General features: G+C 39.9%; 53 protein-coding genes and 1 tRNA gene (1 of these 54 running past the window's edge). 27 read left to right on the forward strand and 27 right to left on the reverse strand.

Annotation, left to right across the window (positions count from 1 at the left end):
* Nucleotides 1–37: 37 nt before the first annotated feature.
* Entirely contained in the window at nt 38–1,486 is a 1,449-nt protein-coding gene (gene asnS / locus WG905_RS13260; RefSeq protein WP_339592215.1) for an asparagine--tRNA ligase, read from the reverse strand.
* Nucleotides 1,487–2,273: 787 nt separating this feature from the next.
* Nucleotides 2,274–3,464, reverse strand: a complete 1,191-nt coding sequence (sucC, locus tag WG905_RS13265; protein ID WP_339592216.1) for an ADP-forming succinate--CoA ligase subunit beta — start codon at nt 3,462–3,464, stop codon at nt 2,274–2,276.
* 80 nt (nt 3,465–3,544) lie between these two features.
* Here sucC and WG905_RS13270 point away from each other — a divergent pair, with 80 nt between their 5' ends.
* From WG905_RS13270 to WG905_RS13285, 4 genes are read left to right on the forward strand one after another with little or no spacing between them, the layout of a single operon-like run.
* Complete coding sequence (locus WG905_RS13270; protein ID WP_339592217.1) at nt 3,545–4,195, forward strand: ABC transporter ATP-binding protein; 651 nt, start codon at nt 3,545–3,547, stop codon at nt 4,193–4,195.
* 3 nt (nt 4,196–4,198) lie between these two features.
* Nucleotides 4,199–4,702 (forward strand): ATP-grasp domain-containing protein, encoded by a 504-nt coding sequence (locus tag WG905_RS13275; protein WP_339592218.1) that lies wholly within the window; start codon nt 4,199–4,201, stop codon nt 4,700–4,702.
* Nucleotides 4,702–5,316 carry a haloacid dehalogenase gene (locus WG905_RS13280; protein ID WP_339592219.1) on the forward strand — a complete coding sequence of 205 codons (615 nt, stop codon included), beginning with the start codon at nt 4,702–4,704 and terminating at the stop codon, nt 5,314–5,316. Before WG905_RS13275 ends, WG905_RS13280 begins: the two co-directional genes overlap by 1 nt.
* A gap of 54 nt (nt 5,317–5,370) precedes the next feature.
* Complete coding sequence (locus WG905_RS13285; RefSeq protein ID WP_339592220.1) at nt 5,371–7,029, forward strand: S41 family peptidase; 1,659 nt, start codon at nt 5,371–5,373, stop codon at nt 7,027–7,029.
* Nucleotides 7,030–7,034: 5 nt separating this feature from the next.
* Here WG905_RS13285 and WG905_RS13290 read toward each other — a convergent pair whose 3' ends face one another.
* The 5 genes from WG905_RS13290 to lpdA form a co-directional block, all read right to left on the reverse strand.
* A complete protein-coding gene (locus tag WG905_RS13290) occupies nt 7,035–7,979 on the reverse strand; it encodes a M28 family peptidase (RefSeq protein WP_339592221.1) in 945 nt (314 codons plus the stop codon).
* A 159-nt stretch (nt 7,980–8,138) separates the two neighbouring features.
* Complete coding sequence (locus tag WG905_RS13295) at nt 8,139–9,587, reverse strand: glyceraldehyde-3-phosphate dehydrogenase (protein ID WP_339592222.1); 1,449 nt, start codon at nt 9,585–9,587, stop codon at nt 8,139–8,141.
* 101 nt (nt 9,588–9,688) lie between these two features.
* Nucleotides 9,689–10,549 (reverse strand): sigma-70 family RNA polymerase sigma factor, encoded by an 861-nt coding sequence (locus tag WG905_RS13300; RefSeq protein ID WP_062547391.1) that lies wholly within the window; start codon nt 10,547–10,549, stop codon nt 9,689–9,691.
* 321 nt (nt 10,550–10,870) lie between these two features.
* Nucleotides 10,871–11,710: an MBL fold metallo-hydrolase gene (locus tag WG905_RS13305; RefSeq protein WP_339592223.1), complete on the reverse strand. Its 840-nt coding sequence runs from the start codon at nt 11,708–11,710 to the stop codon at nt 10,871–10,873.
* An 81-nt stretch (nt 11,711–11,791) separates the two neighbouring features.
* Nucleotides 11,792–13,180, reverse strand: coding sequence for a dihydrolipoyl dehydrogenase (gene lpdA, locus WG905_RS13310; RefSeq protein ID WP_339592224.1), 1,389 nt, complete (start codon nt 13,178–13,180; stop codon nt 11,792–11,794).
* Nucleotides 13,181–13,422: 242 nt separating this feature from the next.
* Here lpdA and WG905_RS13315 point away from each other — a divergent pair, with 242 nt between their 5' ends.
* Nucleotides 13,423–16,719, forward strand: a complete 3,297-nt coding sequence (locus tag WG905_RS13315; RefSeq protein ID WP_339592225.1) for a TonB-dependent receptor — start codon at nt 13,423–13,425, stop codon at nt 16,717–16,719.
* A 23-nt stretch (nt 16,720–16,742) separates the two neighbouring features.
* Here WG905_RS13315 and WG905_RS13320 read toward each other — a convergent pair whose 3' ends face one another.
* From WG905_RS13320 to WG905_RS13335, 4 genes are all read right to left on the reverse strand, one after another.
* A complete protein-coding gene (locus tag WG905_RS13320; protein ID WP_339592226.1) occupies nt 16,743–17,129 on the reverse strand; it encodes a DUF488 domain-containing protein in 387 nt (128 codons plus the stop codon).
* Nucleotides 17,126–18,958, reverse strand: a complete 1,833-nt coding sequence (locus tag WG905_RS13325) for a cytochrome c oxidase subunit I (RefSeq protein ID WP_339592227.1) — start codon at nt 18,956–18,958, stop codon at nt 17,126–17,128. Before WG905_RS13325 ends, WG905_RS13320 begins: the two co-directional genes overlap by 4 nt.
* A 223-nt stretch (nt 18,959–19,181) precedes the next feature.
* Nucleotides 19,182–20,363 carry an AIR synthase related protein gene (locus WG905_RS13330; protein ID WP_339592228.1) on the reverse strand — a complete coding sequence of 394 codons (1,182 nt, stop codon included), beginning with the start codon at nt 20,361–20,363 and terminating at the stop codon, nt 19,182–19,184.
* A 79-nt stretch (nt 20,364–20,442) separates the two neighbouring features.
* On the reverse strand, nt 20,443–22,629 hold the full coding sequence (locus WG905_RS13335; RefSeq protein WP_339592229.1) for a glutamine synthetase III family protein: 2,187 nt from the start codon (nt 22,627–22,629) through the stop codon (nt 20,443–20,445).
* A 338-nt stretch (nt 22,630–22,967) separates the two neighbouring features.
* Between WG905_RS13335 and purL the strand changes: the two genes are divergently transcribed.
* The 5 genes from purL to fbp are packed head-to-tail and all read left to right on the forward strand — an operon-like array spanning nt 22,968 to nt 27,870.
* Complete coding sequence (gene purL, locus WG905_RS13340) at nt 22,968–25,190, forward strand: phosphoribosylformylglycinamidine synthase subunit PurL (RefSeq protein WP_339592230.1); 2,223 nt, start codon at nt 22,968–22,970, stop codon at nt 25,188–25,190.
* Nucleotides 25,191–25,198: 8 nt separating this feature from the next.
* Complete coding sequence (gene gloA2, locus WG905_RS13345) at nt 25,199–25,582, forward strand: SMU1112c/YaeR family gloxylase I-like metalloprotein (protein WP_339592231.1); 384 nt, start codon at nt 25,199–25,201, stop codon at nt 25,580–25,582.
* A gap of 59 nt (nt 25,583–25,641) precedes the next feature.
* Nucleotides 25,642–26,292 carry a tRNA1(Val) (adenine(37)-N6)-methyltransferase gene (locus WG905_RS13350; RefSeq protein WP_339592232.1) on the forward strand — a complete coding sequence of 217 codons (651 nt, stop codon included), beginning with the start codon at nt 25,642–25,644 and terminating at the stop codon, nt 26,290–26,292.
* 10 nt (nt 26,293–26,302) lie between these two features.
* Nucleotides 26,303–26,794 (forward strand): metallophosphoesterase family protein, encoded by a 492-nt coding sequence (locus WG905_RS13355; RefSeq protein WP_339592233.1) that lies wholly within the window; start codon nt 26,303–26,305, stop codon nt 26,792–26,794.
* A gap of 20 nt (nt 26,795–26,814) precedes the next feature.
* Nucleotides 26,815–27,870 carry a class 1 fructose-bisphosphatase gene (gene fbp, locus WG905_RS13360; protein WP_339592234.1) on the forward strand — a complete coding sequence of 352 codons (1,056 nt, stop codon included), beginning with the start codon at nt 26,815–26,817 and terminating at the stop codon, nt 27,868–27,870.
* On the opposite strand, the gene rnhA is transcribed toward fbp, so the two are convergent.
* Nucleotides 27,865–28,338, reverse strand: a complete 474-nt coding sequence (gene rnhA / locus WG905_RS13365; protein ID WP_339592235.1) for a ribonuclease HI — start codon at nt 28,336–28,338, stop codon at nt 27,865–27,867. The two genes, fbp and rnhA, sit on opposite strands and share 6 nt — an antisense overlap.
* A gap of 179 nt (nt 28,339–28,517) precedes the next feature.
* On the opposite strand from rnhA, the gene WG905_RS13370 reads away from it, so the two are divergent.
* The 6 genes from WG905_RS13370 (at nt 28,518) to WG905_RS13395 (ending at nt 33,768) form a co-directional block, all read left to right on the forward strand.
* Nucleotides 28,518–29,189: an alpha/beta hydrolase gene (locus WG905_RS13370; RefSeq protein ID WP_339592236.1), complete on the forward strand. Its 672-nt coding sequence runs from the start codon at nt 28,518–28,520 to the stop codon at nt 29,187–29,189.
* 261 nt (nt 29,190–29,450) lie between these two features.
* Nucleotides 29,451–29,527: transfer RNA gene (locus tag WG905_RS13375), tRNA-His, on the forward strand.
* Between the two features lie 287 nt (nt 29,528–29,814).
* Nucleotides 29,815–30,378, forward strand: a complete 564-nt coding sequence (locus WG905_RS13380) for a UbiX family flavin prenyltransferase (protein ID WP_339592237.1) — start codon at nt 29,815–29,817, stop codon at nt 30,376–30,378.
* Nucleotides 30,379–30,456: 78 nt separating this feature from the next.
* Nucleotides 30,457–31,776, forward strand: coding sequence for a tRNA (N(6)-L-threonylcarbamoyladenosine(37)-C(2))-methylthiotransferase MtaB (gene mtaB, locus WG905_RS13385; protein ID WP_339592238.1), 1,320 nt, complete (start codon nt 30,457–30,459; stop codon nt 31,774–31,776).
* A gap of 31 nt (nt 31,777–31,807) precedes the next feature.
* Nucleotides 31,808–32,962 carry a prolipoprotein diacylglyceryl transferase gene (locus tag WG905_RS13390; protein WP_339592239.1) on the forward strand — a complete coding sequence of 385 codons (1,155 nt, stop codon included), beginning with the start codon at nt 31,808–31,810 and terminating at the stop codon, nt 32,960–32,962.
* Nucleotides 32,963–32,973: 11 nt separating this feature from the next.
* Nucleotides 32,974–33,768 (forward strand): inositol monophosphatase family protein, encoded by a 795-nt coding sequence (locus tag WG905_RS13395; RefSeq protein WP_339592240.1) that lies wholly within the window; start codon nt 32,974–32,976, stop codon nt 33,766–33,768.
* A 181-nt stretch (nt 33,769–33,949) separates the two neighbouring features.
* On the opposite strand, the gene WG905_RS13400 is transcribed toward WG905_RS13395, so the two are convergent.
* From WG905_RS13400 to WG905_RS13425, 6 genes are all read right to left on the reverse strand, one after another.
* Nucleotides 33,950–34,498 carry a NifU family protein gene (locus WG905_RS13400; protein ID WP_339592241.1) on the reverse strand — a complete coding sequence of 183 codons (549 nt, stop codon included), beginning with the start codon at nt 34,496–34,498 and terminating at the stop codon, nt 33,950–33,952.
* A gap of 77 nt (nt 34,499–34,575) precedes the next feature.
* Nucleotides 34,576–35,922: an adenylosuccinate lyase gene (purB, locus tag WG905_RS13405; RefSeq protein ID WP_339592242.1), complete on the reverse strand. Its 1,347-nt coding sequence runs from the start codon at nt 35,920–35,922 to the stop codon at nt 34,576–34,578.
* 341 nt (nt 35,923–36,263) lie between these two features.
* Nucleotides 36,264–36,482, reverse strand: coding sequence for an OmpH/Skp family outer membrane protein (locus WG905_RS13410; protein WP_339592243.1), 219 nt, complete (start codon nt 36,480–36,482; stop codon nt 36,264–36,266).
* Between the two features lie 130 nt (nt 36,483–36,612).
* Nucleotides 36,613–37,038 (reverse strand): rhomboid family intramembrane serine protease, encoded by a 426-nt coding sequence (locus WG905_RS13415; RefSeq protein WP_339592478.1) that lies wholly within the window; start codon nt 37,036–37,038, stop codon nt 36,613–36,615.
* A gap of 28 nt (nt 37,039–37,066) precedes the next feature.
* Nucleotides 37,067–37,918 (reverse strand): hypothetical protein, encoded by an 852-nt coding sequence (locus WG905_RS13420; RefSeq protein WP_339592244.1) that lies wholly within the window; start codon nt 37,916–37,918, stop codon nt 37,067–37,069.
* Nucleotides 37,919–38,137: 219 nt separating this feature from the next.
* A complete protein-coding gene (locus WG905_RS13425; protein ID WP_339592245.1) occupies nt 38,138–38,356 on the reverse strand; it encodes a hypothetical protein in 219 nt (72 codons plus the stop codon).
* A 205-nt stretch (nt 38,357–38,561) separates the two neighbouring features.
* On the opposite strand from WG905_RS13425, the gene WG905_RS13430 reads away from it, so the two are divergent.
* From WG905_RS13430 to WG905_RS13445, 4 genes are all read left to right on the forward strand, one after another.
* Nucleotides 38,562–39,128, forward strand: coding sequence for an RNA polymerase sigma factor (locus WG905_RS13430; protein WP_339592246.1), 567 nt, complete (start codon nt 38,562–38,564; stop codon nt 39,126–39,128).
* Between the two features lie 6 nt (nt 39,129–39,134).
* Nucleotides 39,135–40,223: a S1C family serine protease gene (locus WG905_RS13435; protein ID WP_339592247.1), complete on the forward strand. Its 1,089-nt coding sequence runs from the start codon at nt 39,135–39,137 to the stop codon at nt 40,221–40,223.
* Nucleotides 40,224–40,351: 128 nt separating this feature from the next.
* The gene (locus WG905_RS13440; protein ID WP_339592248.1) at nt 40,352–40,987 is read left to right on the forward strand and encodes a peroxiredoxin; all 636 of its coding nucleotides are present in this window, start codon (nt 40,352–40,354) and stop codon (nt 40,985–40,987) included.
* A gap of 90 nt (nt 40,988–41,077) precedes the next feature.
* Entirely contained in the window at nt 41,078–41,281 is a 204-nt protein-coding gene (locus tag WG905_RS13445) for a cold-shock protein (protein ID WP_339592249.1), read from the forward strand.
* Nucleotides 41,282–41,351: 70 nt separating this feature from the next.
* On the opposite strand, the gene WG905_RS13450 is transcribed toward WG905_RS13445, so the two are convergent.
* Genes WG905_RS13450 through WG905_RS13470 form a run of 5 tightly spaced genes read right to left on the reverse strand, consistent with a single transcriptional unit; the run spans nt 41,352 to nt 45,778 of the window.
* The gene (locus tag WG905_RS13450; RefSeq protein ID WP_339592250.1) at nt 41,352–42,524 is read right to left on the reverse strand and encodes a THUMP-like domain-containing protein; all 1,173 of its coding nucleotides are present in this window, start codon (nt 42,522–42,524) and stop codon (nt 41,352–41,354) included.
* The gene (locus WG905_RS13455; protein ID WP_339592251.1) at nt 42,517–43,794 is read right to left on the reverse strand and encodes an aspartate kinase; all 1,278 of its coding nucleotides are present in this window, start codon (nt 43,792–43,794) and stop codon (nt 42,517–42,519) included. Before WG905_RS13455 ends, WG905_RS13450 begins: the two co-directional genes overlap by 8 nt.
* A 1-nt stretch (nt 43,795) precedes the next feature.
* The gene (locus WG905_RS13460) at nt 43,796–44,623 is read right to left on the reverse strand and encodes a DUF3298 and DUF4163 domain-containing protein (protein ID WP_339592252.1); all 828 of its coding nucleotides are present in this window, start codon (nt 44,621–44,623) and stop codon (nt 43,796–43,798) included.
* Between the two features lie 4 nt (nt 44,624–44,627).
* Nucleotides 44,628–45,092 (reverse strand): GNAT family N-acetyltransferase, encoded by a 465-nt coding sequence (locus WG905_RS13465; protein WP_339592253.1) that lies wholly within the window; start codon nt 45,090–45,092, stop codon nt 44,628–44,630.
* Nucleotides 45,089–45,778: a YggS family pyridoxal phosphate-dependent enzyme gene (locus tag WG905_RS13470; protein WP_339592254.1), complete on the reverse strand. Its 690-nt coding sequence runs from the start codon at nt 45,776–45,778 to the stop codon at nt 45,089–45,091. The genes WG905_RS13465 and WG905_RS13470 overlap by 4 nt, the downstream gene beginning before the upstream one ends.
* 72 nt (nt 45,779–45,850) lie before the next feature.
* Here WG905_RS13470 and WG905_RS13475 point away from each other — a divergent pair, with 72 nt between their 5' ends.
* The 4 genes from WG905_RS13475 to WG905_RS13490 are packed head-to-tail and all read left to right on the forward strand — an operon-like array spanning nt 45,851 to nt 50,211.
* Nucleotides 45,851–46,423, forward strand: a complete 573-nt coding sequence (locus WG905_RS13475) for a DUF4296 domain-containing protein (RefSeq protein WP_339592255.1) — start codon at nt 45,851–45,853, stop codon at nt 46,421–46,423.
* Entirely contained in the window at nt 46,423–48,795 is a 2,373-nt protein-coding gene (locus WG905_RS13480; protein ID WP_339592256.1) for an endonuclease MutS2, read from the forward strand. Before WG905_RS13475 ends, WG905_RS13480 begins: the two co-directional genes overlap by 1 nt.
* 43 nt (nt 48,796–48,838) lie before the next feature.
* Entirely contained in the window at nt 48,839–49,540 is a 702-nt protein-coding gene (locus WG905_RS13485) for a CoA transferase subunit A (RefSeq protein ID WP_339592257.1), read from the forward strand.
* Between the two features lie 11 nt (nt 49,541–49,551).
* Complete coding sequence (locus tag WG905_RS13490) at nt 49,552–50,211, forward strand: CoA transferase subunit B (RefSeq protein WP_339592258.1); 660 nt, start codon at nt 49,552–49,554, stop codon at nt 50,209–50,211.
* Here WG905_RS13490 and WG905_RS13495 read toward each other — a convergent pair.
* Nucleotides 50,208–50,852: a uridine kinase family protein gene (locus WG905_RS13495; RefSeq protein ID WP_339592259.1), complete on the reverse strand. Its 645-nt coding sequence runs from the start codon at nt 50,850–50,852 to the stop codon at nt 50,208–50,210. The genes WG905_RS13490 and WG905_RS13495 overlap by 4 nt on opposite strands.
* The gene (locus WG905_RS13500) at nt 50,842–52,062 is read right to left on the reverse strand and encodes a LysM peptidoglycan-binding domain-containing protein (RefSeq protein ID WP_339592260.1); all 1,221 of its coding nucleotides are present in this window, start codon (nt 52,060–52,062) and stop codon (nt 50,842–50,844) included. Before WG905_RS13500 ends, WG905_RS13495 begins: the two co-directional genes overlap by 11 nt.
* Nucleotides 52,063–52,230: 168 nt before the next feature.
* On the opposite strand from WG905_RS13500, the gene WG905_RS13505 reads away from it, so the two are divergent.
* Together WG905_RS13505 and WG905_RS13510 are read left to right on the forward strand one after the other, a co-directional pair.
* The gene (locus WG905_RS13505; RefSeq protein ID WP_339592261.1) at nt 52,231–52,710 is read left to right on the forward strand and encodes a Dps family protein; all 480 of its coding nucleotides are present in this window, start codon (nt 52,231–52,233) and stop codon (nt 52,708–52,710) included.
* A gap of 107 nt (nt 52,711–52,817) precedes the next feature.
* Nucleotides 52,818–54,614 (forward strand): UbiD family decarboxylase, encoded by a 1,797-nt coding sequence (locus WG905_RS13510; protein ID WP_339592262.1) that lies wholly within the window; start codon nt 52,818–52,820, stop codon nt 54,612–54,614.
* 74 nt (nt 54,615–54,688) lie between these two features.
* On the opposite strand, the gene WG905_RS13515 is transcribed toward WG905_RS13510, so the two are convergent.
* Both WG905_RS13515 and WG905_RS13520 read right to left on the reverse strand, forming a co-directional pair.
* Nucleotides 54,689–56,215, reverse strand: coding sequence for an OmpP1/FadL family transporter (locus tag WG905_RS13515; RefSeq protein ID WP_339592263.1), 1,527 nt, complete (start codon nt 56,213–56,215; stop codon nt 54,689–54,691).
* Between the two features lie 20 nt (nt 56,216–56,235).
* On the reverse strand, nt 56,236–57,087 hold the full coding sequence (locus WG905_RS13520; protein ID WP_339592264.1) for a hypothetical protein: 852 nt from the start codon (nt 57,085–57,087) through the stop codon (nt 56,236–56,238).
* Between the two features lie 104 nt (nt 57,088–57,191).
* Between WG905_RS13520 and proS the strand changes: the two genes are divergently transcribed.
* Nucleotides 57,192–57,671: the 5' portion of a proline--tRNA ligase gene (gene proS / locus WG905_RS13525; protein ID WP_339592265.1), read on the forward strand. Its footprint extends 993 nt past the window's final position; only the first 480 of its 1,473 coding nucleotides appear in the window; its start codon is at nt 57,192–57,194; its stop codon lies beyond the right edge, outside the window.

The raw sequence follows: 57,671 nt of genomic DNA on the forward strand, positions 1-57,671 counted from the left end.
TTGATGATCCAGCTTTTTTGTTTGTTAACTATTTCGCTTAAAACTCTGCGTTGTTAGGATAGCGCGGAAAAGCAATTACATCTCTGATATTGGTCATGCCAGTCACAAATAAAACCAGGCGTTCGAATCCCAGGCCGAAACCAGCATGTGGTGCTGACCCAAAGCGGCGGGTATCTAAATACCATGATAACTCATCCTGCGGAATGTCCATGTGCGCCATGCGTGCCGTCAATTTTTCCAGGCGTTCTTCCCGCTGTGAGCCACCGATAATTTCACCAATGCCCGGGAAAAGGATATCCATAGCAGCAACAGTTTGTCTTCCCTCTGCATCAGGCTCATTTTGGCGCATGTAGAAGGACTTAATATCTGCGGGGTAGTCCGTTAGTATCACCGGTTTTTTAAAGTGCTTCTCTACGAGGTAACGCTCGTGTTCAGATTGCAGGTCGGCACCCCATTCATCAATAAGGTATTTGAATTGTTTCTTCTGGTTAGGTTTCGACGATTTTAATATAGCGATAGCTTCGGTATAGGTGAGCCTTTCAAAATCATTGTTAAGGCAGAAATTCAACTTATCCAATAAGCTGAGTGCACTGCGCTCATTTTGCGGTTTTGATTTCTCTTCTTCTAGGAGCCTGTTATTTAAAAACTCGAGTTCTTCTTTACAGTTGTCGAGTGCATAGCCGATCAGATATTTCAGCATCTCTTCAGCCAGCTCCATATTATCTTCAAGGTCTGCAAAAGCAATTTCCGGTTCGATCATCCAAAACTCAGCAAGGTGCCTGGTCGTATTTGAATTCTCCGCCCTGAAAGTTGGTCCGAAGGTATAAATTTGTCCGAAGGCCATGGCGGCCAGTTCGCCTTCCAATTGTCCTGAAACTGTTAAATTGGTCGCACGGCCAAAGAAATCTTCTGTGTAATCAACTTGCTGATCAGCAGTACGTGGTACGTGGTCAAAATCCAGGGTAGTTACTTTAAACATTTCCCCGGCGCCTTCGGCATCAGAAGCAGTAATGATAGGGGTATGCATGTATACAAAACCCTTGTCGTTGTAAAACTTGTGAACAGCGAACGCTAATGCATGGCGGACTTTAAAGATAGCATTAAAAGTATTGGTCCTGAAACGCAGGTGTGCAATTTCCCTTAGAAACTCAAGACTGTGTTTTTTTGGCTGCAAAGGGAATTTTTCAGGATCACTGTCGCCAAGGATTTCAATCGAAGAGGCTTTGATATCCAGTTTCTGGCCTTTTCCAAGAGATTCAACAACGGTACCCTGCACGGCAATAGCTGCACCAGTATTGATGCGCTTCAATAACTCATCAGGTGTATTATTAAAGTCTACCACAATTTGAATATTGGCCATACAGGAGCCATCATTTAAAGCAATAAACTGGTTGTTGCGGAAGGTCCGCACCCAACCCATTACCGTTACCTCACGGTTAAACTCGGTACTTGACAGCAGGTCTTTTATTTTTTCTCTTTTAATCATGATCTATTTTTGCAATAGCGTCAAAAATAAGAATTTCATTCTATAAAAAGTAACTGCTTATCTATTTTTGAAAATACGTCAGAAATAGGATGAATTTTTTTAAATCAGCTATAAAAATCTAGTATTTATTTATTTAGTTGTATTAATAAGGTTTAAAGTGATGGAAAATTTATATAATATGTTTTATAAGGCTATTATTTACGGATTAAGTATGAATAAATAGGTGAATTGTGTTAAAACATGAAATAAATAAGGTTTATACCTTATAAAATAGGTGTATATTGTTTAATGATTGGAAATAGAGTGAAAATTTCACTGGAAAATGAAAATAAAACTCCTAAATATTGGAAATGTGGATATTGTAAGTATATTTGTAATGCTCGTTTAATTTTATATTTGGTTCAAGAAGCCGTAGGTACTCACTCCTGCGGCTTTTTTGCGTTTACCAGGATATCATATCTTTCCTTGTTGGAAGTGAAGAAATGAGATACTACTAGAGATCTTTGGATTTACCTTCGGTTAAAATTAACGGAAGAACAAGAAATGGGGTGGAGTAAGCAGGGGCCTGACAGGGACCTGCTATCGACCTGGTACCGGAAAGCCGATCGCAGAGCGCCTTGAGGTAGGTAGTAAGTACATGTGATCTGTTATTGATCGTTTAGTTGTCGGTCAACAATCGCCAAGCTTTATACTATACTGATGTACATCGAGATTATAGCTCATGGTATCAATAAAAAAGGCTGCTCATTTTATCAATGAGCAGCCTTTTACTATTTGTGGAATTGAATTAAGCCAATACTTTGGTTACAAGATCAGCAGCATCTTTCAATGCGATTGCTGAATAAACTTTTAAACCAGACTCATCAATTAATTTTTTAGCTTCTTCAGCGTTAGTTCCTTGTAAGCGACAGATAATTGGAACAGGGATGTTGCCAATTTCTTGATAAGCATCAATTACACCCTGAGCTACACGGTCACACCTAACGATACCGCCGAAAATGTTAATTAAGATAGCTTTCACATTTGGATCCTGAAGGATAATGTTAAAAGCAGCTTTAACCGTTTGCGCATTTGCAGTTCCACCAACATCTAGAAAGTTTGCAGGCTCACCACCAGCAATTTTAATGATGTCCATCGTCGCCATCGCTAAACCAGCACCGTTAACCATACAACCAACGTTACCGTCTAATTTTACATAGTTAAGGTTTGATTCACTAGCTTCAACTTCAGTTGGATCTTCTTCTAATTTATCACGCATTGCTGCGTAATCAGGATGACGGAATAAAGCATTCTCATCTAAATCTACTTTAGCATCTACAGCAATAATTTTATCATCTGATGTTTTTAAAACCGGGTTGATTTCAAACATAGCAGAATCTGTACTGTCGTAAGCTTTATAAAGAGCGGTAACAAATTTTACCATTTCTTTATGTGCTGCGCCAGTTAAACCTAAATTAAAAGCAATTTTACGTGCCTGGAAGCCCTGCAGGCCAACTTTAGGGTCGATTTCTTCTTTGAAGATCAAATGAGGCGTTTTTTCCGCCACTTCTTCAATGTCCATACCACCTTCAGTAGAATACATGATGATATTAGTGCCGCTGGCTCTGTTTAACAAAACACTCACATAGAATTCTTTTGTTTCAGATGCACCAGGATAATAAACATCTTGTGCTACTAATACCTTATTAACTTTTTTGCCCTCCGGGCCAGTTTGTGGTGTAACAAGTTGCATTCCTAAAATAGCAGTTGCTCTTTCGGTAACTTCATCCAGGTTTTTGGCAAGCTTTACGCCACCGCCTTTACCTCTGCCTCCTGCATGGATTTGTGCTTTGATCACAACCCAGTCAGAATTGAATTCAGTATTTATTCTTTTTGCAGCTTCTACAGCTTGCTCTACCGTCTCGGCTACAAAGCCTTCTTGTACGGATACTCCAAAACTTTTAAGTATTTCTTTACCTTGATATTCGTGGATATTCATTTGCTGAAAAAATTTGCTCAAATCTACCATTTAGGATTGGTTTTAAAAACTTATTCTAATCTTTATTGTAAGTTTGCGTTATGCTGAAAGCTACAGGTATCAAAAAATCTTATGGAAGCTTGCCCATTTTAAAAGGGGTAGATTTTGAAGTCAATAAAGGAGAAATTGTAAGTATCATTGGTGCATCCGGTGCAGGGAAAAGTACATTATTGCATATTCTGGGAACCCTAGATAAGCCGGATTCCGGAAACGTAGAGCTTAAGGGTGTGAACGTCAATCGCTTGTCTGGTGAGCTGCTTAGTGTGTTCCGTAATAAAAACATCGGTTTTGTTTTCCAGTTTCATCACTTACTTCCTGAGTTTACAGCTTTAGAAAACATCTGTATTCCTGCTTTCATTGCTAAAAAGAGTAAAAAAGTGGCAGAATTAAAGGCACTGGAATTGCTGGACTTGTTGGGCCTTACAGACCGTGCCCATCATAAACCGAATGAGCTTTCTGGTGGCGAACAGCAGCGTATTGCCGTAGCCCGTGCCCTGGTTAATGATCCGGCCATTATTTTGGCTGATGAACCTTCTGGAAACCTTGATTCTGCTAATGCCAATTCTTTGCACCAGTTTTTTCTTACCCTGCGTGATAATTTTAAACAAACTTTCGTTATTGTTACTCACAATACTGGTCTTGCTGACATCAGCGACCGGGTAGTAACCATGAAGGATGGACTAATTATATAAGATTTGAAAGTATTAATTACCGGTGGCAATACGCCCTCGACCTATAAAATTTTAAAGGCTTTTGATGGATACCAAATCCTGCTGGCTGATTATGGGGAAATTCCTGCCTTTACAGCAGACAATTATCAGTTCATTAGCCTCGGTGAAAAAAATGAAGAAATTGTTGCCCATCATTTGCTAAATGTATGCCTTGATCATGGTGCCGACGTGCTTTTACCGCTGCATGAATTTGAAGTTACTGCAGTTGCCAAGGCCATGATTTTGTTTGCCGAGTTCAACATCCAAGTGCTTTTACCTGAACAAGCCGATCTGCCTAAGTATTTTCAAAGCCAGGAGGATGTTCCTAAAGGTAATAATTGGGGTCTTTTTGCCAGGGGCGAGCTCATTTATTCACCTGCTCCTGATGTAGCAATGGTGGAGATAGGAATTGAAAAGTCCTTAAATGGTGTGTTTTATGTTCCTCAAGAGATAGAAGGTTTAACTGCAATACTCTACACCATACCCTGATGGATACGGGGAAATTAATCAGAGAAAATGATGCCTTCATTTTCGGCTTCGATAATGTGCTGTATCCGGAAAAAGATTTCTTTTTGCAGGTATATTATTTATTCGGACAGTTTGTGGAGTATAGTGAACAAACTGATGCCAAGGCGATCCTGAATTTTATGCAGCAAACCTACGCTGAGCAAGGGCATGAAGGAATATTTGAAAAAACTGCAAGCCATTTTGATATCCCTGAAAAGTATAAACTTAACTTTGACCTGCTCCAGAGAAATGTTAAGCTTCCCCTTAAATTATTGCTGTTTGAACCTTGTTTGAACTTTTTAAAGGCTATTGTAGCAGAAAGTAAACCTATATTTCTATTGGTTCCCGGCACTCCGGAAGCTCAGTTGAATAAAATCCGGCAGGTAGACTGGCAAGGTTTGGAACAATACTTGACAGTATATTTTTCAGAAGAAATAGATGCCGGATCTGGTGATCAGGGCCTGTCTTATTTGGTTGATAATAACCAGTTAAAAGGTAAGAATTTATTGCTAGTCCACGGGGAAGATCATGCTGCTGTAACTGTTCCAGATGCTACCTTGAATTATTTAAGTGTTGACAGACTATTTTTGTCGTAATTGCGTATATATTAGTTGTTTAACCGCTGATTATTATTAGCTAAAAATTCTCTTATGAATAGTCGTTTCTATATCTATAAAAACGTGCTGCTAGCTGCTGCTTTAAGCGCAGCTTTGATCAGTTCCTGCAAGAAAGATGATCCCCTAACGCCATTAGTACCACCTGTTGATACTACCTATACACCGGGGGTTGGCACAAGGGCAGAGTTGACTAAAGATTCTATTTTCCTTTATGCAAAGGAAATTTACCTGTGGAATGAGTCTTTGCCTAGCTATGGTGTGTTTAATCCAAGGCAATACACTTCTGCCAGCGATGACCTGGACAATTATAATGCTGAACTCTTTGCCATTACGCAGATACCAATAAATCCGGCAACAAGCCTACCATATGAGTATGCTGGAGTAAATACTGATTTCCCAAAATATTCTGGTATTACTGACATCACAACGAACAATTCTGCGCAGGCGTTTGCAGCTAAAGAAAGGGCTGACGTGGAATTAGATGGCACAGGTTATGATCTTGGAATTTACAATTTTCGGGCGCTTGGCCAGGAGAATAATTATAATTTATATGTAAGGGCCGTGTTTCCTAATTCACCAGCTGATAAAGTTGGCATAACGCGAGGGGCGATTATCAATAAAATTAACGGGAGGGCCATCGGAAGTGATTTCAACGCTGAAATTAGCAGCATTAACAGCATTTTTGATGACACGCGGGCTTCATCTACTGTTTCGGGTGTAAAAGTTGATGGAACTACGTTTACAGATGTTGTTTTAACCAGGATCAAATACACCAGTAGTCCGGTTTATAAGACCAAGACCCTTACAGCTGGAACCAAGAAAATCGGATACCTGGCACTTGCGCAATTTTCAAACCTGGAAAGTAATGCCAAGGCACCGCTTGATGCTGCCTTTAATGCCTTTGTGACTGATGGTGTCACTGATTTAATTATCGATCTTCGTTATAATGGTGGTGGCTTTGTGAGTACAGCAGAATACCTGATTAACTTAATTGCACCATCTACTGCGACTGGAGTCATGTTCAAAGAAATTTACAATAAAACCATGCAAGATGGAAAGGCGGTTATTCTTGAAAAACAACCGCTCTTAGATGCTGATGATAAAATACAGTATTTTCCAGATGGATCTATCATTACTTATGCAGATATTGATTATTCTATTGAGGAGAATACATTTGATTTCAGTAAAATAGGGAATTTATCTAATGTCACTAATGTGGTATTTCTGGTTACCGAGAACACAGCCTCAGCGAGTGAATTAGTCATTAACAGCCTGAAACCTTATATGAATGTGAAAATTGTAGGTAAACAGACTTATGGTAAACCGGTTGGTTTTTTTCCAATCAGGCTAGAGAACAAATACGATGTTTACTTATCTATGTTTGAAAGTAAAAATTCCAGAGACGAAGGGGGTTACTATGCCGGAATTGTACCGGATGTTGTTGATCAAAATACAGCTGCTTTGTATGAGGATGCTGCCCATGACTTCGGCGACGCTGAAGAAAGCTATACAAAGAATGCGATTGCCCTATTAGCTCCAGCTGCTACAGGCAGATCTTCAAATGTAATCATGAGCATTCGTGGGAAAAAAGTTAGTGTGGCATCTAGTTTAAATATCAAAAAGGAATCTGAGTCGGCTAAACAGTTTGTTGGTATGATTGAAAACAGGCACCAATTGAAAAGAAACAAATAAGCTGGTTATTGCTTTTTCATCTGAAGTTTCTCTCTGAAAATACTTTGTAAATCTCTTTCACGGTCAACGTTATCCACGATTTCGAGGATGGCGTTGGCTGCTTTAATGAAGAACTCCTGGTTAATATTTTCGAATTTATCCGTTGCTTTGTGGTAATCTTTATGGTCTTCCACGCCAAAGTAAATGAAAGGAATATTCACGGCATCAAAGGCACCCTGGTCACTTTGATAGGTCCAGTCATCTACTTTTTGTTGTGGATTATCATGTCCGAACAAGATTCTTAATCCCGGTACCGTATGTATCATGTACTTTCGTAGTTGGGGGTATTTATAGGTGCCAGCTGCAAAAAGTTGCCCTCTGTCGTTATGGCTGATCATATCCAGGTTGATATTCATCTTGATCTTTGATAAGCTCACCGGTGGATTTTTTACAAATGCAGCTGAACCTTTCCATCCTTGTTCACCCGCATCGAAAGCGACAAATATCATGGTGTGGTTGGGTTTGGTTTTGCTGTAGAAAGCGGCAATTTTAAACAAGCCGGCTACGCCTGAGGCATTGTCATCGGCGCCATTATAGATCTCGTTATTGATTACGCCCAGGTGATCGTAGTGAGCAGAGATCACAATTACATGATCCGTTTTCCCCGGTACATAACCTACAATATTATAGCCGTTAAGGGTTTTCTTATGGTTGTCAATAAAACTGAACTCCTGTTCATAATTGGGCAGGGCAGTCATGGGTGATAAACCGATGGATTTAAAGCGTTTTTTGATGTAATTTTTAGCCATTTCTGACCCCTTAGTGCCTGTCCGGCGACCTTGATAAACATCAGATGATAATTCTTTAACGTCTTTTAAAAGCTGCGGTGCATTTTGAGCGCTGGAATTTGAACTATCAACCGATCTGCAACTAAAGAGCATTACCAGAGGTACTAATATGTAAATTCTCATGTCAGTTTTTTTAGTTTTTGTTAAGCTCGTCAAGCGAGATGACAATTAGATGATGTAATATATCAATTTTTTAGTTGTCTAAGACATGCTTTTTAAAAACTTTTGAGATTGTAAAAATGCTGTTTACGATGATGATGTTTTTCAAATAAATTTAAAACATTAATAATACGTTAGTCTGATCACGCCGGCCATTTTCTTTGCCAGCCTGATTACCTGACGGGTATAGCCATATTCGTTATCATACCAGGCATACAACACCACAGATTTATTGTCTTTCGCCATGATGGTTGCAGGGCCATCTATGATTGCAGCATGGCTGTTGCCAATTAAATCGGTGCTCACGAGTTCATTCGATATGGAATATTCAATTTGTTCTGACAGGTCACCAGATAGGGCGGCTTGTTTCAATACTTCTTTAACCTCATCCATCGTGCTCACCTTATTCAGGGAGAGGTTTAAAATGGCTAAAGAAACATTTGGCGTAGGTACGCGAACGGCGTTGCCGGTAAGTTTTCCACCCAGGTGCGGAATGATCTTGGCGACAGCCTGATCAGCACCAGTTTCGGTTATGACCAGGTTTAACGCTGCTGAACGTCCCCTGCGGTATTTTTTGTGGTAGTTATCTAAAAGATTCTGATCGTTGGTATAGGAATGAACGGTTTCAATGTGTCCTTTTTCAATGCCGAAAGCGTCATCTATCAATTTTAATACAGGCACAATGGCATTAGTGGTACAGGATGCATTGGACAAAATGTTTTCCTTGTTGAAATCTATGATCAGGTCGTTAATGCCGGTAACCACATTGGGGATGTCACCTTTTGCCGGTGCGGTTAATAATACCTTGCTGATTCCTTTGGCCTGTAAATGCCTGCTTAGGCCTACACGGTCCCTGAATACGCCTGTGTTATCTATCAATAGGGCATCCTCTATCCCGTAGGCGGTATAATCCACTTCTTCAGGTGTTTTGGCTGCTATGAAATTAATGATCTGCCCGTTTACAATCAGTGACTTGTTATCGAAGTCTTCAAGAATAGTTCCCTGGAATGGACCGTGTATGGAGTCTGTACGTAACAGTTCAGCTCTTTTAATAAGTTCTTCATCACTATAACTCCTGGTCACGATGGCACGAAGACGAAGTTGCTCCCCTTTACCAGCCTGGAGAATAAGCTCTCTTGCGGCAATCCTTCCTATTCTTCCGAAGCCATACAGAACCACATCCTTCGGCTTAAGCTTAATTTTATCTTTACCAATGTGTTTGCTGAGCTTACTGATGATAAAATCAAGTGCAGAAGGGTTATTATTGTCTTCTTCCAGCCATTCCTTTGCTAATCTGCCAAGGTCAATGCGGGAAGGGGCAAGGCTGCTTTTTGAAATAGCAATGGCCAGTTCGAGGGTTTGATAGATGCTGATGTCTCTACCGCTGATTTCCTTTGCATATTGGTGATGCGCCAGGATTTCACTGCTGCCCACATCAAACAATGGCTTGCGGAACAATACCAGTTCAATGGACCTGTCGAACCATAACTGTCCCACAACATTGATCAATTCTATTGCTTTTTTTTCTTTTTCAATCCAGCTTTGAAACTCTGATTGGTATTTTTTTAGCATCTCGGAAATTTGGTTAGAATGCCACAAAAGTAAAAAAGATTGAGTGAGAACCCAATCTTTTTAAATTATTATAATGTCTTAGCAAGGCTATGTAAATATTGTTACCCCAGGTAAGATTTAAGGATTTTACTTCTTGAGGTATGACGAAGACGTTGAAGCGCTTTATCTTTAATCTGACGGACACGCTCACGGGTTAGGTTGAACTTTTCACCAATCTCTTCTAATGAAAGGGGGTGATTAGTGCTTAGGCCAAAGAAAAGGACAATTATTTCACGCTCACGTTCTGTAAGGGTAGATAATGAACGTTTAATTTCTTCAGAAAGAGATTCATTGATTAAACTGCTGTCCGTATTTGGCTCATGGTTCTCCAGTACATCAAGTAAGGTATTTTCTTCACCTTGCACAAATGGCGCATCCATTGATACGTGACGGCCTGAATTACTTAGCGTGTCAGAAATCTTATCAACAGTAGTTTCCAGGATGTCTGCCAATTCTTCAGGAGAAGGCTCACGTTCAAATTCCTGCTCTAATTTAGAGAATGCTTTACTGATTTTGCTTAATGAACCTACCTGGTTTAATGGCAAACGAACGATACGGCTTTGCTCAGCAATAGCCTGTAAAATAGATTGACGAATCCACCAAACTGCATAAGAGATGAACTTAAAACCTTTGGTTTCATCAAAACGCTTGGCAGCCTTAATTAATCCAAGGTTTCCCTCGTTAATTAAGTCGCCCAAGGTCAATCCCTGATTCTGGTATTGTTTAGCAACTGAAACTACGAAACGTAAGTTGGTCTTGGTAAGGCGCTCTAACGCTGCCTGATCGCCCTCGCGTATTTTCCTTGCTAAAATTACTTCTTCTTCGGCGGTTATTAAATCTACTTTACCAATCTCGTGAAGGTATTTATCTAATGATTGACTTTCGCGATTGGTAATGGATTGCGTGATTTTGAGTTGTCTCATTTATGTGCTTTGGTACTCGTTATGTATTTTGACGGGCAAAAGTATGAATTTAAAAGGTATTTACAGACATAAAATCCTGAAAATGTTACACTTTACGCCATTTATTTATATAATATCCTAACAACAAAAAGTATTCCACAAATGTTTTGTCAGTTAGGTGAAATTCCGTATTATAATAAGCCTTTATTACTTAGTAATCAGTGTTATAATTTCGAAAAACATACTTAAACAGGGACATTTAACCAGTAATAATTGTTTGTCTGTGGAGTGTCAAAATTTTATTCACATGAATAGCAAATGCCCTTGGTTGCTGATTTTGGATTAAATATCCGTAAGTTTAAAAGTTTGGCCCAGCCTGATTCCTTTTTCTGTTTGTTGCACGGTACAGCACTCATTAACAGGGTCATGCTCCAGATAAAGGATGTAATTTTGATCTGCGGCCTCTTGCAAAAACGCCTTTTTTTCGGTCAGTGTTTTCAAGGGAAACATGTCATAAGCCATCACATAGGGCAGGGGGATGTGGCCCGTCGATGGCAGAAGATCGGCCATGTAAACTATAGTTTGATTTTTATATTTAATTTGTGGCAGCATCATGGCGTCAGTATGTCCGTAAGCGAAACGGATATTGATACCCTCATGAAACTGTACCCCTTCATTGTCCTGGATAAACTGCAGTTGTCCGCTTTCCTGAATTGGCAATATGTTATCCTTTAGAAAGGAGGCCTTCTCCCTTTCGTTGGGGTTTACCGCCCATTCCCAGTGTTTTTCGTTGCTCCAGTACACCGCGTTTTTGAAGGCTGGCACCAGCCGGTCACCTTCGCGCATAATAGCCCCTCCGCAGTGGTCGAAATGCAGGTGTGTCAAAAACACATCAGTAATGTCATCTCTATGAAAACTCTTTGCCGACAAAGACCTGTCGAGTGTATCATCGCCATGCAGGTAATAGTGGCTTAAAAATTTCGTATCCTGTTTATTCCCTATTCCATTGTCAACCAAAATCAATCTGTCGCCATCCTCAATCAATAGGCAGCGCATGGCCCAGGTACACAAGTTGTTTTCATCTGCCGGATTGCTCTTCTGCCAGATTGTTTTAGGGACAACGCCAAACATAGCGCCGCCGTCGAGTTTAAAAAGACCTGTGTCGATGGTATATAGATTCATATGCTGCGTATTGGTTCTGCTATGTAAATGTAAAAAAAAACCTGCTGGAATTCAGCAGGTTCTGTTTATGTTTATCATCGCTTACAAGTGGATCACTTCGCCGTATGCATCAGCGGTAGCTTCCATAATAGCTTCACTCATGGTAGGGTGTGGATGAACTGCTTTCAGCATTTCATGTCCTGTGGTTTCCAGCTTACGGGCTACAACAATTTCAGCAATCATTTCAGTAACGTTGGCACCAATCATATGTGCGCCAAGTAGCTCTCCGTATTTAGCATCATAAATGATTTTAATGAAACCATCTTTGGCACCTGCAGCACTTGCTTTTCCGGAAGCAGAGAATGGAAACTTTCCTACTTTTAATTCATAACCTGCTGCTTTGGCCGCTTTTTCAGTATAACCAACAGAAGCAATTTCCGGTGTGCAGTAAGTACATCCAGGAATATTGTTGTAATCTAAAGGTTCAGGGCTTTGACCAGCAATTTTTTCTACACAAATAATTCCTTCCGCAGAAGCAACATGCGCCAGTGCTTGTCCGGCAACAATGTCACCAATTGCATAGTAACCTTTTACACTGGTATTGTAGAACTCATCTACAACAACCTTACCTTTTTCAGTTTTAATGCCTGTTTCTTCAAGGCCGATATTTTCGATGTTAGCAACAACACCAGCTGCAGATAAAACAATATCGCATTCCAGGGTCTGCATTCCTGAAGCAGTTTTTACCTGAACTTTACAGCCAGCACCACTTGTGTCTACAGACTCTACACTGGAAGAGGTCATTACCTCGATACCTGCTTTTTTAAAGCTGCGCAATAATTGTTTAGAGATGTCTTCGTCCTCAACCGGAACAATGTTGTCCATAAATTCTACCACAGTAACTTTAGTACCCATAGTCGCATAGAAATAAGCGAACTCCACGCCAATAGCGCCAGAGCCAACGATAACCATTGATTTAGGCTGTTCTGGCAACACCATGGCTTGTCTGTAGCCAATTACTTTTTTGCCGTCTTGTTTCAGACTTGGAAGTTCTTTTGATCTTCCTCCTGTTGCCAGGATTATATTTTTTGCGGTGATTTCTTTTTGAGAACCATCGGCTGATTTTACATCAACTTTATTTCCGGGCTTTACTTTCGCTGTGCCCATGATTACTTCAATTTTGTTCTTTTTCATCAGGAATTGAACACCCTTGCTCATGCCATCTGCAACACCACGACTACGTTTTACAACAGCAGCAAAGTCAGCTTCTGCACCAGCGGTTTTAATGCCATAATCTGCAGCATGGTTGATGTATTCAAATACCTGAGCGCTTTTTAATAAAGCCTTGGTTGGTATACAGCCCCAGTTAAGGCAGATCCCGCCTAAAGATTCACGTTCCACAATTGCGGTTTTTAAACCCAGTTGAGATGCTCTTATTGCAGCTACATATCCTCCGGGACCGCTGCCTATTACTATTAAATCGTAGTTCATATCTTAAAAGGAATAACTTAATATGTTCCAAAATTAAAAAAATAGTTGATATATAAGCCCTAAAGATTATTATGAAGAGGGGTTTTGGCGTCCCATTTACAATTTCCCCGGAAAATTACAAATGGATGTTCAGAGTTTATAATTAATTAACATTGAAATACAAACTGTGTGATTGATAAATATTTATCTTTGCGCCAATATTTTCAATAACTAACAAAAATTATAAAATTCATCTAAAAAGTATGAAAAAAACTTTACTATTTAAAATTGTAGTAATGCTATTTGTCTTTGTAGGGTCGTTTTCTGTTGTTCAGGCACAGGTAACCACATCTTCAATGAACGGCGTAATTTCCGATGCTACCGGACCCTTGCCTGGTGCTAGTGTTAAGGCAACACACACACCTTCAGGTACAGTTTATTCGGTCTCTACAAACAATGCAGGTCGTTTCACTATGGGAAACATGAGAGTTGGCGGGCCTTACACTGTTGTAATCAGCTTTATTGGTTTTCAACCTGCCACAGTTACAGATGTATTTCTAAAGTTAGGGGAGAGCTTCACAGTTGATCATCAACTAAGCGACTCAGGAACTGCATTGAGCGAAGTTACTATCCAAGGCGTGGGTGGCAGCAAAATTAACGCTCAAAAAACCGGTGCAAGTACCAATATCTCAAGCAGAGATCTTGCGACTTTACCGACCATTTCCAGAAGTATTACAGATTTCACCAGATTAACGCCTCAGGCTAGTGGCAATAGTTTTGGCGGTCGTGATGCACGTTACAATAACATCCAGGTAGATGGTGCTAACTTAAATAATAACTTTGGTTTAAGTAATGATCCTCTTCCAGGCGGTGGTTCTCAGCCGATCTCTTTAGATTCTTACGATCAGATTTCCGTTAACATTGCTCCTTATGATGTAAGACAAGCTGGATTTACTGGTGCAAACATCAGTGCAGTAACAAAAAGTGGTACAAATGAATTCCACGGTACTGCTTATGGTTTCTACAGAGATCAAAGCTTCTTAGGTACTAATGTTGGTGACAATGACATCAGTGCTTCGATTGCTGATTCAAAATCTAAAACCTATGGTGTGAGCATCGGTGGTCCGATTATTAAAAACAAGTTGTTCTTTTTCTTAAATGCAGAGAAGGAATCAAATACAAAACCAGGCATGAGTTTCTCTGCTAATGGTTCTAACGGTTCAGGAACAACTTCTTCCACTTCCGTTGGTGATTTGAAACAAGTTTCTGATTACCTAAACACTAAATTTAATTATAATACAGGTTCTTATACTGATTTCCCGTCATTTGCTACTGAAAACCATAAGATCCTCGCTAAAATTGATTGGAATATCAATGACGCAAACAAATTGACGGTTAAATACAGTGATTTTGTTGGTACAGATGACCAATCATTAAACAATACCAGTATTCCTAATGGTGGTGGCTTTAAACCAACAGGTCTTGGAGCAAACATTTCCAGGTTACCTAACAACCGTTTCGGACCAAAATCTTTTGCTTTCTCGAATTCAAATTACGGATTTAAGAATGTTACCAGAAGTGGTACCGTGGAACTGAACAGTAAAATCAGTGACAGGTTATCTAACCAATTGTTGTTAGCAGTTACTAAAAACCAAAGTACACGTGATTTTGATGGTGGTATTTTCCCAACCATCGATATTTTTGATGGTAACGGTGGTAACTACATCACTGCAGGTATGGATCCATACACGCTTAATAATGATGTAATCAATGATGTTTACAGCTTTACGAATAACTTAACTTACTATGCAGGTAAACATACACTTACCGGAGGTCTGACTTATGAGTATCAAAAAACAGGTAACATGTTCATGGCTCCTGCAAATAGCTATTATGCATATGACTCTCTGAGCGACTTCTTAAACGACAGGGCACCTATTTATTATGCATACACCTATTCGTTGATCCCCAACCAAAGTGCTATCTATTCAGCCGAGTTAAAGATTGGTCAGGCAGGTGCTTATATCCAGGATGAATGGAACATTAATGATAATGTTAAATTTACTTTTGGATTACGTGCTGATATGCCTATTTATCATGAAGATCCTTTGAATAACCCTGCAACTTCTGCTTTGCAGTTTTATGGAAGCGATAACAGCACGCTTAGAAACTATACTACTGATCACTGGTCTAAAAACAGAATCATGTTATCTCCAAGATTTGGATTCAGGGTTACATCTGATGATAAATCAAGTGTGTTACGTGGTGGTCTTGGTGTGTTCACAGGAAAGATTCCTTTTGTTTACTTAACCAATATTCCTACAAACACGGGTATGTACCAGTTTGGCGGATCAATCACTTCCCGTACGACTTTAGCAAATATCAAATTAAGCAGCGATCCTGCAGCTTATGCAAGTTTATTCCCAACTACAGCAGGTACTTCTTCTCCATCAAACGTTGTATTCATGGATGATGATTTTAAATTCCCTAAAGTTTTTAGAGTTAACCTTGGTTACGACAAGAATTTAGGTAGTGGCTGGACTGCAACATTCGATGGTTTATTCACCAAAGATGTTAATGCGGTGAGAATGCGTAATGCCAACCTGGCTAACGCTAACGGAATCATCAATGAAGGTGATTTAACAAGACCACGCATTATTGGAAATAACAGGTTAAATAGCAATATTAATTCTGCAATTGTTTTAGAAAACACAGGTAAAGGTTATGCTACCTCTTTAACTGCTCAGTTATCGAAAGCTTATTCGCACGGATTCTCTGGATCAGTTGCCTATACTTTCTCAGCTGCTAAAGAAATCACTGCTAATCCAGGTAACCAGGCGAGCTCTGTATGGAATTCAAATCCTAATGTGGGTACTTCCAACTATATGGAAATGGGCAACTCTGCATATGCAGTTCCTCACCGTGTAGTAGGTAACGTTTCTTACCGTTTCGAATACTTAAAGCACCTTGCAACAACAATCTCTGTGTTCTATGAAGGTTCCAACCAGGGTTTATACAGTTATGTGGTTAATGGTGACATGAATGGTGACGGAAACAGCAGTACTGATTTAATGTACATTCCAAGACCGGGTGAAACCAGATTTGCAAATTATACCAGTGGTACTGGTGCAAATATTGTTACTTATACTGCAGGTCAACAAAATGCTGCTTTCGAAGAATATATCAGCAATACACCTTACTTGAAAAATAACAGAGGTCAGTTTGCAAAGCGAAATGCTGCTTTATTACCTTGGTTTAACAGAGTTGATGTCAGGTTATTACAAGACATCTTTGTTAATACGGGTAAAACTGGTAAACAAACACTGCAATTCAGTGCAGATGTGATCAATGCAGCTAACTTGATTAACAAAAACTGGGGTACTTATCAACGTCAAATCATCAACAATCCTTTAGTTTACAAAGGACTTGATGCGGCTACAAACAGACCTAACTACAACTTGCAAAATGTAGGTGGTGAGTTGATCAAAACGCCTTATCAAGATAATATTACTGTATCAAGTACATACAGCATTCAATTAGGATTGCGTTATATTTTTTAACTAGTTCTTTCAGAAAAGCCGTGTCATTTAAATGGCGCGGCTTTTTTTGTTGGATGGAAATGCATTTTCTCTTCAAGATAAAGGCGTAATATAAGTGCATGGTTATGCTCCTGGTCCTTTGCACCATAAACCAATGTTACTTTCTGATGCTTTTCAACAAGTTCAGTCAACGCTGTAACTGCCTCATTTTTCACTAACGCTGCCCTGTATTTCGAATCAAATTCCCGCCATCTTTCAATCGGATCTTCATGAAACCATTTTCGCAGTTCCGGTGTTGGTGCAACTTCTTTAAGCCATAAATCAATATTCGCCTGGTCTTTTTTTATCCCCCGGGGCCATAAACGATCAATCAATACCCGGTAACCATCGTTGTGGCCAGCAGGGTCATAAATTCTCTTTATTTGTATCATGGCGACTGTTGTTTTTCCGCCCATTCTTTCTGTATCCTTTCTGCTTCCGGATCTTTATGGAAATCATAAGGAAGATTAGATTTCATAGTTTGTGAGTAAGGAATATTCTGTGGTATGAAATCTTCATCATGATTGGGTTTACTGTAGTCGTAAGGCCAGCGATAAACGGTTGGAATTTCTCCCGGCCAGTTGCCGTGGAGGTGTTTTATAGGGGCGGTCCATTCGAGGGTGTTGGAACGCCATGGGTTTTGGACAGTTTTTTTGCCATAGAAAATGTTATAAAAGAAGTTCCATAAAAATGTAAGCTGACCGAAGGCGGATACGATTGCTGCCCAGGAAATAAATCTATTCACATTAAGCCATTTCTCCATGAATTCAAATTCAGTAAAGGCATAATACCGTCGTGGTACACCATCTAATCCCATAAAATGCATTGGAAAGAACACCAGATAGGCACAAACAAAGGTGATCCAAAAATGGATATGGCCCAGGCCATTATCCATCATGCGTCCAAAGAGTTTCGGATACCAATGGTAGACACCAGCCAGCATACCGAAAATGGAAGCACAACCCATGACAAGGTGGAAATGGGCAACCACGAAATAAGTGTCATGGACATTAATGTCGATGGTTGCGTTTCCAAGAAATAAGCCGGTTAAGCCTCCGGAAACTAAAAAGGATACGAAACCGATCGCAAATAACATGGCAGGTGTTAAATGCAGGTTGCCACGCCAGAGTGTAGCGAGGTAATTAAAAGTTTTAATGGCAGATGGAAGTGCAATGAGCAGGGTGGTGATCATAAATACACCCCCTAAAAAGGGGTTCATCCCTGAAACGAACATATGGTGCCCCCATACTAGAAAAGAAAGCACCAGAATACCGAGGAGGGAATATACCATGGCATGGTAGCCGAAAATAGGTTTGCGTGCATTGGTGGAGATGACCTCCGAGACGATCCCGAAAGCGGGAAGAATGGCGATATAAACTTCCGGATGGCCCAAAAACCAAAACAAATGCTCCCATAAGATGACACTTCCCCCTTCGTTGGGTAAAACTTGTGAGCCCATCACAATGTCTGATAAGTAAAAACTCGTTCCGAAGCTCCTGTCAAATATAAGAAGTACCACTGCAGCCACCAGAACAGGGAACGTCAATAATCCTAGGATCGCTGTAAAGAAAACTCCCCAGATGGTAAGCGGCATTTTCCATAGGTCCATTCCTTTAGTGCGCATGTTTAATACCGTACTGATGTAATTGATGCCTCCCATTAAAGTGGAAACGATGAACATGAATACACTTAGCAGCCAGAGCGTCATCCCCAGGCCTGAACCGGCGATCGCTGTAGGGAGCACTGACAAAGGTGGATATACCGTCCAGCCCGCGCTTGCAGGGCCACTCTGGACAAAAAATGAACTGAACATCACTATACAGGCACTGAAAAAAAACCAATAGGACAGCATATTCAGGAAGGGAGAGGCCATATCCCGGGCGCCAAGCTGCAAGGGGATGAGTAGATTGCTGAAGGTTCCGCTTAAACCTGCCGTTAATACAAAGAAAACCATGATGGTTCCGTGAATGGTGATCAAAGCCAGATAGAAATCTGGTCTGATACGTCCACCTTCTGCCCATTTACCCAAAAAGGTTTGTAAGAGGGGGTAACTTTGATCTGGCCAGCCAAGTTGAATCCTGAAAAGCACTGTCAAAAACAAGGAGAAGAAAGCCATAATAATTGCTGTGATCAGGAATTGTTTGGCAATCATCTTATGATCCCTGCTAAATATATATTTTGATACGAAAGACTCTTGATGGTGTATAGTTGTAGTTTCCATAACATTTACAGCAAGATTTTTGAGAGAAATTAAAGCAGGTCGCCTGGAAATTGGGCTTCGGATGAATGATCTACATAAATCTACAAATTATAAATGTATTTACATACAATTTGAACAACAAGTCGTTCGAGTAGTATTTATTCAAAAAAAAGCCACTTATGTTAAAATAAGTGGCTTTATATGGGAACAGCTAATGCTGGTTCTGAGTTATGGTGTAAATTTCTTAGTTATAAATATAGGTGCCATTTTCACTCTTAATGGTCACTTGTTTCTGAGCAGCGGTTTCCACTTTGCCAATTATTTGTGCATCAATATTGAAGCTCTTCGATATGGCAATGATTTCTGCAGCAATTTCCTGAGGAACATATAATTCCATTCTGTGACCCATGTTGAATACTTTATACATTTCTTCCCATGCGGTACCAGATTCTTCCTGTATAAGTTTAAACAACGGAGGAATTGGAAACAGGTTGTCTTTAATGACATGCACGTCATCATTAATAAAATGAAGCACTTTAGTTTGTGCACCACCACTGCAATGTACAATGCCATGGATTTGCTTGCGCCAGCCGGCTAAAATCTTCTTGATCACCGGTGCATAAGTACGGGTAGGTGATAAAACCAGTTTTCCAGCCGTCACTACTGTTTGCTCATCAATTTTTATAGGGTCTGTTAAACCTTTACTGCCTGAAAAAACCAGGTCAAAAGGAACAGAAGGATCATAACTTTCAGGGTATTGCTGCGCAATGTCTTTATTAAAAACGTCATGTCTTGCAGAAGTAAGACCATTGGAGCCCATACCGCCATTGTATTCTTTTTCATAACTGGCCTGTCCGTAGGATGAAAGTCCTACAATAACATCTCCCGCCTGTATGTGGTGGTTGCTGATCACATCTTCACGTTTTAAGCGGCAAGTCACTGTAGAATCAACAATGATGGTACGTACAAGGTCGCCCACATCGGCTGTTTCGCCACCGGTAGAATAAATAGAGATGCCCTGTTCACGTAAATCAGCTAAAACTTCTTCTGTACCATTAATGATGGCCGCAATCACTTCTCCGGGTACCAGGTTTTTATTTCTGCCGATTGTTGAAGATATCAAAATATTCTCTGTTGCGCCAACACATATTAAATCATCAATATTCATGATGATGGCATCCTGGGCAATTCCTTTCCAAACAGATATATCACCTGTTTTTTTCCAGTAAACGTAAGCCAGGGACGATTTTGTGCCTGCACCGTCAGCATGCATGATGTTGCAATATTCCTCATCCTGACCTAAAATATCGGGGATGATTTTACAAAAAGCCTGTGGAAATATGCCTTTGTCAATGTTTTTGATGGCCTGGTGCACATCTTCTTTAGAGGCAGAAACGCCACGTTGATTATACCTGTTATCACTCATGTTAGGGCAAAGATAGGAAACAAAAAAAAAACTCCTGCTTTTTAGGGCAGAAGTTATAAAACTAATTAATTATGCCTGCTTATTTTAAAAATAACAGCTCTCTGAATTTGATTAATGGCCATACGCTATCATCAACAATTTGTTCCAATTTATCGGTATGGTAACGGATGGTGTCAAAGTAACTTTTCACATTCACATCATAAGCAATTGCTCTTTCACGCAAGTCTTCGATCTTGTTGGTTACTTTACGTTCCTCTAGCATCGCATCAATGCTGGTTTTTACAATTCTAAGGTGTTCTGACACCTTGGTGATGATGGCAACAGGCGTTTCCAATGCTTCACCATTTAAGCCAAGTTCTTTTAATCCCCTGGCATTTTCCAATAAGGTATTCTGGTAAGCAATAGTTGCAGGAATGACCATACTGTTGGCCATTTCGCCCATTACCCTTGCTTCAATTTGAAGTTTTTTGAAATAGCTCTCTAACAAGATCTCATGGCGGGCTTCTAATTCACGTGCACTGAAGACGTTTGTTTTAGCGAATACTTCGATCGTTTTTTCGCTTACATAAGCATCTAAAGCTTTAGGGGTAGTTTTAATATTAGATAATCCACGTTTAGTAGCTTCATCTTCCCACTCCTGGCTATAGCCGTTTCCTTCAAAACGGATATCTTTTGATTCTTTAATATATCTTTTGATAATGGTTAATAAGGCAACGTCTTTTTTCTCACCTTTTTTAATCAGTTTATCTACCTCAACTTTAAACTTAGTCAGCTGATCAGCAACGATTGCATTTAACACGGTCATTGGTGATGACGAGTTTTCAGAAGAACCAACAGCTCTTAATTCGAATTTATTACCCGTAAAGGCAAAAGGCGATGTACGGTTACGGTCAGTGGTATCAAAATTGATTAGCGGGATTTTAGGTATACCTAACCATAAAGAATCTTCACTTTTCACTTTTTTGATCATGCTGCGTGACAATTCGATTTCATCTAATACGTCATTCAACTGCGAGCCAAGGAAGATAGAGATAATTGCTGGCGGAGCTTCGTTGGCACCTAAACGGTGATCGTTGCTTACCGAAGCAATACTTGCCCTTAATAAGTCTGCATGTTCGTGTACTGCTTTAATGGTGTTCACAAAGAAAGCAAGGAACATCAGGTTGTTTTTTGGTGTTTTACCTGGAGACAACAGGTTTTTACCTGTATCTGTAATCAACGACCAGTTATTGTGTTTACCGGAGCCATTGATGCCAGCATAAGGTTTCTCATGTAATAACACTTTGAAGTGATGTCTTAGGGCAACTTTTCCCATTAAGTCCATTAACAACTGATTGTGATCAATGGCAAGGTTGATTTCTTCAAATATAGGGGCACATTCAAATTGCATTGGGGCAACTTCATTGTGACGGGTTTTAAGAGGTATGCCTAATTTCAAGGCTTCGTTTTCGAAGTCTACCATGAAACTGAATACCCTTTCAGGAATTGATCCGAAATAATGATCTTCCAATTGTTGTCCTTTAGCAGACATATGACCAAATAAAGTACGGCCGGTTAACACTAAATCCGGACGGGCATTATATAAGGCAATATCGACTAAGAAATATTCTTGTTCTATTCCCAATGAAGCATTTACTTTAGTAATGCCTTTATCGAAATACTGACAAACTTCAACGGCTGCCTTGTCTAAAGCGCTCATTGCTTTTAGCAATGGGGCCTTATAATCTAATGCTTCACCGGTGTAGGAAACAAATACAGTTGGAATGCATAAAGTTTTACCTGCTTTACTTTCCATAATAAACGCCGGAGATGATGGATCCCATGCAGTATATCCACGGGCTTCAAAGGTGTTACGAATACCACCGTTAGGGAAACTTGAAGCATCTGGTTCTTGTTGTACTAAAGCGCTTCCTGCAAACTTTTCAATGGCACCATCAGCACTTGGTTCAAAAAATGAATCATGTTTTTCAGCGGTTGTTCCTGTTAAAGGCTGGAACCAATGGGTATAATGGGTTACTCCTTTAGAAAGTGACCAAGTCTTCATCGCTGTGGCAATATGATTGGCATCATCCTGATTGATTAATTCACCATGATTTATGGATGCACTTAATTTTTCAAAAACTTCTTTCGATAAAAAATCTTTCATTTTTTTCTTATCGAATGTGTTACAACCGAAAAACTCCGAAATTTTGGTTGTTGATCCATTTACTTCTGGTGAAATTCTGGATTGTGCCTCTTTTAATGCAAGTGTTCTTAAGGTTTTCATTGATTCGTTTAAAATTTGAACCAAAAATAAAGTATATTATTAATAAATCGCAAGGATTTATAAAAAATACCAAATAAAATGATAAAAAGTAATAGTTTCCATAGTTGATTTGTTGTAATAAGGCGGTTTTATAATATATGGGCGGGTTTTTGGTTTAAATTTCGATAGAAGGTGTTTTGTCGCTTACTGACTGCTGCGCTAATAAAATGAAGCTAATAGGAGCTTTTCATGGCTATAGGTAAGCAGCAAGCGTGTGTTGGTTTCATTATATTTTAAATTGAAAGGCATTCAATGGATTTTTTTAACTTTGTAATAACCCTTAATCTTAATTAAGAACCGTGGAAAATACACAGCTGACTACATTAGAGACCGCGAAAGATTTAGGTCTTTTAGCGGAAGAGTTTGACCGGGTTATAGAAATACTGGGTCGTACTCCTAATTTCACCGAGTTGTCCATCTTTTCGGTCATGTGGAGCGAGCATTGCTCTTATAAAAATTCCATCAAATGGTTGAAGACATTACCTAATGAAGGTCCGCACTTGCTGGCTAAAGCAGGTGAAGAAAATGCAGGAATGGTAGACCTTGGTGACGGTATAGCCTGCGTGTTTAAAATAGAATCACACAATCATCCTTCGGCACTTGAACCCTACCAGGGGGCGGCTACCGGCGTTGGCGGCATCAACAGGGATATTTTTACCATGGGTGCCAGGCCTATCGCGCAGTTGAACTCCTTACGTTTCGGCGATCTCAAACATGCCAGAACGCAGTATCTTTTAAAAGGGGTAGTGCAGGGGATAGGAGATTATGGCAATGCTTTCGGCGTACCCACTGTTGGGGGCGAATTGTTTTTCGACGAATGTTATTATGTCAATCCGTTGGTCAATGCCATGTCTGCCGGTATCCTTAAAGTAGGGGAAACCGTTTCTGCTACATCTTATGGGGTAGGAAACCCTGTATATATAGTGGGTTCTGCAACCGGAAAGGATGGTATACATGGAGCTGCTTTTGCTTCTAAAAATATTACCGAGGATTCGATAAATGACCTGCCTTCGGTACAGGTTGGAGACCCTTTCCAGGAAAAACTTTTATTGGAGGCTACCCTCGAAGTGATTAAGTCGGGTGCCATTATTGGTATGCAGGACATGGGGGCTGCGGGAATCATCTGCTCTACTTCTGAAATGAGCGCTAAAGGCGAACACGGGATGCGGATTTTTCTTGATCTTGTGCCCACCCGCCAGGCGGACATGCTGCCTTTTGAACTTTTATTATCTGAGTCTCAGGAGCGCATGCTGATGGTGGTGCAAAAAGGGCGTGAAGCTGAAGTCGAAGCTATATTCGACAAATGGGACCTTAATTGTGCCATCATTGGTGAAGTGACGGATACCCAGCGACTGGAATTCTTTATGAACGGCATATTAGTGGCGGATGTACCTGCGAAAGATTTGGTATTGGGCGGCGGTGCACCTGTTTACGACAGGCCTTATAGAGAGCCGGCTTATTTCCAGGAGTTTAAAAAGTTTAAGATAGATCAGGTTGCCGAGCCGCAGAATTTAAGGGCTATTGCAGAACACCTGACTTCACACCCCAACCTGGCTTCCAAACGTTGGGTTACTGAACAATATGATTCAATGGTGGGTACAGCAAACCTGACTACCAACCGGCCCAGCGATGCGGCTGTTATTGCTGTGAAACACACCAATAAAGCCTTGGCTTTGACTATCGATTGCAATGCCCGTTATGTGAATGCAGATCCAGAGGTGGGTTGTGCCATCGCGGTTGCGGAAGCTGCGCGAAACATTACCTGTGCGGGTGCTGAGCCCGTAGCCATCACCAATTGCCTCAACTTCGGCAATCCTTATGATCCTGAAGTGTACTGGCAGTTTGTGGGTGCCATTAAAGGAATGAGTGCTGCGGCCACCAGGTTTCAAACACCTGTAACCGGCGGTAATGTGTCCTTTTATAACCAGTCGAGCGATGAGGGACCTGTATTTCCAACTCCCACAATTGGGATGCTTGGGGTGCTGGATAACCTACAAACGTTAACTTCCCTTGCTTTTCAGACGCCCGGTGATTTAATTTACCTGATCGGCGCTTCACATAATTGTATTTCATCTTCACAATATTTAACTTCCTATATACAAATTCAGGCCTCACCTGCACCATACTTCAATTTAGAAGAGGAGTACGCCATGCAACAGGTCGTAAAACAATTAATTATACAAGGCTTAATCAGGTCTGCTCACGATGTTTCAGACGGCGGCTTATATATAACGCTATTGGAATCCTCCCTTTGCCAAATGCTTGGTTTTGATATCAATACCGAAGATGGTATACGCAAAGACGCTTTTCTATTTGGGGAGGCACAAGGAAGGGTTGTTGTTTCGGTATCTCCCGATCTGCAGGAGTCGTTTGTTGAGCTGATGGCTGCTTCCACAACTGACTTTAGTTTGATTGGTACAGTAACCACTGGAGCGTTGCTCATTGATGAGGAAAGTTTTGGGTCTGTAAGGGAAGCGAAAAATATCCACCATAACGTATTGCATAATTTGTTAGGTGCTTAATAGATACTATGTTTAATAAAATCCACCATGTTGCCATTATTTGCACTGATTATGATCTGAGCAAAGATTTTTACGTAAATATTCTCGGTTTAACGGTTGTTCAGGAAGTGTACCGGGCTGAACGTAAATCTTATAAGCTTGACCTTGCCATCAACGCACATTACCAGATTGAATTATTTTCTTTTGAAGATGTCCCGCCAAGGTCGTCCCGGCCGGAGGCTGCCGGATTAAGGCACCTGGCTTTTGAAGTTGACAATATAGAAGCCGTTGCCCAATGGCTGAACGAGAAAGGTGTGCTTACAGAAGCCGTTCGAACGGATGAGTACAGCGGGAAGAAGTTCACCTTTTTTGCCGATCCAGATGGATTGCCATTAGAAATATATGAACGCTGATTTGAATGGGAAGCATTTTTAAATTTAAACAATTCGAAGTGGACCAGTCAGACTGCGCCATGAAAATTAATACTGATGGTGTTTTGCTGGGCGCAATTGCAGTACATGCTGCACCCACCAGGATCCTTGATATTGGAACTGGGACCGGAGTAATCGCCATGATGCTTGCCCAACGTTATGTGCAAGCTTTTGTAGAAGCGGTTGAAATCGATAAACCTGCAGCCATCAGGGCAGCCACAAATTTTAATCAATCTGCATTTGCGGGCCGTCTGATGGTTAATCTCTCGGATATTTCCGCCTTTAAGTCCGATGATCGTTACGAGCTTATCGTATCAAACCCACCTTACTTTGTAAACGACCTTAAAAATCCTGAAGCCAGGAAAGGCATAGCGCGGCATACCCATGAAGATTTTTTTGCCGCCTTATTGCGCAAAGTCTCCGGGCTTTTACATAAGAAAGGTGTTTTTTGGGTTATTCTCCCCGTAAAACAGGCCGAACAACTGGCGGTTAACGCAGTATTATCACGCCTTTTTCCATTAAAAATTATCCACATTTTTTCTGATATTTATAAAACGGAATTCAGACAGATTATATGCTTCAGCTTTAGTCAACAACCTCCTGAACACGAAAACTTCTATATATATGAAGCCGAAAGGGTGTATACACCTGCTTACATCAATTTGCTGAAAGATTACTTTTTGGCCTTTTAAATTAAAAATCTTGAAGAAAATAGGACTGCTATCTGATACCCATAGTTATTTGGATGATGCTGTATTTAAGCATTTCGACCAGTGTGATGAGATATGGCATGCTGGTGATTTTGGCACCGGTGTAGCTGATAAACTTGCCAAGTTTAAACCCTTAAGGGGAGTATATGGTAATATCGATGATAAAGAGATTCGGATGGCCTATCCGGAGCACTTGCGTTTTCAATGTGAAAAGGTCGATGTCTGGATAACACATATTGGCGGTTACCCCGGAAGGTATGCTCCGCAGGTGAAGCCGGAGATTTACACTAAGCCGCCGATGCTTTTTATCACTGGTCATTCTCATATCCTAAAAGTCATGTTTGATGAAAAAATTAACAGCCTGCACATAAATCCCGGTGCAGCAGGTAAATCAGGCTGGCATAAAGTGAGAACTTTAATCCGATTTTGTATTTCTGATGAAAAAATACATACCTTAGAAGTCGTAGAATTAGGCAATAGATAACGTAAAAAATACACTAAGGTATGTCAGGCATTAAAACATTAGGTCAGTTTATAATTGAAAAACAGGGCGACTTCCCATACGCTAAAGGCGAGCTTTCCAGGTTATTGAGAGATATTGGAATTGCATCAAAAATTGTTAACAGGGAGGTTAACAAAGCTGGTCTTGTAGATATCCTGGGAGAAGCAGGAACGGTTAACATACAGGGTGAGGACCAAAAGAAACTCGATGTGTTCGCCAACACTCAATTTATCGCTGCTTTGACCAGTGGTGGTGAGTGTTGTATTGTGGCGACCGAAGAGGAAGAGGAATTTGTTCCCATTGACTCCCCGGTGTCAAAGAACGCCAAATATATTGTATGTATTGATCCATTGGATGGCTCTTCAAATATAGATTGCAATGTTGCTGTTGGTACTATCTTTTCCATCTACAGGCGCAAATCTATCGATGGCATGGCTACCATAGATGATGTGCTGCAAAAGGGGACGGAGCAGGTTGCAGCTGGATATGTGATTTATGGCTCATCGACCATGATCGTTTATACAACAGGACATGGAGTGAATGGCTTTACGCTGGATCCATCTATCGGAGAGTTTTGCTTATCACATCCAAATATGAAGGTGCCTGCAGATGGCAATATCTACTCCATCAATGAAGGTAATTATGTGCATTTTCCTGAAGGGGTTAAGAAATACATTAAATATGCACAGGTAGAAGATACGGCAACAAACAGGCCTTATACATCCAGGTATATTGGTTCCATGGTGGCAGATATACACCGGAACTTAATCAAAGGGGGTATTTATTTGTATCCCACCACATCAAGCTCGCCTAATGGAAAACTGCGCCTGATCTATGAATGCAATCCAATGGCTTTCCTTATCGAACAGGCTGGAGGTGTAGCCTCAGACGGATTGAACAGGATTCTTGATATCCAACCGACAGCTTTACACCAACGGACCTCCATTTTTATCGGTTCAGAAAAAATGGTGAGAACAGCAGAGCGCTTAATGGAGGAATATTCTCCGGTAAAACCGATAGCTGAATGCGTTAAAAAAATAGAATTAAATAACTTATAAAAGGCTGGGTTTATTTCGTTCCGCCTCGAAGGGGGCATCTATAGCCAATGTACTTGTTTGTTTGGAGGCCGCAACTGCCAGCTGGTCACAACGCTCATTTTCAGGATGGCTATTATGCCCCTTTATCCAGATAAATTTTACATGATGCTGTTTGTATATCTCCAGGAAGCGTTTCCACAGGTCTGCATTTTTCTTCCCTTTAAAACCTGTTTTCACCCAGCCAAAAACCCATTTTTTCTCTACTGAATCTACTACATATTTGGAGTCTGAATAGATGGTAACTTCCTGCCCCGGACTTTTAATAGCTTGCAGCCCAACAATGACAGCCAGCAGTTCCATGCGGTTATTGGTTGTTAAACGAAAGCCTCCGCTTAATTCTTTATAATGAGATCCTGAACGTAAAATCACTCCATAACCACCAGGACCCGGATTTCCACTTGCTGCACCGTCTGTGTAAATATTTATCATCGCTGACAAAAGTAGAGAATTTACCTTGTAATGAAACATTGTTTAAACAAAGAAAGGGGCTGCAATTCAAGACCCGCCTTTACAGGAGTGTACTACCAATCATAAAAATTTAGCCGGTAAACAAAAACTTAGTATTCTGTTGAATGTTAACCTAAAATTGACCATTTAAAATTTGAGCCATGGAAACAACGACAGCACTCCACGAGTCATTTGTAACTGAGGGGTATGATTTTCAGTATCTTTTAAGGCAACCAGCAACAAAGTCAACAAAACAAAAAGGCATTATTTTATTACACGGTGTAGGTGGTAATGAAAAGGATATATTTAGCCTGAAGCTCCATTTACCAAAAGACTGGGTATTTATTAGTCCTAGGGGCCCTTATGTATTAGGTGAAGGTATTTTTGCCTGGTACGAAGTTGATTTTGCCAGTGGCAAACCTGTGATTAATGTGGAGGAGGAAACGCAGAGCCGGCAAAAATTAGTGAAGTTTATTGCCCAGCTAAAAGAGACTTACATGCTTGACGAAATTTACCTTGGCGGTTTTAGTCAGGGGGGAATTATGAGTTATACCATCGGGCTTCTCCATCCGGAGCTGATAAATGGTCTGGTTATTTTAAGCAGCAGAATGCTGCCTGAAATAACACCGTTAGTGACAAAGAAACCAGCACATGGAAATTTAAGGGTATTTGTTGCTCATGGTACGCTCGATGCTTCGATGTCTGTTAGCTGTGCCAGAGAAGCCAAAGAATTTCTTCAAAACCTCGGTGTTCAGCTCAGCTACCATGAGTATATGCTGGGGCATCAAATCAATAAAAAGATTGTAAAAGATCTTGTGGCATGGTTGTCATGATACGTGTGTTTTAAACAAATATGCGTGTTTGTTCAGGAAGTTTTATCCTTTTCCCCCAAAAGATAGGGGTAGTTTTCAATAGTCTTAAAACCTAGGATAAAGATCATAGGCCTATAGCTTCGGAATAGCAATGAAATTTATCTATGGTGATGAAAATTAATGTGCCTGAGGACTAATTAATTACTGAAAATTACCGTGGATTTGTAAAATAAATTTGTATGTTCTATAAAAGTTTGTACTTTTGTCAAACTGAAATATACGGTGGTTTTAGCTCAGTTGGTTAGAGCATCGGTTTGTGGTACCGAGGGTCGTGGGTTCGAGCCCCATATTCCACCCCAATCAGTAAAAGCGGTCTAAACAGACCGCTTTTTTTTTTACGGCCTATCTCATTGGCTTATTCATTTGCTGTTTATAGCGTATATCGACTTGCTTATACTCAATTTTGCACTAAATTTCCTTTAAGAAAATATTACATTAAAAAACTGAGCATTGGCTTTCATTATTAAGAAAAGATAATTACATTTGGGCTTACCCTTTATTGGGTATGTTTTTCATAGGTAGATGTAGGGTCGGATACTTGTATTCGGCCCTTTTTTATGGTAAAGATTGTATCTTTAGGCCATCTATGCGCAAAAAAAAACTTATAATCGCCATCACCGGAGCTAGTGGATCTATCTACGCGAAGCTATTACTTGATAATTTAATGAAGTTAAGTGACCAAATTGAAAGGGTAGGCGTGGTGATGTCCGACAATGCCAAAGAAGTTTGGCAGTATGAGCTTGGAAATCAAGCTTATGATGATTACGCCGTTGATTTTTACCAAAAAATGGATTTTAATGCACCTTTTGCTTCCGGTTCTGCCAAATACGATACCATGGTCATCATTCCTTGTTCCATGGGTACGCTGGGAAGAATTGCCCAGGGAATCTCCAACGACTTAATTTCGCGGGCAGCAGATGTAATTTTAAAAGAACGCAGGAAGCTGATTGCTGTGGTGCGTGATACACCATTCAGTCTGATCCACCTTAACAATATGAAGACGGTTACCGAAGCTGGGGGAATCATCTGCCCGGCGAACCCTTCCTTTTATAACCTGCCCAAAACCATTGAAGAAGTAGCGCAAACGGTAGTAAGCCGGGTTATTGATTTGACAGGCCTGGAACAGGATAGTTATCGCTGGAATGAGTAATTTTATACAAAGTTTACAATCAAGCCTTCATTTGCAAAAGGATAAGCAATTCAAAACTGTATCTTTGCAGACTTTAATATGAAGAAAGTTGCTTTTTATACATTAGGTTGTAAGTTGAATTTCTCAGAAACTTCAACAATTGGTCGTCTGTTTACCGATGCTGGTTATGCTGTCGTTGATTTTACAGCTGGTGCCGATGTTTATGTCATCAATACTTGTTCTGTAACAGATCATGCGGATAAAAAATGCCGCAAGGTGGTTAAGGAAGCTTTGAAATATGCGCCAAATGCCTACATCACCATTGTAGGCTGTTATGCACAATTGAAACCTACCGAAATTGCAGAAATTGAAGGTGTAGATATGGTACTTGGGGCTGCAGAAAAATTCAGGATTGTTGAATTTATAACTGACCTTACCAAACAGCCAAAAGCAATTGTTCACCAGCAAAATATCGAAAAAGTAAATCATAATTTTATTGCCGCTTATTCTATTGGCGACAGAACCCGTACTTTCTTAAAAGTTCAGGATGGTTGTGATTATCCTTGTACTTATTGCACCATTCCGCTTGCCCGTGGGGGAAGCAGAAGTGACACCATTGAGAATGTGCTGAACCGCGCCAGGCAAATCGCTGAAAGCGGGGTTAAAGAGATTGTTTTAACGGGGGTGAACCTTGGTGATTTCGGAATCAGAAATGGCGAGCGCGAAGATAAGTTCTTCGATCTTGTTAAAGCGCTTGACGAGGTAGAAGGTATTGAAAGAATCAGGATTTCTTCCATTGAGCCCAATTTATTGAGCAATGAAATCATTAGTTTCGTTGCAACTTCTAAAAGATTCGTTCCCCATTTCCATATTCCCCTGCAGTCTGGTTCCAATAAAATATTGGGCCTTATGCGCAGACGTTACCAGCGTGAACTTTATACTGAACGAGTAGCCCATATTAAAGCGCTTATTCCCAATTGTTGCATAGGCGTAGATGTCATTGTAGGTTTCCCAGGCGAAACCCATGAAGACTTCCTGGAAACTTATCAGTTTTTAAATGAGCTTGATATTTCCTACCTGCATGTCTTTACTTATTCAGAGCGTGAGCAAACTGCAGCAGCAGAAATGACCGGTAGCGTTGCAGGTAGCACCCGTGCAGACCGCAATAAAATGCTGCATATTTTATCTGACAAAAAAAGAAGGGCTTTTTATGAGTCACAGCTAGGCACAGTGGGAGAGGTTCTTTTTGAGGATGACCAAAAAAGTGGCTTTATGCATGGATTCACCAAAAATTATGTAAAAGTACGGGCGAAGTATGACCCTGTAATGGTGAATGAAATTAAATCTGTGAATCTTGTTGCAATTACTGCGGATGGTGAGGTAGAAGTTACTGAATGCAGCCAGGTTTTAGCGCATTAATACTATATTCGCATAAAACTTTTTAATACGTATGTTTCCTACTGTATCTCATTTTATAGAATACCTATTTGGCGTCCAGATTCCCTTACCTTTTAATACTTTCGGTGTATTTGTAGCATTGGCTTTTATGGCCGGTTACTGGGCTTTCAGTAAGGAGCTGCAACGTAAAGAGGCGCTCGGTATTTTGCATCCTATAAAGAAAAGCATGGTGATTGGTAAGCCAGCGAGTACGTCTGACTTAGTATACAATGGGATCTTCGGTTTTTTAATTGGTTATAAGCTGGTTTATGCTTTACTGAATTACCAGCTCTTTGTGAGTGATGCCCAAACGGTATTGCTCTCCACAAAGGGAAGCCTTTTAGGTGGTGTATTTTTTGCAGGCCTTTTTGCCTATTGGGAATATAAAGAGAAAGGGAAACATCAGCTTTCACAGCCTAAAACTGTACAGGTAACACAGCATCCTCATGAATTGATGGGCCATTTAATTGTATGGGCCGCAATATGGGGCTTTCTTGGTGCTAAAATATTTGATAATCTCGAACATTGGGATACCTTTATAAAAGACCCTATTGGTGGTTTGTTATCCTTTAGTGGTTTAACTTTCTATGGGGGGTTAATTTGCGGTGGCGCTGCGGTAGTTTACATTGCAAGGAAGAATGGCATTAAACCCCTGCATATGCTTGATGTTGGTGGTCCGGGAATGATGCTGGCTTACAGTGTGGGCAGAATTGGATGCCAGATGTCCGGTGATGGCGATTGGGGTATCGTTAATACCAATCCTAAACCTTTCAGCTGGTTCCCCGATTGGTTGTGGTCCTCTACTTACCCTAATAACGTAGCCATGGAGGGAAATCCTATTCCAGGCTGTGTAGGAAGATTTTGTAATGAATTACCTTTACCCGTATACCCAACACCAATTTATGAAGCCCTGGTGTGTTTCGTTTTGTTTTTGATTTTGTGGAAGATTCGCCATCGTATTAAACTTCCTGGAATGATGTTTGGCATTTATTTAATGATGAATGGCGTTGAGCGCTTCCTGGTTGAACTGATCAGGGTAAACACTAAATACAACGTTGCAGGAATTGCTTTTACACAGGCTGAATTGATTTCATTGATATTATTTATTACTGGTTTGGTACTTGTGGTATACTCTGTTAAAAATAAAGAGAAACACGCGGCCTATTAAATTTAAAGCCATTGGATTACGAATTGTTATGTACCAAGGTTATCGCGATTACGCGTTTAACTGGTAATTTTATAAGAAAAGAATCCATGAATTTCGATGAAAAAAAAATCGAACTGAAGGGGTTGAATGATCTGGTGTCTTATGTTGACAAGACCGCAGAGGAACATCTGGTCGTCAATTTAGCTGAATTAATTCCCGGTGCGGGTTTTGTTACAGAAGAAGAAACCGTTGATACGAAGGGTGGCACCTATAACTGGATCATCGATCCTTTAGATGGTACCACTAACTTTATCCATGGTGTGCCTACTTACTCCATTAGCATAGCGTTATATGAGGATAACAGCCCGGTGCTGGGTGTTGTTTATGAAATTAACAGAGGAGAGATGTTCTATAGCTATAAGGGTGGCAGTGCTTTCCTTAATAACAAGGTCATTAGTGTTTCCAACCGTAATCAGCTTGCTAACTCCTTGCTGGCCACTGGATTTCCTTACTATGATTTTGAAAAACAAGCGCAATACATGGATCTTATCGCAGAAATGATGCGCAAATGTCATGGATTAAGGCGTATTGGCTCTGCTGCCGTTGATTTGGCCTATGTGGCCTGCGGCAGATTTGATGCTTTCTTTGAGTATAACCTTAACGAATGGGATGTGGCTGCGGGAGCTTACCTGGTACAACAGGCAGGAGGTCATGTGCTGAACTTTAAAGGGGGAGATGAATTTGTGCTCAACCGGGAAATATTAGCCACTAATTCTTTAATCGATCAGGAAGTTCTGGAAGCCATGAGCAGGCATTTCAATAAATAAAACAAATGAATGATATCGTTTTTAATAAATAGCAAAGGCCCTGAATCAGGGCCTTTGCTATTTATTAAAAGGAAATTTATATGAATGTAACCATCATCAGCCTGCAAATGCAAAATGGCAAAAAATTAAAGCTGATGATGGTTTCATTATTTATGAAAACAAAATATGCTCCAACGTAATTTTAAAGGGCTTCAGAAACTACCTCTTTCACCTCAGGTACCATTCTTTGCAATAAATTCTGGATACCAGATTTTAAGGTAATGGTAGAAGAAGGACAGCCACTGCAAGAACCTCTCAATTCAACAGTAACCACACCATCATTGAAAGACTTATAGCTTATTGCACCACCATCTTGTTCAACTGCGGGACGGACATAGTCGTTCAGGATCTGTTGAATTTTAATTTCAATATCTGTGCCTTCAAAGCTAACAGGCTCCGACGTTTCATCCTTGATTTTATATTCTGATTCTACAGCGCCTTTTACAAATTCTTTAAGAATAGGCTCGATATCCGGCCATTCAACATCTTCGGTCTTTGTGACCGTAACAAAGTTGCTGGCGAAAAATACTCCATTAACGAAATTGAACTTAAACAACTCTTTTGCAAAAGGTGAATGCTCAGCACTTTCTTTGGTTGCAAAATCCTCACTTCCGTTGATCAATAATTTATTGACCATGAACTTCATTGTAGCCGGATTTGGCGTTTGTTCTGTATATACGTTGATAGTCATTGTCTTTCTTTTTTACAAAAATAAATAATCTATTGATGCTATTGAACTTATACTTGTCTGTTAAAGGTCATTAATTGTTAAAACACCCCTGTATAGTTGTAGGGCGTGATTTGTTTCAACTCTTCTTTCAAATCTGGACTGATTTCCAGGCCATCAATAAAAACCGACATGGTTTGGGCAGTAATTTTCTGATTGGTACGTGTCAGGTCTTTTAAAGCTTCATATGGGTTAGGGTAAGCCTCTCTTCTTAACACGGTTTGAATAGCCTCAGCTACTACGGCCCAGTTATTATCCAGGTCTGCTGCAATGGCATCGTTATTAAGAATAATTTTGTTTAGCCCTTTCAGCGTAGAAGTAATGGAGATGACAGTATGTGCCATTGGTACGCCAACATTTCTTAACACAGTGGAATCGGTAAGGTCTCTTTGCAAACGGGAGATTGGTAGTTTGGCAGCAAAAAACTCAAACAGCGCATTGGCAATCCCAGCATTTCCTTCCGCATTTTCAAAATCTATCGGGTTTACTTTATGAGGCATGGCCGAAGAGCCAACTTCACCTTCTTTGATCCTTTGTTTAAAGTAATTTTTAGAGATATAAGCCCAAATGTCGCGGTCGAGGTCAATAATAATGTTATTGATTCTTTTTAGCGCATCACACTGTGCGGCAAACTGATCATAATGTTCGATTTGGGTAGTATGTTGTGCACGGTTTAAACCCAGTGTTTCATTCACAAACTGGTTTGAAAAATCTACCCAGTTAATTTTTGGGTAAGCAATATGGTGCGCATTGAAATTTCCTGTCGCACCACCAAATTTGGCGCTGTTAGGGATATTTTTAAGGTTATTTAACTGAATTGCCAATCGCTCGGCAAATACAAGAAATTCCTTGCCTAATTTAGTAGGAGAGGCAGGCTGCCCGTGTGTATGCGCAAGTAACGGAATATCTTTCCATTCCTGCGCCAGCTCGTTGAGCTTGCTGATTAAGTCGGAAATTAAAGGATAATAAATTACATTTAAAGCCAGCTTAAACGTGTAAGGAATTGCAGTATTGTTGATGTCTTGTGAAGTTAAGCCGAAATGAATAAACTCCTTAAAGGGCTGAAAATTCAGGTCATCAAATTTTTTCTTAATAAAGTATTCAACAGCTTTCACATCATGATTGGTGATTTTCTCTGTATCTTTTATTTCCTGAGCATCTGTTTCGCCAAAAGCTTCATAAATATTGCGGAGCTTGTTATAGTTGGCTTTGTCAAATGCGGTTAATCCGGGTAGGTTTAATTCACGAAGTGCAATAAAATATTCAATTTCAACGAAGACCCTGTATTTAATAAGACCGTATTCAGAGAAATAGCTTGCTAATGCCTGAGTGGTGTTTCTATAGCGGCCATCAACAGGAGATATAGCTTGAAGTGGAGATAAGTTCATGTAAGTGGAATGTTTTTACATGGTAAAGGTAACATTAATTAAGTATTTCAGGGAATCGGAAGGCTGAAAAGGGGGTTCATAGATAGGTCACTTATCAATTAAGCGGGTATTTGGAAAGCCTTGCCAGGGCCTTGCTAGGGCTAAATGACCTGCCAAGGCCCTAGCAACGCCCTGGCAACCCCCTGCCAACGCCCTGGTAAAATCAGCGTATCCCTGCTTTTGTCCTACACGGTAGGAGTTTACTTGCACTGCAAATTTTCCTGCTAATGACCTTAAAACCTGACCGCACAAAAAAAGCCTGTACTCGTGTGAGTACAGGCTTTTATAAAAGGTAATTTTGACTAGTGTTTTACTTCTGTTTTTTCAGTTTCAACAGTAACCGTAGTATCTTTTACTGTAGAATCTTGAACTGTAGTATCCATAGCAGTAGTATCAGTGATGATCGTTGAAGAGTCAGTTAAAACTGAGTCTGCGTCTGAACCAGTTTTTTCTGAACTGCAAGCTGCTACTGATAAAGATAATGCTAAAGCTAAAAAGCCAAATTTAAATAAGTTTTTCATCCTAATTTTCCGTTTAATAAATTAATTAATTTTACAACTTAATACCGATAGTTTTAAAAGGTAACCCTAAGTTTTAATTTTTTTCGATAAAAAAATAATCATCAGCTAAACCTATGCTTTTCATAGGTTTTCAAGATTTTATTTGTTCTGCTGGTATTTCAAATGCCCACGCCGAATATCTTAAGATCAAACCAACAAACATTCCGCCTAACAGACCGCCAATGTGTGCGGCATAATCTATTCCGCCTGTAAAGCCTATGATTAAATTAAAGGCAATAAAAATTAAGCTATATGTTAGGAATACTTTGTTAAAAGCTGGATTGAATAATTTAGTGAGTAAGAATATAAGTAACATTCCATAGAGTCCAAAAACAGCACCTGATGCACCTACGCTAATTGTTGCTTGAAACCAATAGATACTGGCACAACTCGCCAAAATGCCCAAAGCTATATAGATAATCAGAAATTTAGTTCTGCCTAATATTGGCTCCAGAAGTGATCCAACAACTGCTAAAGCACCCATATTGAATATGATATGCATTAACCCGCCATGCATAAATGTATTAGTAAGCAATCGCCACCATTCACCGCTTATGGTTGCTGGGCGGAAATTGGCACCCTAGACGATCTTCAAACGGGATGTTAACAGCTAAAAATACAGCTGTCTTTTCAGATCTATAATTTTGGTTTTTTTCTATCGCTTTATTGAAACCTTCTGTATCCTCATTAAAGCCAACCCTATCGAGAAAAATGAAGTCTTCAAAATTTTCTTTATTGAAGCTGTTCTGCGATTCTATAGAAAATGTCTGATACTCCCGTTGTTTTTCTGCTGCTGAAAGCTTATTACTAATTGTTTTTTGATATTCTTTCCCTAACCATGCCAGGCAAACTGAATTCAAGGTATCGGTTTCGGCGGCAAAGATTGGCATAGCGATATAAATATGCATATTAAAATGATTGTTGTACTTACCACTCACATCAAAAGAGGTATGCATACCAATATTGGATTTATGAACAAAATGCCTGTCAATTTTGTAATACTTCGATGGTTCAAATTTTGATATTTCATTGACGTTATGGAGCTGAGTGAGTTTACCCGTGGCCTCTTTAAGGTAAATTTGTGACATCACAAACGGAATGATTAAAATGAAAAAAAGCATCATTGTATAGAAATCGATCCAGTTTCCTTTTTTGGTTGTGAGCTTCAAAGACTTAAGTGCAGGTCTGAAATAAAATAAAATTGGGATCCATGGCAGTACAACTGGACCAACGACATCTACGTAGATCTCTTTGACAGTGAATAATTGAAATTTGATGAGGAGTACCCAGTGGAGTAAGGAATATATTCCACAAAGTGCAAACGCAGTAATTAAGAAGGGGATAAAAAAAATCTTTAATTTTTTAATGATCACAGGAGAGAGAAAGAGAGTGGGCATCAGCGATGATTTAAGTGAAGAGCGTTCGGATGATTTAGAGATTGACGGTATTTTTTTTAAATTTTGTTTATGATATAGCTTGCTGGTATTATAAATATGAAATCTTAGTGGTAACTAACTTCAGCGCATAAATAAACAAGCTAAGCAAAATGAATAGGGCATAAAAAAGTCCGGCATCATAATTAATGATGCCGGACTTTTTATAAAGAATAAAGTTGACTAGTTTTTAACTTCTGTTTTTTCAGTCTCAACTGAAACAGTAGTATCTTTTACAGTTGAATCTGTAACTGTAGTATCCATTCCAATAGTATCAGTAATGATAGTTGAAGAATCAGTTAAAGTAGTGTCAGCGTCTGAACCAGTTTGTTCTGAACCACATGCTGCTACTGTCAAAGATACTGCTAAAGCTAAAAAGCCAAATTTAAATAAGTTTTTCATTCTAATTTCCGTTTAAATAATTAATTAATTTTACATCTTAATACCCGTAATTTTAAAAGGTAACCCTAAGTTTGAAGAAAAATGTAAAATACTTTTTTTAAACCGATGACCAGGGATCAAATATATCTGTTTGTATGATTTAAGGCATTAAAGTAAATTTTTTAATTATAATTGGGTTACCATTCACATATAAAAGTATTAATTGGTGAGTAATAAGTTAAGCAGTTCACTTCCAACAGATAGAGAAGTAGTTTTAGGAATTCTAAATAACTCGGATGAAGCACTGAATAAATTGTACGTAGGGTATTTCCCCATGATTTTACAATTTATTTTGAATAACAACGGGGATGAAGAAGATGCAAAAGATGTTTACCAGGAAGCGATAATTGTTTTATATAATAAAATAAAAAGTGGTGATTTTGAATTAAGCAGCAAACTTAAAACCTATATCTACTCAGTTTGCAGACGCATATGGTTGAAAAAACTTTCCAAGGAAAGCAAAAAAGCTATAAATGTGGCAGATTTTGAAGATATAGAAGCTGTAGAAACTGATATGGAAGTTCATGAAGAGAAGGACCAGCAGTTTGAAAAAATGAAGTCGTCACTTGAACTTTTGGGAGAACCTTGCAAGACTATTATTCAGGATTTTTATATTAATAGTTTATCCATGCAGGAAATATCTGAAAAATTTGGATACACCAACACGGATAATGCGAAGACGCAAAAATATAAATGCCTGCAAAGATTAAAGAAACTGTTTTTTCAAGCTTAAATAAAAATGAGAAACGAATTACAACTTGATGCTATTATTGAAGATTATTTGAATGGCAAACTTACTGAAGAAGAAAGAAAGGCCTTTGAACAGCTTCGTGCAAATGATCCGTCAGTAGATCATAAGGTAGTAACACATCAGTTTTTTCTGGATTCAATGAAAGAATATGGTGCCACTTTATCCCTTAAAGATAAAATGAACGCTATCCATGCTTCTATTGACGTTGAAAGCTTGTCTGACAAACTAAAACCTCATCCATCATTTATTGTAAATCTATGGCGTAATAATAGATCCGCAATTGCTGTGGCTGCTTCTTTTGTATTGCTGACAATGGTTTCTATTTATTCTATTCAACACAATACCAAACAAAACGGTAGTTATGAGGTGATGAGCAGGGAATTGGTGAAAATTAAAAACTCTCAAAATAACCTGATCAGGAACATCAATAACAGGAAACTGGAAAAAGCTCCTGTAAACCCTGCCAAATTTGGAGGTACTGGTTTTGCACTTACGTCTAACGGTTATTTATGTACCAACCTTCATGTCATCAATGGTGCAGATTCGGTGCATGTGCAGAATGCCAAAGGTGACTCCTTCAAGGCAAAAGTTGTTTACCAGGATCCACAATATGATCTGGCTATCCTAAAGATTGTAGATCAAAATTTTATCGAATTATCTTCTCTGCCATATAAAATTAATAAAGGGAATATCGGGATGGGAGAGAACGTATTTACGCTTGGCTTCCCTAAAGATGACGCGGTGTTGGGTGAAGGTTATGTGAGCTCTAAAACTGGTCATGCTGGTGATACTACAGCTTACCAGGTGTCTATACCTGTTAATCCGGGGAATAGTGGAGGACCACTGTTAGATAACCGTGGTAATGTGATCGGTGTAATTAACGCTAAAGAATACCAGGTAGATGGTGCTGCCTTTGCAGTGAAGTCTAAATATATCTTGGAAGCACTAAGTGCTATTCCACAGGATTCACTTGGTAAAAAAACCTTATTAAAGAAAAGCCCCTTGCTAGGTTTGAATCGTACCAAACAGCTTGATATGATTCAGGATTACGTTTTTATGATCAAAGTGTATAATTAGTCATCCGCCTATTAGTATATAGGCTTACTATGATAAATATTTAAAACCCCCGAACATTTGGTCGTTTCGGGGGTTTTCTTTTTATAAATTAGCCTTTGAAATAATATACACATAAAAAACGATATACTATGAGTTTAAGAATAGGGGACGCAGCGCCCAATTTTCAGGCAGAAACATCAATCGGAAAAATTGATTTTTATGAATTCCTTGGAGACAGCTGGGGAGTTTTATTTTCACATCCTGCAGATTATACACCAGTTTGCACTACAGAACTTGGTCGCACGGCAGCACTTAAAGGTGAATTTGAAAAAAGAAATGTAAAAGTTTTGGCTTTGAGTGTTGATTCAGCTGAATCGCACCGTGGTTGGATTAATGATATCAATGAAACCCAAAATACAAACGTTGAATTTCCAATCATTGCGGATGAAGATAAAAAGATTGCTGACATGTACGACATGATCCATCCAAATGCTTCGGAAACGCTTACCGTTCGTTCTCTATTCATCATCGGTCCTGATAAAAAGGTAAAATTGATGCTTACTTATCCGGCATCTACCGGTAGAAACTTTAATGAAGTGTTGAGAGTGATTGATTCTTTGCAACTAACAGCTAATTATAGCGTAGCTACACCCGCCGATTGGGAAGATGGTGATGATGTGATTGTAATGAATAGTATCGCTACTGAGGACATCCCTGCGCGTTTTCCAAAGGGTCACGAAGTGATAAAACCTTACCTGAGAACTACCCCTCAACCGAATAAATAATTAATTTTCCGATTTACTTGTTTTCCTTATTATTTAGTGATAATTTGAGATACCAAAACACAAATTATTATTTATTTAAGACTAAAAATTATGAATACCGGAAAAGTAAAATGGTTTAATTCTGAAAAAGGCTATGGTTTTATTGTTTATGAAAACAACAAAGACATTTTTGTGCACTTTAAAGACGTTCAAGGTGGTATTGACAGCTTGAAAGAAAATGATGCAGTAGAGTTTGACATTGCTGAAGGCCAGAAAGGCTTCCAGGCAGTGAGGGTAAAAAAGTACAACAACTAGTTAAACCAAGGCAAAATGCTCTTCTATGAAAGAAGGGCATCTTGCCTTTTTTATTGCCAATCAGGTTTAATTAATAATGTTGTATAATGCTCGCCCTGATAATAATCCGCCGTGAAGGCTTCATTTGAGTGAATATCAGAAATTCTTTCCCAGGTTTTATTTTATATTTCCGCGCTAGTTGGTCTGCCTGATCAGGATAATTCCTTACCAAAACATTTCCATGTAAGATTTTAATTTTCTTTAAGTCTGCCGCGCTGACTATACCCTCCACCTTGAAAATCCTTCCAGGGAATTCCGGCTTCAATTCTTTGGAAGTATATAACTGTGTCTGCTCTTCCAATTTTTCCAGGTTATACTTTTGTCCGATCATGTTAAAACCGCCGCTTTTAAGCAAGGCTACATCAGGCTCATAAATATAATCCAGTAACTGATCCGCTATAACCGGCACTGCCTTTTCTTCGTTTAAAAAAGAAAACTGTTTAAGACTATCGTTTAAAGTGGTACTGATAATTCTGGTTGGTGTTTGCGCATCTTTTTCCAAAATAAAGAGCAGTTCTTTACATTCGTTTTTGGTGCTCACTACGTGAACTGCTGTTACATGTTTTAGTTCTTTTAATCCGGCGGTGATGTCCAGCAGGGGTGAGGTTTTAATAATTACCCTTGAACCCTTGTTTAAAAGCAGGTCCAGGTGTTCCACCACATCAGGCGTACAATCCTTTAGCATAAATACCTTCCCTGCATTGCTCCGCCTGCCAGGATCAATATAGATGGTATCGAAAGTTTCATCAGTAGCCCCTAAGTAAGCAATACCATCACCGGACAGAAAAGTCATGTTCTTGACTTGGAGGACTGCTGCATTATGTGCTGCAATTTGCGAGAGTTCATCGTTTATTTCGCAATGCAGGACAGACTGTGCCTTTTTTGCAAAATAAAAACTGTCTACCCCAAAACCTCCTGTCAGGTCAATCACTTTACCTGTTTTAATCAGGCTTGCTTTAAAAGCGGCAGTTGTTTCAGACGAGCATTGTTCGATTGATAAGGGCTCAGGATAGTAAATTCCGTGTTGCTGAAACCATGTCGTCAATTTCTTTTCCGCTTTTTTTCTGGCTTTAATCTGCGTAGAAAGTTCTTTAGCAGAAACATCCTTAAAAGGACTTTTTGACAAAGCAATTTTATGTACATCAGCGTTTATATGTTCGATGATGTATTGCTGAACTTCAATATCTAGTATAAACCTATTCAACGGCAGGTTGGTCTTTCATTAAAATCTGGCAGGTATAGCGGCTTTTAACTTCAAGCATAATTTGCTTGTTCTGGATAACCCTGTTAATGGTTTCCTGGTTATAATACCTAATGGTAACAAGCTCCAAACCTGTGTTGTATTTAACTTTGTAAAATTCAGACAAATCTTTAATCAGTGCATTTATTTTTGATTCTTCCTGATCTACACTTACCGAGAAACTCAATGCAGCATTCAACATGGTGTTTATTTTAACCTTATGTTTATGGAAAAGGTTGAAAATATTGCTGAGGTTTTCTTCGATAATGAAGGAATAGTCTTTAGGAAAAATAGAAATCAGCACCTGGTTTACTTTAAAAATAAAAGAAGGTACAGGCAAATGAGATTCCAAAGCAGTAATTACTGTTCCTGGTTGCGCCGGATCAATAAACGACCGCACATAAAGTGGAATGCCTTTGTTTTGTAAGGGTTTAATGGTTTTGAAATGTATGACCGTTGCCCCATAATAAGTTAGCTCAATGGCATCATGATAGGAAAGTTGTGGGATTTTCTCTGTTTCGGCAAACCATTTGGGATCTGCGTTCAACACGCCGGGTACATCTTTCCAGATGGTAAGAGCCCTGGCATTTAAACAGGCGCTAAAAATGGCTGCAGAATAATCTGATCCTTCTCTGCCCAGGGTAGTAGTGAAATTTTCACTGGTGCTGCCAATAAATCCTTGAGTAACCACAATGTGTTTCTGAAGTTGTGGTAGCAGGTGTTTCTGAATTTCGGTCTCGGTTTTAGGCCAGTCAACTTTTGCTTCCTTATAACTGTTGTCGGTTTTGATGTAATTGCGTGCATCTGCCCAAACTGCGTTACACCCTATTGATTTAAGATAGGCAGTGATTAATTTGGTAGAGGCCAGTTCGCCTATGGAAACAATCTGGTCGTAAATATAATCTGGCGCATCACTGGCTTCCTCTTCAAGCAACCATTCGATTTCTACAAAAACATTGGCTATGTCATTATATACTGCAAGATTATGATCTGGGAACAGTTCATTTAACACTTGGAAATGATAGGCTTTTACCTCTTCCAATTGAAGGACTGCCTGTTGATTATCACCGGCAATGTACGACTGGCTAAGCGCAACCAGCTGATCTGTTATTTTTTCCATTGCGGAAATCACAACCAATAAGTTCGCTGAAGCTGCATTTTTGACCAGCATCGCCATGTTTTGGATGGCCTTTGCATCGGCAACTGATGCGCCACCAAATTTGTATACTTCCATATTATTTTATTACAGGTAGTGCCGGATTGGCAATTAACAGCTCCTTTATAGCTGCATATGGGATTAGTAATTCTGTAGTTCCTTCAGAATAAGGTTTAATTTCGTAAGTGTTATACAGGAATTTTAATCCTTGGTCTGTCATTGTAAAGTTATCGTTTAAAGTGAAAACACCTTTATCAAAGAAATAATCATTATCAAGGCTTTGTTTTGAATCCAGTTTTTCGTCAGTTCTAAAGATTTTTTCAGCAACTTCCCTAAGTTTCGGCTGATTTGCCGGCGGTATTAAATCAGCTAATTTAATTTCCTGCAGCGTAGTAGAGTTGTAATTTTTATAAACAATGGCCGAGTTTGGATGTGCTCCGCCAGCATAGTCTATGTAAAAGTATTTTAAACCCAAATAATCTTTTCTTTGAGGCAATACGGTAATGTTAACTTCTTTAAACCAGGCTGGTGTGTGTCCCAAACCTTCTTTTTTGAAATCATCATATTGCCTGATGAAACTGCCAGCCAGATCCTCAAAGCTTTTATACGGAGGTTCGTCCGGGCTGTTACTTTTTAAAGCATTTCCTTTCACGAGTCCGTCCACTTGCTGGTTGTTGAAAACCGGGTAAACAATGGTCACCATCGTTGTATCCTTAGCGCCTTTAGTGGCTGGAACCAAGTTCTTGCTATATAATTTTAATGAGTCGTAACGAAAAGCAAGCGTATCGGCCTCTAAATTCAATGAATCTTTTTGATAGTTGAGTGTATCTTCGGTGCCTTGTTTATTTTGTTCATTTTGACAAGCAAACAAGCTTGATATCAATATGATCGCAATGATTCGTTTCATCAGTTTACTTGTTTATCTGTTCCTTTGAAAAGGAAGCATTCAGCCATCCAGATTCCAAATAGGCATTATATTTATTGTAAAAATTAATCGCAGGTTCATTCCAGTCAAGTACCTGCCAGCTCATTCCATTAAATCCTTTATCCTTCGCCTCTTGGATCACTGTTTCAAAAAGCAATTTGCCTACGCCCTGACCCCTGAATGCTTCGGTCACAATAAAATCCTCAAGATATAAACGACAACCTTTCCAAGTGGAGTACCTGATATAATAAAGGGCAAAACCGATGACCTTGCCTGATACCTCGGCTACAAATGCTTTCCATACGGGCTTTTCACCAAAACCAGCTTCTATAAATTCTTCAAGGGTAACGGTAACTTCCTGCGGCGCTTTTTCATATAAAGCCAGTTCATGAATTAACTCTATAAGGGCCGGACAATCTTGTGCTGTTGCGATGCGTATATTTATATTCATTCTGCTTTGTGGTGTTTTATGATTCTTTTACCAAATATACTGCTCCCAATTCTGACCATGGTACTGCCTTCTTCTACTGCTATTTTATAATCTGCAGACATCCCCATGGAGAGTTCTTTAAAAGAGTCTTCCTTTCGGAAAAAACTAAGTTTAATTCCCTCAAACAAAACTCTGAGTTCCTGAAATTCATCACGTATTTGTTTCTCCGAAGTGGTGTTACTTGCAATTCCCATCAGACCGATAATTCTTACGTTTTTAAGGTTCTGAAAGCTGTCTGAACGCAGTAACTCTACGACCTCATCAAAACTAAGGCCGAATTTCGTTTCTTCGTCAGCAATATAAACCTGCAATAGGCAGTCTATTACCCGGTTATTCTTTGCAGCTTGTTTATTGATCTCTGTTAAAAGTTTTTCACTGTCTACAGATTCAATGACAGTTATGAATGGTGCAATGTATTTCACTTTATTACTTTGTAAATGGCCTATTAAATGCCATTCAATGTCTTGAGGTAACACTGCTTGTTTTTCTACCAACTCCTGCACTATGTTTTCGCCAAATACCCTTTGACCGGCATTATAGGCCTCCATAATTTCATTTGCATCATGAAATTTAGAAACAGCAACCAATTGAGCGGGGCTGTCTTCCAATTCCTTTTTATATTTCAATAAGTTATCTGCTATGCTCATTTATCAGTATTTTTGGTAAAATTAACAACCTTGCCTCAATTTGTGCAAGAAATAGTCATGTTTAAAAAATTAATGAAGAAGATTTTATTTTTAGGTGTCGTATTTGCGATTTTATCCGGATGTAAATCCCCGATTCCAGAGCATATCATTCAGCCGGATCAAATGGGTAAGCTCTTGTACGACATGCACATGGTAGATGCCTATATCAGTACGATGCCTAACCAAGATTCGGCAAAAAAGGTAGCTGCCTCTTATTATAAAGGAATCTATAAAAAGTTTAAAGTAGATTCTGCACTGTATCAGCAAAGCATGGACTTCTACTATGCTAACCCCGAAATCATGGCTGACCTTTATAAAAATATACAAGCGAAGGTCAATCAGACGAAAACGAAGGTGGAAAAAGTTCAGGAAGCGCAATTGAAATTAGAAACCCAGCAAAGATTAAAAAGGGATTCTTTGCGAAGTGATTCGATTAAACGTGTGGACTCGTTGAAAAAGCTGAAACTGAAGAAAGCTGGTGTGAAGGACAGTGCGGCGATAAAAAAAACAGATAGTGTGAAGGCAAGAAAGCTTTTGCAAAGAAAAAAGGTGCAGAAGAAAGCACAGGAAGTTAAAAATGTTAATACACAACCAACGCTGAGATAATGTTATATCCGGAGAATTGTTTGGAGCGACTGGGTTTCAATGAAGTAAAAGCGCTGATCTATAAGAACTGCCTGAGTCCGATGGGCCAGCAGATGGTCAGCAAAATGCAGGTCATGACTAAATATGACCAGATCAATAAATTTTTAAGACAAACCAGCGAATTCAAAAGCATCCTGGAAAACCAGGAGCCTTTGCAGATTACTGCTTTTTTTGATATAAAGTTCCTGGCAGATAAAATGAGGGTTGAAGGGAGCTACCTCGTGGAGGAAGAATTGTACCAAATGTACACATCCCTGCAGACGGTGTTTTCTGTCATCCGCTTTTTTGATGAAAGAAAGGATGTTTACCCTAATTTGGAGGCTCTTTTTGAGCATTTGCCTGTAGAGAAGAACATTCTTAAAAAAATAGAACAGGTACTTGATCCTAAAGGAAAGATTAAGCCCAATGCGTCACCTGCCTTGCAGCAGATTATAGCTGACATCGCCAAAGCCGAGCAGGAAGTGCGCAAAAGAATGGATAGTATTTACAAACAGGCTGTTGGTAATAACTGGGTGGCTGATGGTAGCTTAACTATTCGTGATGGCAGGATCTGTATCCCCATTCTGGCTGAAAATAAACGTAAGCTCAAAGGCTTCATTCATGATGAATCTGCAAGCGGACAAACGGTTTATATGGAGCCGGAAGAAGTGTTTACCTTGAATAATAAACTGAGGGACCTGGAATTTGATAAGCGCAGGGAGATCGTCAGGATCTTAATTGCCTTAACATCAGACCTGAGGCCATATACGCCATTAATTCTATCTTACCATGGTTTCCTGACCAAGTTGGATTTTGTAAGGGCAAAAGCACTTTTCGCTATTGAAGTGGAGGCCGATATGCCTGTTCTGGTTAAAGAAGCGAAAACTAAACTGATCAATGCCCGCCATCCCTTATTGTTGTTATCATTTAAAGAAGATAAGAAAACAGTGGTGCCTTTAAATATGCATATCAATGAGAACTTAAGAGTCTTACTGGTATCAGGGCCAAACGCGGGGGGGAAGTCTGTTTGCATGAAAACCGTAGGCTTATTACAGCTGATGGTACAGTCAGGACTGCTGATTCCAGCACATGAATCCAGTGAGGTGGGGGTCTTCGATCAGATTTTTGCAGATATCGGTGACGATCAATCTATTGAAAGTGACCTGAGTACTTACAGTGCTCACCTTACTAAAATGCGTTATTTTGTGGCACATGCCAGTCCGAAATCATTGGTGTTAATTGATGAGTTTGGTACCGGAACTGACCCGCAATTCGGGGGACCGATGGCCGAAGCCGTATTGGAAGTGTTGAATAACAAAAAGGTGAGAGGAGTTATTACAACCCACTACTCTAACCTGAAGCTTTTTGCCGGTAATACCCCGGGATTGGAAAATGCCTCAATGTTATTTGATAACCACAAAATGAAGCCTTTATATGTGTTGGAAATTGGAAAACCTGGGAGTTCTTATGCTTTTGAAATTGCGCAGAATATCGGTTTGCAGCCTGAAGTATTAAAACTCGCTAAAGAGAAAACTGGTACTAACCAAAACCGGATCGATAGCTTATTGGTGGATTTGGAAAGGGAGAAAAAGCAGATTTATGATACTAAAATTCACCTCTCTACGCAGCAGAATAAAGTAAAAAACCTTGTTGCTGAGAATGAGAAATTGAAGCTGTACCTTGAAGAAAACAAGAAGGTGCTGATCAGGGAAGCGAAACTGGAAGCACAAGCCATCATCAAAAATGCAAATAAGCTGGTAGAGCAGACGATTGCGGAGATTAAGGAGAACCAGGCTGATAAGGTGGCTACCAAGCAGTTAAGGCAAAACCTTCAAAAGGTGATGGTGCAAAACCAAGTAAAAGAAGAAAAGAAACCTGAAACACCGGTGCAGCTGCATACGCCTATCGAGGTTGGTGATTGGGTGAAATTAAATAATAGTGAGACCACAGGCCAGGTATTGGAAATTAACCGCGATAATTTAGTGGTGGCGCTTGGGGACCTGAGGTCGGTGTTGAAGAAAAATAGGGTTCAAAAGATCAGCAATACCCAAGCGAAGAAAGCGATACAGTCCAACTCTTATTCAGGCAGTATTTCTGAGGCCATCAGTTCATTTAATGCGGAGCTGGATTTAAGGGGTAAACGTGGTGAGGATGCTTTGCAGGAAGTGGAAAAATACCTTGACAGGTCGGTAATGATGGGCTTTCCCTTTGTTAAACTGATTCATGGTAAAGGTGATGGGATTTTGAGAAAGCTGATCAGGGAATATTTGAAAAAATATAGCCAGGTTACACGGGTGGAAGATGAACATCCTGACAGGGGTGGTGATGGCATCACTTATGTGTATTTTAAATAAAGCTTTCAACAATTTTTCCTAATTTAACGTCCAAACCAAATATATGATCAATAAAGTTGTATCCGGGGCCGATGAGGCTATTCGCGATGTTGCTGATGGCCACACGCTCATGCTTGGTGGTTTCGGCTTGTGCGGAATTCCAGAAAATTGTATTGCTGCGCTCGTTAATAAAAAAGTGAAGAATCTGACCTGCATTTCTAATAATGCAGGGGTAGATAATTTTGGGATTGGTTTATTGCTGCAGCAACGTCAGGTTAAAAAAATGATTGCTTCTTATGTTGGGGAAAATGCGGAGTTTGAAAGACAGCTTTTAAGTGGTGAACTTGATGTTGAACTTATTCCGCAGGGAACTTTAGCCACGCGTTGTATGGCAGCGGGCTATGGGATGCCGGCCATTTTCACGCCCGCAGGGGTGGGCACCGAGGTTGCCGAAGGCAAAGAAATCAGGAATTTTAAGGGCAAAGATTATCTGATGGAATATGCGTTTGAAGCGGATTTTGCCATCGTTAAAGCTTGGAAAGGAGATACCGCCGGAAACCTGATCTATCGTTACACCAGCAGAAACTTTAACCCGGTGATGGCGATGGCTGGAAAAATTACCATTGCCGAAGTAGAAATTCTGGTGGAAGCGGGTGAGCTTGACCCGAATCAGATCCACACGCCCGGGGTCTATGTTCACCGTATTTTTCAGGGTGCTCATTATGAAAAGAGAATTGAACAACGTACTGTAAGAACCAAACAATAAAATGCTTCGTCATGCTGGATAAAAATGGAATTGCGAGACGCATCGCTAAAGAAATTAAGGATGGTTATTATGTGAACCTGGGAATAGGAATACCTACCCTGGTCGCTAATTTTATCCCGCCGGGGATTAATGTGGTGCTGCAGTCTGAAAATGGTTTGTTAGGCATGGGACCTTTTCCTTTTGAAGGTGAAGAAGATGCAGACCTGATCAATGCCGGAAAGCAAACCATCACTACATTGCCGGGTTCCTCTTTTTTTGATTCTGCGATGAGTTTTGGAATGATCAGGAGCCAGAAAATAGACCTGACTATTCTAGGTGCGATGGAGGTGTCTGAAAATGGTGATATTGCCAATTGGAAGATACCGGGTAAAATGGTGAAGGGCATGGGTGGCGCGATGGACCTGGTGGCCTCAGCTAAAAATATTGTTGTGGCTATGCAACATATCAATAAGGCTGGTGAGAGCAAGCTCTTACCAAAATGTACATTACCTTTAACCGGTGTAAAATGTATCAGGAAAATTGTTACAGAACTTGCTGTGCTGGATGTTTTGCCTGAAGGAGGTTTTCATCTGCTGGAGCGGGCGCCTGGAGTGAGTGTCGACTTCATCAGGAATGCAACTTTAGGCAGATTAATTGCCGATGAAAATACGCCTGAAATGGAATTGAACTAATCCTCCTTGTTACAGTATTGTTTTTTTAAATCTGCAGCAATCTGTTCAGTTATCGCAATGATCTGTTCCGGTGAATCATCATTATTTGATACCACCTGATTGCAATTTTCTTTATAAGGTAAAAGGAATTCATTGTAAGAAGGCACTACATGGTTTTGCCATTTATAAAGCACATCATCTTCAGGATAACCGCGTTCCATTCCATCTCTCCTTACACGGCGGTTAAGGGCAACCGCTTCTTCCGCCTCAATAAAAATTTTATGATCTAATAAGCCGTAAATCTCTTCAAAATGGAGGATGAACAAACCTTCTACAATAATGATGGGGGCAGGATTGATTTGTAAGGTTTTAACGACGGCCAAGGGGTTGTTAAAATTATATTCTTTTTTATAAACCACTTCGCCTTTGATCAGCTTTGTGATATCCTCACAGAACTGCTCTTTATCGATGGTCGTTGGCAGGTCGAAATTATAAAGCTTATTTTCTTCCTGAGTCATTTCTCCCGCAGGAATATAGTAGTCATCTTGTGACACCAGCGTAACTTCATCATTTTTGAAGTGATGTAAAAAGCAATTCAAAAAGAATGTTTTACCAGAACCACTGCCACCTGCAATTCCAATAATAAATGGCTTATTGTTCATTGGTCTCTTGTCCGCTATACGTTAAATTACAGAAAAATCTTTTGTCTAAAGCACCCAGGGCATCAGCAACTGCTTGTGTCATCACTACGATAGCATCTTTAGTGGTCTGGTTTTCTGTAAACTTACCAACTACCTTAGCGAAGGTAGAACGGTTACTCATGGGGTTGGTGATTTTCATCACGGTTCCAATCGGTGCTGAACGATGCAAAACAAGCATTTTATTAGGATCGAGGTCCGGATCCATAATGGCAATGGCAGTACCTTTTTCATCGATCTGGTTTAAACCATATTTGCTGGGTGCATATCTTAAAGAAGGATCTTTAAGGGTAATGGTGTCCGACTCATTGTCAAAGGGGTTAATTTTTTTCTGACCATACTGACCTTTAATCAGCAATCGTTGTCCTACTCTTAAGGAACTGCTGCTGAGGTTGTTTTTAGCTTTCAATTGGTCGATTGTCATCTTATATCTTGTAGCGATGGAATAGATCGTTTCATTGGAGGCCACGGTATGAACAACCAGATCCTCATAAGCTGTATCTTGAGCAGGAGCAGGAGTTGGTGTAGATTTAGGTGTTTGTATTGGTGTTTGTTGAACCGGTTTATTAGTAATTGGTTTGTTAGTGATTGGTTGATTAGGATTTGGTACCGGAGTTGCAGGCCTAACCGGAGCACTGGATACCGTTGCGGGCACAGTGTCTTTTCTTACAATTGCAGGAACATTGACTGTGGTAGCCTCTACAGGCGAAGCAATGACCGGCATCTTCAAAACCTGGCCAATACTTAAATTAATGGAGTTTAATTTATTGATTCTTTTAATTTCATCAATGGTGGTGCCGTATTTTTTCGCAAGTATATTTAAGTTTTCTTTCTTCTGAACGATATGTTCTGTATAGCTTTCTTCTTGCGGTACCCCAGGTTGCTGGGTATTTATACCTGAGCCAGAAGGGATTTCTGTGAAAGATCGTTGGGTAGGCACTTTTATGATGACGCCAATATGCAGGAACTTGTTATCGTTATATACCATGACATCCTTCGGAAGTACATTGTATTTCCGGCTGATGGAATAATAGGTGTCTTGCTGGACTACCTTATGTAAAATTAACTTTTTTCCGTTAAGGTTTTCTACACCAATAGAGTCTAGCCTTACAGCAGCATCAGCAGATAAGTTAGTAAAAATAGCTAACAGTAATATAATGAAATATTTTTGCATTAATGATTTGTCAAAATAGTTTGGCAATATTACGAATAAAATTTAAGAGCTTAAATTCTGAATACAAAACGGGAATTTACAACAGGTATTGTACGCAATATCGTTTTTTTTAAAACCTTAACCAGGGACAGCTGTTTTTAATGTAAATACATTTAAAAAATCAAAAATATGGATGCGAAAGAAATTAGTTTGAATGAGAAAGAAGTGAAACCTATTGTGGATATGCTTAATGATTACCTTGCAAACTATCATATTCATTATCAGAAATTAAGGGGCTGTCACTGGAATATCAAAGGTCAAAACTTTTTTACCCTTCATGCTAAATTTGAAGAACTTTATACCAATGCACAAGTTACAATAGATGAAATTGCAGAACGTGTGCTTACCTTAGGGAAAGCACCTCATAGCAGGTTTGTAGATTATATAAAAGAATCTACTATTGAAGAAATTGATACCATTGGTATGAAAGATATGGAAATGGTGAACGCTATACTGAATGATATGTCGCAATTGATTGCATTGGAAAGGGAGTTGCTTCTTGCAACAGATGAAGCAGATGATGATGGTTCCAATGACATGGTTAACCGTTTCATGCAGTTCAAAGAAAAAAACATCTGGATGTTACGTTCGTTTGCGGATAAAAAATAGAATCCTATCCCACTGAGACCAAAAAACCATGCCTAGCGCATGGTTTTTTGTTTTATGACATTCGGCGTGCAGCATAAATTGTGAATTCTTTAATACCTTTGATTTTAATGGGATATAACAGTTTAGCAGCTTGTGTTGCTGATTTAGAAAAACATGGACATTTACTCCGCATTAAGGAAGAGGTAGATCCTTATTTAGAGATGGCCGCTATTCATTTGCGGGTATATGAAGAACAGGGACCTGCTATTTTCTTTGAAAAGGTAAAGGGAAGTAAGTTTCCGGCAGTCTCTAATTTATTCGGAACCCTGGAAAGGTCAAAGTTTATGTTCCGGGATAGTTTGGAAGGCGTGCAACAGTTAGTAAGCTTACGGTCAGACCCAATGAAGGCATTGAAAAATCCCCTCAAGTATGCTGGTTCTGGTCTAACGGCACTGTCAGCATTGCCATTAAAACAAAGTCTCTTCAAATCCACTTTCCAGAAAACCACCATTAGTGCCTTACCGCAAATCGTTAACTGGCCTATGGACGGTGGGCCTTTTATTACGATGCCGCAGGTATATACGGAAGATATTGATAAACCTGGCGTGATGAATAGTAATCTTGGCATGTACAGGATACAACTGGCAGGGAATGATTATGTGATGGATAAAGAGGTGGGTTTACATTACCAGATTCACCGGGGGATAGGTGTTCACCAATCCAAGGCCAATGCCAAAGGTCAACCTTTAAAGGTAAGTATTTTTGTTGGCGGTCCTCCTTCACATCCTTTGGCTGCCGTAATGCCCTTGCCTGAAGGATTGTCGGAATTGACTTTTGCCGGGGCTTTAGGAAACAGGCGCTTCCGTTATTTTTACGATGAAGAAGGTTTTTGTATATCTGCAGATGCCGACTTTGTCATCACTGGAACGGTTTATCCACATGATAATAAACCTGAAGGTCCTTTTGGGGATCATCTTGGTTATTATAGTTTAACCCATCCGTTTCCTTTAATGAAGGTCCATAATGTCTACCACAGGCAGGATGCCATCTGGTCGTTTACGGTTGTTGGGCGGCCTCCACAGGAAGATACCAGTTTCGGCGCCCTGATCCATGAAATTACCGGCGCTGCTATTCCTCAGGAAATCCACGGACTTAAAGAAGTTAATGCAGTAGATGCTGCTGGCGTACATCCCTTGTTATTTGCCATTGGCAGTGAAAGGTATACGCCGTTTTTGAAGGAACGGAGACCCCAGGAAATTCTCACCATCGCCAATCATATCTTAGGTAAGAACCAACTTAGCCTGGCAAAATACTTGTTTATAGCTGCCCGGGAGGATGATGAAAATTTAACCACGCATTCAATCGAGGGGTTTTTGCAACATGTGCTGGAACGCATTGATTTTACCCGTGACCTGCATTTTCATACGCAGACGACGATTGATACACTCGACTATAGCGGCGAAGGATTGAACAGTGGTTCTAAATTGGTATTGGCAGCAGCGGGTTCCCCTAAAAGGAAACTAATCCAAACATTACCTGATATGAAGCCCGGTGTAGCCTGTCATTTGGCCTTTCCTGGTGTGGTGACCGTTCAGGGTACAACCTACACGAGCGCTGAATCTGCGCAAGGCGAAATAGAAGCGTTAAAAGCCACTCTTCAATCCGTTAATCTTGAAGGTATTGCCCTTTTTGTACTCTGCGATGATGCTGCGTTTACTGCCGAAAATGTGAATAACCTGGTTTGGGTGACTTTTACAAGGAGTAATCCGGCGACTGATATCGAAGGTGTAGGAAGCTTTACTAAAGATAAACATTGGGGATGCACGGGGCCATTGATCATCGATGCCAGGAAAAAGCCACATCATGCACCTGAGTTAATCAAGGATCCCGAAGTAGAAAAAAGAATCGACAGATTTAAACTATAAATACGAAGTAATTGAAAACAAAAACCCCGGCTCTTTCTTAAAAGACCGGGGTTTTATATTAAAAGGAGATATGTTTAGAATCTTACACCAAAGGTTAAGAAAACATTGTTCTTATTTAATTTAACATCAGCAACTGGCTCAGAAAAATCATTTAAAACATAAGGACTGAAAGTATTATTAGTTTCAGAACGTTGGTAAGCCACATCAATATAATACTGGTTCACTCTGTAACCTAAACCACCACTGTAAAACTTTGTCTCAAACTTCTTGGTTTCATCATCTTTATAAGGGGTGCCATTTATACCAAAACCAGCTCTAAGGGTTAATTGATCGAACCTTAATTCCCCACCTACACGGTAATTGAAAGCATCAGTGTAAAAATCCTGTACATCCAGGTTGTTGTTGGATATGGTTGTAGGCTCGTAATTGTTCTCCGCATTAGTGAATCTAATCGATGAATAATCGATATAATCGACATCAGCGGTAATTAAGCCATTTTCACCAAGAATGACACTGGCACCCACTGAACCTTTATAAGGCGTTCTAAGGTTATATTGAAATACACTGTTTGAAGGATCATTGCTGAATAAAGTATTCGCATTAAACCTGGTATCCAACACTTCAGAATATACATCTTCTATATGCATCCACGTCGGTGTTTGAAAAGTGGCTCCGATTCTAAAGGAATTGATCGGTTTATAGATAATACCAATTTTTCCGTTTATTCCTGAACCATCCGTTGTTTGACTTTGTCTGTAAGAAAGATCATAGCTATCTCCGGCTACCGGATCACCTGGTTCAGGGTTGGCCTGTGGAAGCAGCGTTGATACCCCACCTTCAAGAAACTCAGAATCATATCCGTAGCGCACACTGATGATACCAACGGAAGCACCGATATAAAATTGGTTTGAAATATTCATGGCACCTGAGAAATTGAATTCAGAGGTAGAACCAAACCTTACCTGGTTATAAAACTGATCATTGTTTAAGGCTGTCGCAGGTTGGTAAACTCCGTTCTCACCTGTACCTACTTCATCAAGCAGAAAATTATCATAGGCCATTCTGCCTAGTGTACCCTCGGCGAGCTGCAAAGGCAAAGCCCCATAGGCGGTGGCATCTTCGGCGAAGAAGTCAGCGATAGAATTTTGTGAATTTCTACCCCCGAAAGAATAGTCTGCACCAAAATCATTGTTCCTGTTGTATCCTATTCCCCAAACAAAACTCAACAGACCTTTATTTACATCCGATCCTTTACGTTTCACCACAGGATTGTACCAAACTATACCTGCCTGGTTTAAATTCACTTTATCATGAGCGCTGGTGGTGCGCTGGCCCAAATAGTTGGAAATTGCTTCCGTATTGTTATATTCTGGCGTGAAACTAAACTCTGATCTGGTAAACATTCCCAGGCCGGCTGGGTTACCGCTAATCGAACTAATATCTCCACCTAAACTCATTTGTGCATTTCCCAATCCCTTGAAACGGGAGGAACTACCATAATTAGTTTGCGAGAATCTTAGGGCATCTCCAGCGTATTGCGCGTATATCGTTCCTGTACTAGCTACCATAGCTAATGCAAGCAAAGTCGTGAATTTTTTCATTCTGATTTTAGCCTAGTTAATTAGTTCCTTCCTCCACTTCTTTGGCTTCTGCCGCCACCGCCGCCGCCACTTTGTGTAGCTCCGCCACTACTTCTGGATGGGGGAGGATTATAGCTAGGTCTGTCATTTGTATTTGATCTGGTCTCTGGTCTGTAAGTGTCTCTTGTATTTGAACGGCTCGTCCTTCCGTTGGCAGAAGGATTTGCAGTAGTGTTGCCACGGCTCGGGTTGTACCTTTGTGCCCTGCTTCTATCGGTGGTGATGATACCATCGTTTTGTCTTGAATAACCAGTGCCATTTACTCTTCCACGGTCTGGTCTAGGTCCGTAATTTGTAGTTCCCTGCAAGCGATTTGCATAACCGCCGCCATAATAGCCACCATATAGTCCGCCCAGATAGCCGCCGCCATAATAAGAGTAAGGGCTCCAGGCATAATAAGGAGAATAAATTCCCCAGCCATAGTAAGGGCTATGCAGGTAATTATTATAGAAGGAATTTCCCCAGCCCCAGCCAAAGCTCATGGATAAGCCTGCACCGTACCATGGAGAAAATCCGTTATAGCCATAGTAATCATAATAAAATGGATCATAGTAGCCACGGAAAGGACTGCCATAATAGAATCTGTTGATACGGGAAGAGTAATCCATATCATAATAAGGATCACTTACTCCATAATCATCATCATAAGAGGAAGTATCTTTATATTGGGCAGATTGTTTCGGTGCAGGTGGCGTATATACTTGAGCCTGAGCTACGGAATTATACACGTCATCTGTACTATTATTTTCCTGTGCTAACCTCGGGGCAGAACAGGAAGCTAAAGCAACCGTACCTGCTGCCAGCAGACTAGTAAATAATCGAATCGGTTTCATGGTAAGTTATTTGTTTGTGTGTGTTACGATTTTTATAGGTATAAATTTATAGATTTGTGGCCTATAATACAACTAATTTAACACAAAAAACGTTCCACATAGTTATGAGCAAAGGTATTACAAGTAAAAACGACGATTATTCCCAGTGGTATAACGACATTGTTATAAAGGCCGACCTTGCAGATCACTCAGATGTAAGAGGATGTATGGTGATTAAGCCATATGGTTACTCCATTTGGGAGAAAATGCAAGCTATTTTAGATCAGAAATTCAAAGATACCGGACACAGTAATGCCTATTTCCCCCTCTTCATTCCAAAGTCATATTTCTCAAAGGAAGCTTCCCATGTTGAAGGTTTTGCAACGGAGTGCGCGGTAGTAACACATTACCGTCTTAAAAATGATGGTACAGGAAATATTATTGTTGATGAAACTGCCAAATTGGAAGAAGAACTGATCATCAGACCAACTTCCGAAACAATTATCTGGAATACCTATAGAGGCTGGATTCAGTCGTACAGAGATCTGCCCTTGCTAATTAACCAATGGGCAAATGTGGTGCGCTGGGAAATGCGCACACGCTTA

It is taken from the genome of Pedobacter immunditicola (genome assembly GCF_037482985.1).
GTDB lineage: Bacteria > Bacteroidota > Bacteroidia > Sphingobacteriales > Sphingobacteriaceae > Pedobacter > Pedobacter immunditicola.

Coding starts and splice junctions, on each gene's coding strand:
- WG905_RS13435 (WP_339592247.1), top strand. CDS start 39,135: ATGAGAAACGAATTACAACTTGATGCTATTATTGAAGATTATTTGAAT.
- WG905_RS13295 (WP_339592222.1), bottom strand. CDS start 9,587: ATGCTAAAAAAATACCAATCAGAGTTTCAAAGCTGGATTGAAAAAGAA.
- lpdA (WP_339592224.1), bottom strand. CDS start 13,180: ATGAACTACGATTTAATAGTAATAGGCAGCGGTCCCGGAGGATATGTA.
- WG905_RS13380 (WP_339592237.1), top strand. CDS start 29,815: ATGCGCAAAAAAAAACTTATAATCGCCATCACCGGAGCTAGTGGATCT.
- fbp (WP_339592234.1), top strand. CDS start 26,815: ATGTCAGGCATTAAAACATTAGGTCAGTTTATAATTGAAAAACAGGGC.
- WG905_RS13300 (WP_062547391.1), bottom strand. CDS start 10,549: ATGAGACAACTCAAAATCACGCAATCCATTACCAATCGCGAAAGTCAA.
- WG905_RS13315 (WP_339592225.1), top strand. CDS start 13,423: ATGAAAAAAACTTTACTATTTAAAATTGTAGTAATGCTATTTGTCTTT.
- WG905_RS13420 (WP_339592244.1), bottom strand. CDS start 37,918: ATGCCCACTCTCTTTCTCTCTCCTGTGATCATTAAAAAATTAAAGATT.
- WG905_RS13520 (WP_339592264.1), bottom strand. CDS start 57,087: ATGAAACCGATTCGATTATTTACTAGTCTGCTGGCAGCAGGTACGGTT.
- WG905_RS13370 (WP_339592236.1), top strand. CDS start 28,518: ATGGAAACAACGACAGCACTCCACGAGTCATTTGTAACTGAGGGGTAT.
- WG905_RS13515 (WP_339592263.1), bottom strand. CDS start 56,215: ATGAAAAAATTCACGACTTTGCTTGCATTAGCTATGGTAGCTAGTACA.
- WG905_RS13285 (WP_339592220.1), top strand. CDS start 5,371: ATGAATAGTCGTTTCTATATCTATAAAAACGTGCTGCTAGCTGCTGCT.
- WG905_RS13270 (WP_339592217.1), top strand. CDS start 3,545: ATGCTGAAAGCTACAGGTATCAAAAAATCTTATGGAAGCTTGCCCATT.
- WG905_RS13390 (WP_339592239.1), top strand. CDS start 31,808: ATGTTTCCTACTGTATCTCATTTTATAGAATACCTATTTGGCGTCCAG.
- WG905_RS13500 (WP_339592260.1), bottom strand. CDS start 52,062: ATGCAAAAATATTTCATTATATTACTGTTAGCTATTTTTACTAACTTA.
- WG905_RS13470 (WP_339592254.1), bottom strand. CDS start 45,778: ATGAGCATAGCAGATAACTTATTGAAATATAAAAAGGAATTGGAAGAC.
- WG905_RS13460 (WP_339592252.1), bottom strand. CDS start 44,623: ATGAAACGAATCATTGCGATCATATTGATATCAAGCTTGTTTGCTTGT.
- WG905_RS13475 (WP_339592255.1), top strand. CDS start 45,851: ATGAAGAAGATTTTATTTTTAGGTGTCGTATTTGCGATTTTATCCGGA.
- WG905_RS13490 (WP_339592258.1), top strand. CDS start 49,552: ATGCTGGATAAAAATGGAATTGCGAGACGCATCGCTAAAGAAATTAAG.
- WG905_RS13455 (WP_339592251.1), bottom strand. CDS start 43,794: ATGGAAGTATACAAATTTGGTGGCGCATCAGTTGCCGATGCAAAGGCC.
- WG905_RS13320 (WP_339592226.1), bottom strand. CDS start 17,129: ATGATACAAATAAAGAGAATTTATGACCCTGCTGGCCACAACGATGGT.
- gloA2 (WP_339592231.1), top strand. CDS start 25,199: ATGTTTAATAAAATCCACCATGTTGCCATTATTTGCACTGATTATGAT.
- WG905_RS13325 (WP_339592227.1), bottom strand. CDS start 18,958: ATGGAAACTACAACTATACACCATCAAGAGTCTTTCGTATCAAAATAT.
- WG905_RS13480 (WP_339592256.1), top strand. CDS start 46,423: ATGTTATATCCGGAGAATTGTTTGGAGCGACTGGGTTTCAATGAAGTA.
- WG905_RS13350 (WP_339592232.1), top strand. CDS start 25,642: ATGAAAATTAATACTGATGGTGTTTTGCTGGGCGCAATTGCAGTACAT.
- WG905_RS13305 (WP_339592223.1), bottom strand. CDS start 11,710: ATGAATCTATATACCATCGACACAGGTCTTTTTAAACTCGACGGCGGC.
- WG905_RS13465 (WP_339592253.1), bottom strand. CDS start 45,092: ATGAATATAAATATACGCATCGCAACAGCACAAGATTGTCCGGCCCTT.
- rnhA (WP_339592235.1), bottom strand. CDS start 28,338: ATGATAAATATTTACACAGACGGTGCAGCAAGTGGAAATCCGGGTCCT.
- WG905_RS13410 (WP_339592243.1), bottom strand. CDS start 36,482: ATGAAAAACTTATTTAAATTTGGCTTTTTAGCTTTAGCATTATCTTTA.
- asnS (WP_339592215.1), bottom strand. CDS start 1,486: ATGATTAAAAGAGAAAAAATAAAAGACCTGCTGTCAAGTACCGAGTTT.
- WG905_RS13505 (WP_339592261.1), top strand. CDS start 52,231: ATGGATGCGAAAGAAATTAGTTTGAATGAGAAAGAAGTGAAACCTATT.
- WG905_RS13330 (WP_339592228.1), bottom strand. CDS start 20,363: ATGAGTGATAACAGGTATAATCAACGTGGCGTTTCTGCCTCTAAAGAA.
- WG905_RS13495 (WP_339592259.1), bottom strand. CDS start 50,852: ATGAACAATAAGCCATTTATTATTGGAATTGCAGGTGGCAGTGGTTCT.
- WG905_RS13510 (WP_339592262.1), top strand. CDS start 52,818: ATGGGATATAACAGTTTAGCAGCTTGTGTTGCTGATTTAGAAAAACAT.
- sucC (WP_339592216.1), bottom strand. CDS start 3,464: ATGAATATCCACGAATATCAAGGTAAAGAAATACTTAAAAGTTTTGGA.
- WG905_RS13485 (WP_339592257.1), top strand. CDS start 48,839: ATGATCAATAAAGTTGTATCCGGGGCCGATGAGGCTATTCGCGATGTT.
- purB (WP_339592242.1), bottom strand. CDS start 35,922: ATGAACTTATCTCCACTTCAAGCTATATCTCCTGTTGATGGCCGCTAT.
- mtaB (WP_339592238.1), top strand. CDS start 30,457: ATGAAGAAAGTTGCTTTTTATACATTAGGTTGTAAGTTGAATTTCTCA.
- WG905_RS13415 (WP_339592478.1), bottom strand. CDS start 37,038: ATGCATGGCGGGTTAATGCATATCATATTCAATATGGGTGCTTTAGCA.
- WG905_RS13440 (WP_339592248.1), top strand. CDS start 40,352: ATGAGTTTAAGAATAGGGGACGCAGCGCCCAATTTTCAGGCAGAAACA.
- WG905_RS13280 (WP_339592219.1), top strand. CDS start 4,702: ATGGATACGGGGAAATTAATCAGAGAAAATGATGCCTTCATTTTCGGC.
- WG905_RS13400 (WP_339592241.1), bottom strand. CDS start 34,498: ATGACTATCAACGTATATACAGAACAAACGCCAAATCCGGCTACAATG.
- WG905_RS13290 (WP_339592221.1), bottom strand. CDS start 7,979: ATGAGAATTTACATATTAGTACCTCTGGTAATGCTCTTTAGTTGCAGA.
- WG905_RS13425 (WP_339592245.1), bottom strand. CDS start 38,356: ATGAAAAACTTATTTAAATTTGGCTTTTTAGCTTTAGCAGTATCTTTG.
- WG905_RS13445 (WP_339592249.1), top strand. CDS start 41,078: ATGAATACCGGAAAAGTAAAATGGTTTAATTCTGAAAAAGGCTATGGT.
- WG905_RS13335 (WP_339592229.1), bottom strand. CDS start 22,629: ATGAAAACCTTAAGAACACTTGCATTAAAAGAGGCACAATCCAGAATT.